Genomic DNA, 57,671 nt, shown 5'->3' with positions numbered 1-57,671 from the left:
GTTGCAAAATGCAGAATATAGAACCTGGATATTATAAACCCCTCTCCCAGGTAATTTATTCTTGAATTTGTAACAGCACCTTTACTTGTTCAACGATGTATCAGGAAATTGATAATCCTTTTCCAAATATGGTATCAATAACATGCAGGCGTCTCTGTATATCTGTCCCTTTATACCTTGCAGGGCTGCATAAGTAGAATTTCCCCAACCACGCTTTCCTATAGAAGCCGGGTCGTAATTATAATTTTCTAAAATTTCTGTTTCTAAAACCGGCGTCGCTGTTTCAATCAATTTTTTAACGCTTTCTTTGAACTTATTAATATTTTCCCGGTCTTTATCAAAAACACATTTCTTATCAATAATATCCATAACCCTATTATATTCCTGTTCCCAGGTCATTTCATAAGCTTCTTTGGCATCTCTGACTTCTAGTTCAACTTTACTGTTTAATTTTACACTAAAATAATCATCAATGGAATTATTCATAAGATACGAATTCCATAATTCTTCTTTTCCGAAGCTGATTTCATCATTATGAGTATTATCTTCGCTCTGCTTCGTTAATTCTGCGTTACTTTGCGGTATCGTTTTGAATCGTGTTATGTAAATAATAATAGAAAACTGCATGATTATTATTAGTGCAAATATTGAAATGATTATATTTTTTTTCATAATAACTCTCACCTTCTGCATCTGCGTTAATCAAATTCTGAGTAAACACCCTCTGCGCTTTTTGTGAATTGAAAAGGATTTTTTCAACCAACTTTCCTATGGGAGCTATCTTCATTTTTCAGTTAAAATCCCGTCTTCCATATTATAATCAAAATAGGTCTTTTTATCTGAGTGTTCAATAATAAAAAACTCATTTGTATTATTATCATAGAAGATCGGTTTGTCATTATAATAAAGATAATCCGTCCACATCAGTTTACCTGCTTTCCAGACAATCAAAAAGAAATCAGTGGGCAATCCTCCTCCATAGCTAATTAATTCCTTTTCCTTATTCTGCTCTAAGTTTACCTCATCGAAACCTCCGGTACAATAGGAAATCAACAAGGCAGGATTATTACTTTTATCATTAACTGAAATATAAAATTCATTGTTTGCGGAAGCTCCATTCCATAAAACCAGATGAACACCGGAGGTTCCTAATACCTCTTGGTATTCATAAAAATTTATGGAACTCTTTCCATTTTCAAATGTTTCTCTGTCGATGCTGTCAGTCCAATTATCGATCTGACAAAGGGAATAGTAATCGCCCTCCCTTATAAATACAATATGCAGGCTATCATCCATACCATCATATACTATAAACTGTAACCCCTTATATTCATAGGTTTTATACGTCTGTCTAATCTGCTCTGCCTGGGTTTCGTGTAAGTTTTCTGGATAAGTATTATCTGTCTTTGCAAATTCTTTAAAATTCAGGTTGATTGTTCTTTTATCTTCAATTGCAGGTACAACGGTTGGCGCTTCCTCCGAATTCTGCGTCTGTGCAGCTTCTGCCCCATTATTACCTGCACTAGTCTCAGATTCTGCTGTCTTTTCCTTACAACCAGATAAAAGTAAACTGAAACCTAGTATAATTACTGTTATAATGTACCTTTTACTCATTTTCTCACCCTTATTTTATCATTAATTTTAGAACAATATTTTTATGCCTGTGTTCTGATAATCAATATATATTAACTAGATAGGTGCGGTTTTTATAGTTGATTCTGCTAATCCTAAAAATTCTCTAGCTTCTTTATTACTAATTGAACCATTGGACTCAATGAATTCACGCATTATTTCCTTTCTATTAATATCTATCGGCTTTTTATCGGCTTTTTATCGGCTTTTTATCCATCTTCCATTTTGCCACTTTGAAGCAAGGTTCGTATACTGAATAAAGATTTTGTACTTTTAGTAAACACAAAAACTGAAAGTCATCTATGAATCTATCAGTCATATAACCACCTTAATCCTTTCGCTACCCGCTCAGAAACGTCTACAAAATGATTTCCTGCATTTAACTCAAACAGGACTGTTGAACCCAACTCCCTCATCAAGTTCTCCGCCTCCATAGTACAATCAAGAACCTTCGAAAGCCTCTGATTTTTTGTTATAGCTTCCCGGTCACCCAATGAGAAATATACCTTGTCAGGTATCCGAAGAGGAGTCCTTTCTTTCATATAATCCAAAAACCCGTCATACCACAGGGAACCGGATATGCATGCGCCACGGCTGAACAAATCCGTCTGATATAAGGCATAAACGGCAAATAATCCTGCCAGAGAGTAGCCGGCTATCCACCTGTTTTGAGGTATAAAACCAACTGATTCTTCCACCACTGGCACAATCTGCTCCGTAAATTCCCTTATATAGGCATCCGCCCCACCCATAAAATCCTCTCCACCACGAAAGGCTTTCGGCGCAGGCCATGGAGAGAGTTCGCCGTTCCAGTCTATTTCCTCCACTGCCGCAAGTATTATTCTTATATCTTTAACCAGCGAAACAACGCCTTCCATTTCCTCCTCCGATGCATGTGTGTACACAATAGGGCAATCGATACAAGCATCTGGATAATATAGTAGAACCCTGCGTTTTCCTGCATTTAGAATCTTTTTATTCATTCCTTACTCCATTGCATTGTTAAGATTTTTGCGGTGTCCTCAAGAGAAATACAGCAAACAGCTAAAAAATGCTCTGTTTTACATTCTTTTACACTCACTTACACTCTTTTTCTTTTCACCTTATTCTCTTACATACTTCATAATATCCTCTAAAATCGCCTGGTATCCGTTGGGATATATATGCATGCCTTCAATGGAATACTCCTGCTTTAAATTTCCGGCATTGTCAGAAAGATTCTTATTTACATTTATGAATTTTATGTTATTTCTGGCAGCCAACTGCTCCAGCCCGGCATTTGCTTCCCTGATTCTGTCATTGGTACGGACTTTAAGAGCCTGTTTCATATTCTCGTCTCCAAAATCATATTCACCATTTATCGGATAATAAGCCATGTAGTAGATTTTACATTCTGGTAAATGTTTTTGTATCTGTCTCACAATCCATTCACAGCGCTCCATTAATGCTTCTTTGGTATAATCCGGTGCGTTTAAATCATTGGTACCGATATTGAGAAATATTTTAGAAGGCTTTAGTTCATAGACCATAATATCCATATATTCAGACATCAGAGCAGTTGTAAAGCCCCCCACTCCGCGGTTATATATGGTTTCTTTGATATCATAATCCTGTAGAAATTCATAAATTGGAAATTGCTCCATCAGGGAAGAGCCCGTAAAAAGGACTTGTCCGGTTTTTACGTATTGGTTTAATATTTTGTACCTCTTTAATTTCTCCTGTGTTTCTTTATCAATGGACGGAACCGACTCACTCATAGCTATATTATCCTCTCTCTGTTTATTATACTTTTATGTATTTTATTCATATGCAATTTAATATGTGTATTTTATGTATATTATAAACCTATATATTTGTAACCTGTGGAGCTAGGATTTTTCTCTTAAAAACTGTACAATTTCAATCTGTACAATTTCAATCTGTGCAATTTCAATCTGTGCAATTTCAATCTGTGCAATTTCAATCTGTGCAATTTCAATCTATGCGTTTCAATTAAAATAGCTGATACCAATTATTTTACCAAATAGTCTGAATATGTCAATTATTAGTAAGGAACATCACCCTAGTACAGTATATGGAAATCCAGGTATTTACGCCTTTCTTATTCCTCCCCAGCCTTAAAGTTATAAATAGGTTTAATAATCTTAACAATCTCCGCAGTGTCATTTATGTTGTTCACAATATCCTCCATACCTTTATAAGCCATAGGACACTCGTCCAAGGTATCGGCACCTACGGAAGTGGTATAGATTCCAGTCATCTGCTTTTTAAATTCGGATACGGTAAATGAATTCTTTGCCATTGTACGTGACATCAGTCTTCCTGCACCATGGGGTGCAGAGCAATTCCAGTCCTCATTTCCCTTCCCCATACAAATTAAGGAACCATCCCTCATATTGATGGGAATCAACAGTTTTTCTCCTGACTTAGCAGAAACCGCCCCTTTTCTTAAAATCATCTGTTCTGTATCAATATAATTATGAATGGTGGTAAATACCTCCACTACCTTGAGTTTTAACCCTTTGATTATCTCATCCATCATTGCCTTTCGGTTAAGCAGGGCAAATCTTTGGATAAGCTTCATATCGTGGAGGTAGTCTTCCATCAACGGTCCCGATACATAAGCCAGTGCTTTGGGAATCTCTGTTTTTATTTGTGCTTTCAGGGTTTCCAGTGCTGTTTGTATCTCCTGTTCTCTGCCTGCTGCCTTATATTCTGTTATCAATTGTTTCATATCCTCTGGGGTATTGCCGTTTAAGGATTTATACGCCTGTTCCTGATAAAAGTTTGCTACTTCTAATCCCAGATGCCTGGAACCGGAATGAATCACAAGATAGATATTACCTTCTTCATCCTTATTTGCTTCAATAAAATGATTGCCTCCTCCAAGAGTACCAAGAGACTTAACTGCCCTGTCCAGATTAATCTTTCCTTCTGTTTTACACCGCAGCTGGTTCAAATCGATTTCCTCGTTATACCGATGAACCGACTCTCTGATATGATAGCCAGACGGAATCTTTTCATAGATAAGCTTATCCAGCTTCTGTAATTCAATATGCTTATTCTTAATCTGAATGGTTTCCATACCACAGCCGATGTCCACTCCAACAAGATTAGGCACAATACAGTCTTTAATGGTCATGGTTGTCCCAATGGTACAGCCTGCACCGGCATGAACATCCGGCATTATTCTGATTTTTGAATCTTTTACATATTCCTGATTGCAAAGGGTCTTAATCTGCTCCATTGCGGTTTCCTCCACAACTTCTGTAAAAACCTTTGCGTTATTATATTTTCCTGTTATAATCTGCATTATTTCCTCCGATAAATTTTCGTGTTTTACTTATGAATCGTCTATATTTCCTGCTAAATATTTTAGTAGTCTAAGTATTGCTAATTTAAGTATTGTTAATTTAAGTATTGTAATTTCAGTGTATTATAGTTTAAGTTAAATGATTTCACGTAAATGCCATTTAATCAAAAATAGAGCCAATTATGATATGATTCAAATAAAATCACATATAATCGGCTCTATAAATGTTTTTTATATAAGGTAAGCCGATAGCACTTAACATACGCTATCGCTAAATCATCTATAACTTTAACTCAGAATTCACTGCATGAAATCCGAGTATGGTTATAACAATAGCCTATTATGTTATTATGTTTACTTTGACTTTGTTGTAAACGGTCATGTGTAAGATTTATAACTGGTTTTATGTTGAATGATTTCATAGCAATGTCTCCTTTCTTTAAATGTGCATTTACTGTAACTAAGTATAGCATGTCCTTTATAAAGTGTAAAGTAGGATTGAAGTTATTCTCGTTGTAGCATTAGGATAATCCGGCAATATTTTAAAAACTCCAGGACTTATTACAAGGAACTTAATTCGACTATAACAGTCTGGTAAACCGTAGGATATTCCTCAATTATCATATCAGTTCTCAGATAAATCAAATATTCGGCTTCTTTTCCCAGTGTTTTAAATTCTTTGTTAAGAAAAAAATCCTTTACAACTTCATAACAAAACATTGATAATATAGTTGTTATGAGGAGGTGATTAATTGGCATCTATTTTAATTGTTGAAGATGAAATATCAATCAATGAGCTTGTTAAAAGAAATCTACAGCTTGTAGGGCATTGCTGTACCTCGGTTTTTGATGGGAAGATTGCCCTTTCCGATATGCAATGCCATACCTATGACCTGATGATTTTAGATATCATGCTTCCGGGACTTGACGGGTTTGAGGTTTTCAAAAAAGCGAATGAAACACCCACAATCTTTCTGACCGCACGTAATAGCTTACAAGATCGTATTAAGGGCTTTTCAATGGGAGCGGATGATTATCTGACCAAACCTTTTGAAATGCTGGAACTGTTGGCCCGGGTGGAAGCAGTCTTAAGGCGGACTCAGAAGACAGCAAGTCGTTTTGAAACAGGAAACGTAAAAATTGATTTTAGCAGCCATCAGGTATTCCATAACGGGCAACTGGTCGAATGTACCCCAAAGGAATATGAGTTGCTGGAGGTTCTTGTGAATAACCGCAACATTGCGCTCTCAAGAGAAAAACTGCTGGAGCTGGTTTGGGGTTACGATTTTGAAGGCGACACCAGGACTGTGGACGTACATATACAAAAGCTACGAAAAAAGCTGGGTTGGGAAGATCGGATAAAAACCGTATACAAGCTGGGTTACCGTCTGGAGGCAGGCCGATGAAGCAGAGGACTTTTTTAACAACTTTGACTCTTTTTCTCTTCTTTTTTAACCTTGGAATCTTAATTGTTTCTGTGGCAATGTTCAGGGATATGATAAACCGTGCGGAAGATCGGAGTCTGAACGAACACTATTTTATAGCGTCCGCTCTGATAAAGGATTTTCAAGCCGTACAAGGGCGTGGAACCGACATAGACGGATCTTTAAATTCACTGCTCCAGCCTTACAGCTTCCTGTCCGGGGATAATACGGCGGGGCTTGCATTTTACAAAAATAATCAACTTATCTATTCCAGCAAAGACATAGCCGTGCTTAAAGACAATTCCCTGGAGCCTCCAGTGGACGGAAGCCGACTGGCAACCATACAAAAAGTTGATGATAGAACTTATGTAATCGTTTCGGGAAAACTTCCTGCTCCCTATGCTTCCTACACGCTGGTTTATCTATATGATACAACGGAAGCCATAAACTCATGGAGACACCTGAAAAATATACTATTCTTCACGGGATTTGTGCTCTCGGTTCTGTTCGCTTTCGGTCTTCTTCTCGTGCTAAACCGGATATTCAGACCTCTTAAGCAGATTTCCAGAACCTCCAAGGATATCGCGGAGGGAGCATATCAAACCAGACTTCCGGTATCCGGCCATGATGAGCTTACCGAAATGTCCCAGAGCTTCAATCACATGGCAGCGGAAATCCAGCACCAGATGACGGAGCTAAAAGACGCCGCAGCGAAAAAGCAGCAGTTCGTCGATAATTTCGCTCACGAGCTCCGCACACCACTGACAGCAATCTATGGATATGCAGAATACCTGCAAAAAGCCGTACTGTCTGAGGATGACCGACTTTCGGCACTCAATTACATCATGTCCGAAAGCCATCGGCTGCAAATGGTAGCATATCAATTGCTGGAACTGGCAAATTTGCAGAACAATCAGATTACCTGTGAGGAACTAAAGGTGTCCAATCTCTTTGAAGCAGTCCTTCAGACACTGACTGGTAAGCTTGCTAATAACGAGATACAAATAGAATTCCGTTGTGAAATTGAATCAATCCGCGGAGATTCCTATCTGATGGAAAGCCTGTTAATTAATCTCATTGACAACGCGGCAAAGGCATGCGGAAAGGGTGGTAATATTGTTGTAAGTGCGATTATGGAAGCGGAAAGGAAAATAATCTGTGTCCGGGACAACGGAAAAGGTATGACACCCGAAATCCTTTCGCAAATCACGGAACCCTTCTACCGGGGAGAAAAATCACGGAACAGAAACGACGGCGGTGCCGGATTAGGACTTGCTCTCTGCAAGCAGATTGCTTCAAGCCACAAGGCACAACTGAGCTTTTTAAGCCGTCCCGGTGAAGGGACAACCGTAAAAATAACTTTTACAACTTAATAATAACTTGATAATGATTCTATAATTCAGACCCTATATACTGGTTCCTGTGATCACAAATAAACTATAAAACAATAAAGGAGCGATTGACATGAACACAAACAGATTAGAAGGTAAATATGCTAAAAAATCCGTTTTAGCCGCCGCTATGATTATCGGAGCCAGCACATTGATGTTCCAGGGACTTACACAGGCAGCCGCAGCAACAGTTTATAATAAGACAAATACGGTTCCCACAAGCTACGTAAGTTATGTGAAACAGCCAACCAATACGGCGGAGAACAGTTTGCCGGAAGGTTACAAAAAAGCAAACTATACAGTCGGTGACATTGATCTTGAGTATTACCGCAACCAGACTCCCACAAGTAAGGACATGGACAAAAAGAATGCTGCCGAGATTGGAGCACAAGCTCTGTGGAGCGTATATGAACAAAGTTTGGAGGGGAAGGTAATTGAAATGGGTTATCATACGGCAACGGAAGATATCCCCCGTTCAACATGGGATGCTAATGTCCTGATTAACGGTGAGCTCAGTTACTGGTTTGAAGTCGACTCTGTAACAGGTGATTTGTTCTCTGTAATCCGCAGCAGAACATTGGATAAAAAAGTTTCTGTAGCTTATGACGCAGCTCTTGCCAAAAACCCACAGGAATATGCAAAACTTGCAAAGAAAACAGCCGAGAAACTAAATGTCGTTCACGGAGCTGTTGCATCGGTTGAATACAACTGTCAGGGCTACAAGAATAACGACCCAGATATCACCTTCAATATTAAAGGTGAAAACGGTGAGGTCGCCTCGATGACTTTCTCAAGATATGACAAGGCTTTGCTTGCAATCAGCTATAATGCACAATATCAGTATACACTGAAAACCATGGAAAAAATTGAAAAGAAAGTCAAGGATAAGGATGCTAAAAAGCAATCAACGCCCTCTTCCAATGGAGACGGGGCTTCTAATACTTTAATAATAGACAATTAATAATATACGGAGGCTGTTGTAAACTGGTAAATTCCTGATTTTGGACTTAGAATGCGTATTACTTTTATATGAATTTTGTACCAAGTTCATACAAATAAATATGCATTCTCGCAACAGTTATTTACATCAGAATTTTACAACAGCCTCACTATAATAAAGCAGACATCTTTGCCTTCACAAGTAAATATACGGTAACCATTCCAATCCCTATCTCAATAACAGCACTCGATAAGATAAAATACCCCAGATCAGGAACATAATATAAGATAAATGTCCATGGTGTACCAGTTCTCCAGGGAATCAAAAATAAAACGGACACCGGCAGAAGTATCTGCACAATGACAGCAATCGTTAATTGAAATAAAATAAATCTGTGATCTTTCATCCGTCCATTCTTAAAATTTTTCAACTTAAACGCAGACATAATAAGCACCAGGCCAAGAAGCAGATATAATCCGATATATACGGTATAAGTAACACCCATAGGATAGTGGTTCAAATCAAAGATTTTAGTGCCAGGTTGGACTGTATCCGGTTCATAACCATATAGGATGCTAATAATTCCGCTCTCAATGCGGTCTCTATAACCGGATTTAAAAAGAGTCGTATAAATAGCACTAGAGGTATTATACAGAATAACAACTCCAATTGAATCCTCCGGCAGCAGTTTGACTTTTGACTGATAATTCATGAACTCGCCTCCATGATAAACACTGCCTGAGGTGACATACCACCCAAACCCATAAGAAACATGGTTCGATACGTTAGATGAAGGTGTCATTAAACTGCGGATACTGCTCTCTGAAAGGATTTGCCTGTTCTGGTAACTGCCTTTATTTAACAATGCCAGCATATAATTTGAAATATCTGCTGCGCAGGATATCATTCCGGCAGAGGCAAGGTTACAGGTTCGGTAAGGTAATTCCACCGGTACGGGAAATCCAAATAATGACCGGTAGCCGGCTGCCAATCCATTTTCCTTCGCTTTATCCCGTGACACATAACTGTGATTCATATCAAGTGGCTTAATAATAATTTCATTGATATAGTCGCCATAAGGTAAACCAGTTACATTTTCTATGACTTTACCTAAAATATTATAATTCAGGTTCCCATACTGAAAGACTTTTGGACCGGGCTTTATATGTCTCATTCTTTTAATCTGTTCCTCCAGTGACACCCCGTCATCCCTTAAATTTTCCACGGCATATTCATCTTTTTCTCTGATCCCGCTTGTATGGTTTAGCAGTTCACGGATTGTAATTTCAGAAGCTGCCTTTGAATCTGCCAATTGAAACCCAGGTATGTACGCCTGGACCGGTTTATCAAGTTCTAATTTCTTTTCCTCTGCCAGCTTAAGAATAGCCATAGCCGTAAAGGATTTGCTTAAGGAAGCAATCAAAAAAGGGGTCTCCGGAGTTACGCTTCGTCCTGTCGGGTCTGCTACTCCATAACCTTTCTGATAGATAATTTTATTTTCCTTTACAATTCCAAGAGACAATCCCGGAATACGGCAGTCCTTCATCTCTTTTTCGATAAAGGAATCAATTTTACTAAATTCTCCACCGGTTTCCTTTTCTGCGGCACTTACGAACAAACTGCTTAAACAGACAATACAAAACATTAGAATGATACTAGCTGCTTTTTTTATTACATTAGTATGCATATCATAACCCTCCTAAATTATTTGAACTATGAAATTTAGCCGCAACGGTTAATTATCGTAGTTCTCCGGTGATTAAAATATACCAAAAATGCACTAATTTTATCAGTGTTTTGTATCATAATATCTGTAATATAATTTATGACGGGTGTCATATGACATTCCGCCTGTTTCTTGATTTTTTGCTGTTAACTATCCTGCTTTTTAACAATACTGTAATTCAACTATACTGTTATTCAACAATCAGGTTATTCAACTATCCTGTTATTTAACCGTCCTGCCATCCCATAGATCTATAATCCGATCTGCCTGTTTTAGCATTGTCTTGTCATGAGTTGCTATTACAAGGGCTGCTCTATCCTTGAATTTATTCAGTATATTGATTACCTCAGATCCATTATCATGATCCAGAGAAGCTGTAGGCTCATCTGCAAAAATTACCTCCGGATTATTGATAAGGGCTCTTGCTATGGCAGCTCTTTGTCTTTGTCCACAAGATATCTGCCCTGGCCTGCGTTTAGCCAAATGGCTGATCTTCAAGGCTTCCAATATCTCCATGGCTTTTTCCACCTCTTCTTTTCTCTGTGAATTAACTGGAGCAAGAACATTATCCAGAACCGAAAGATATTCAATCAGAAAATGTTTCTGGAATATCAGCCCGAATTTAGCTTTTCTAATACTGGCCATTTCACTGATGGAATAATCCTTAGTATCAATATCATTATAATATACTGTTCCGCTTGTCGGCTTTTTCATACCGGAAAGCACATACAGCAGGGAACTTTTCCCACAGCCCGAGGGTCCCATAATTCCCACCATTTCGTGAGGATTCAAGCAGATGGTAATATCTTTAAATCCATAGGTACATTCTTCTTGATTTAAGTCATAAATAAGATTTAATCCTCTTCCTGTTATCTGCATTGTTACACCAGCCCTTCGATAATACTTACCGGATCTAATTTATGTAATGTATTCCAGGCCGGTACTAAGGAGAAAATACAAACAAAAACCGGTATACAGGCTGCCTGAACCATGAAATCCGGTTCTGCCAGAATCAAAGGTATTCCTTTTTGAGTAAAGAACAATACGTTTAGAACCCCTCCAAATAAAACAGAAATCATAATCCCAAACCCCAGGGCAGCCAGATTCACCAGAAATATTTCCCGGCTCAAACGATTCATTATTTCCTCTGCAGTATAACCGATGGCACTTAGAATTCCGAATTCACTTCTGCGGTGAAGGACATTTATATAGCTTATAAAGCCCGAACATACCGTTATCATAATCAGAATCATTAAATTAATTACCGTCATAATAATCGTTATATTACTGGCATCTTTTTGTTTCTGACGGGATATGCTGCCATAGGTTCTTACATCTAATCCCTGGGAATCTATTTGTTCGAGGAATTGTTCCATATCTTTTCTTTTGTCTGTTTTGGGGGCTATAATAATCCCGGTACTGTAATCGTCATATTCCACCTGGTACTGTTTCATCCAATATTCCAGGGAATCAAAGGATACAATACATTCCCCATCCAGCAGACCTACAATCACCTTTTTACCTTCTATGGTTTCCTCCTTCTTCAAGCTGCTTCCAATAGAATCTCCTATCTTAAGCTTCTTATTTCTGGCTATTGTTTTATGTAAAATAATTTCATTGGTTCCAGCCGCCGGCAGACGGCCTGCAATCAGTTTCAGTTTCATTTTTCTGATAAGCCACTTCATATCCTCATTTTTTACGGTAAATACCTTACTGCCTATATTTTTTTCAATCAGACCATCAAAATATGTGTAATGGGCTACCCAAGGAAATACTCTTTCATAATCCTCTTTTTGGTTCATAATACTGTTTATTATTGTATTATCGATTACTTTTGTTTTGGCTGCTATACTAAAGTAATAGTCCTGGGGTTTTACATAGGTTCTTTCAACCAAACGAAATTCCGAAGAAAGGAACATCTGTATCAGATAGACGATTATTATGCTTAGCAATACAGGAAGGAACATGATTAAAAACTTTCTTTTATTATTTATGGATTGTTTTAAAGCGGAAAGGGGTTTCATACAATCTCCTTTTTACAGGTTTCCTCACAGGGTTATCTATTCCGTAAAATAATCTCTTAAAAATAAGACTGCCTGTGTCCTGTCATTCACTCCGATTTTATAATAGATACTACTGATATAATTGCGTACGGTTCCTTCTGAAATATAGAGAAACGCTGCTATCTGCCTGTTATGAAAACCTTGTGACAACATTTTTGCAATTTCCTTTTCCCTGTCGGAAAAGCCGAAACTGTCGGTGCTAAGTCCTTTGTTTTTTCCCTCTACTACTTTTAAGAGGCTTTCTGCCAGCTTTGTTACTACCTTAGAAGGCATTACCAGTTTTTCTTTTGCTGCATCATGAATTGCCTCAATCAGTTCTGAGACTTCCATGTCCTTTAGCAGATATCCCTTTGCTCCTGCTGCAATAGCATTTAGAATATAATCATCCTCATTAAAGGTAGTCAGCATAATAACTTTGGTAACCGTGTTGATATTCCTTAACTTTCTTATACATTCAACCCCGTCCATTTCCGGCATTCTTATATCCAGCAGAAGAATATCTGGTACAAGTTTTCCGGCAAGTTCAAAGGCTTCCCTTCCATTTTCAGCGGTTGCTATGACCTCTAAGTCCTCCTCTAAATTAAGTATTGTTTTCAAACCATCCCTGATTAACGCCTGGTCATCTGCCAGGATTATTTTAATCTTCATCCAGACTCTCCTCCTTTCTTAAGGGGAGGGTTATATCTATACAGAATCCCTCCTGCAAGGCAGAAGTAACACAGAGTTTCCCTCCTGTTTCCCGTATTCTTTGCTCCATAGCCGATAAACCAAAACCGTATACAATTTTTTCACATCCGGTTCCATTATCTTGTAAATGAAACGTTACTTTATTCCCATCATAGTTTAATAGAAAGATAAATGCACTGCTACTACCGTGCTTTATACCATTAGTCAAGCCTTCCTGTAATGCCCGAAAGAGAGCTTTTTCCTGAGTTTCGGTTAAGGGCGGCAGCTCCTTAATTTCATACCGGATATGAATTCCCCCATAATTTTTAGTTTCCTCCAACAGCAGTTTTAAAGAGGCGGTAAAGTCAACTACGGCTTTACCCCTGTTGAGTATACCAACCGACTCTCTTATATCCGTTAACCCTTTTCGAACCTGCCCTTTAGCAAGTCCGATTTTCTCTGCGGCTGCTTCTTTTTCAAGCCTTAACAGCCGCTCACCTGCCTCTAGTTCCATTAAGACCGAAGTAAGTGTATGTCCAAACGTATCATGTATCTCTCTGGCAATTCTGTTCCGCTCTTTTAATATGGTGATTTCTTCTAGATTAGTTGCATTATCACACAATTTTAAATTGGTATCCTCCAGTTGTTTGGATTTTATTTTCAGCTCCTGCATCATCTTGCTGATTTTTTTTCGCTGACCTATTTCATACTTTACCAGACACATAATGGATAGGAATACTATAAGCATGAAAGAATCCCCTGCTGCCCGGTTATAAAAACTTTTTGTATACAGGTTACCATAACTAATACCTAAATAAATAAAGTTGGTAATGATACATAATACTGCAATACAGGCATTAAAGACATAAGAATAACTGATTGCTCCATCGGCAATTAGTATATAACAGTACACACGGGAATACCCACTTTGATCATTCATCTGTAGTCCCATAATTAGAATTACTTCCAAAAAAGCGATTAGCTTATAAAATCTGAACACCAAAGGATATTTCATTCCCCGAATTGTAAACGACAATAAAAGAAAGCCTGAAATAAGGACTAAATTCCATGGATTGTAGATACGCAGCAATATAATAAACAAGCTAAGTAAAACAGTAAAAAGCCATATAATTTTTTTTACCAGTAGTTCTGAATTATAATCCAACCTATGCTCCTTTCAGAGGGATAGTCCCGTTTTACTAAACTAACAGGTTCATGCTTTCATGGGAAATTATAACATGTATTTGTAATATTTTCCATAACTTAAACTAACTACAGTAAGTTTTTATAGATTCCAATTTCCCTATTGTCCGGTATAGCATATATCAGCTTCCATGGTATAAGCAATTTACGAATATAAATCATTCCTTATTCGGATTGTACTATAACAAACTATCCGAAAATCATGAATTGTTAAATATTGACATTTACACAAGCCGATGCTAAAATTAGATTACCAAGCTAGTTTACTAATAAAATATCAATTCAACCTTATAAAAAAGCCATACAAAGAAGAAAGGGGATCGAAGATGAATTCAAGAATTAAATTTTCAAAACTAGCAGTATGTTTTATGGTAATGGCAGTGCTTGTATTAAATGGTATGAGTATCACTGCTTTTGCAGGTGACAGGCAAAAAACCGTATCTTATGACCAGACTTATAGTTTTACAATTACTCCCTCACAATTCCCGGATTATATGTATTCCGCCGCTTCACATGTACCTGCAACCTATTATTACAATGACGGCACCTACAAGGGAACGCTAAGTCTTACTTATGCTGCTTGTTCCGCACCCATCTCTGTTGGGAATTACCTAAAGGTGGACATATATACAACCTACTCCGGCACTGTTTATGCACCTGACCAATCAAAAACCGTATCGTATGATCAGTCTTACACCTTCACCATCACCCCTGCACAGTTTTCTGATTATATGAATTCCCCCAGATCCTATGTACCTGCCTCCTATTACTATAATGACGGAACCTATAGCGGGCTTCTTAATTTAAACTATGCCGCTTGTTCTGCTCCCATCGCTGTAGGAAATTATCTGGAGGTAAGGATATTTACGACTTATACAGGTACTGTTTATAGTAAATAATATTGCAACCTTTCATTCAAAACAAAATAAAGATTCTGGCTCATCAGACTCTAGTGCTGATGCGCTGTCACATCCATGATACCATAAAAAACTGGCTCTAAGATTTATCTCCCAGAGCCAGTTTTTTTATTTATTTCTTCTAAAAATATTTACCGAAATTATACATACATATCACTAATATAACCAGATTCAAACCTTGAAATAGTTGATCAACAGTCTCATCCTTAATTTTTGCATTCAGCCGCCTGCCAAGTATTGCACCTGCAATCCCTGCCAGGGCCATACCTCCAAGTATGCTTAAAGGTGGGGTCGGTGCCGTGCCCTCGGTTAAGGTAAGCAGTATACTAGAGATTTGGGCAAAAAAAATAATGAACAGGGAATTCTGAGCTGCTTCTTTTATTCCCATGGAGAACAAAAATGATAAAAGCACCAGATTAAACGGTCCCCCTCCAATTCCGAGAAAAGAGGAGATAACTCCCAGCAGCAAACCAGCCGCTATACTTATGAGGGAATTCGATATATGCCAGGTTTTTATTTTCTGTTTGTTCTTTGAATATAAAAGCATTGCTGCCGTCAGCCAAAATAAGCAGATTGCCTGAATGGAACCAATATAATCCGGGTTTTGCAAGCCCTCTCTTAGCAGATGAAACAGCACTCTGCCAAGGATGCCTCCGGCAGCGGCACCAGCTGATACCATCGCTCCGGTTTTCAACCGTACCTTAAGTTCTCCTCTACAGGCTGCACTTATGACCGAGTAACCGGACATGCTCATTACGGTGCAGCCCGACAGAAAGCTGACGGTATCCACATTCATAATTCCAAGGGAATCCAATACCGGCTTTATGATGATTCCGCCGCCTATCCCACAGATTGCCCCGGCCACAGATGCTAAAAAGCTGACTGCCAATATTATTATACCATTTAACATAAGTCCCCCCGATTCTTTCACTTTACTGTGCCTGTCTGATTATTCGTCTGTCAGGGTTATATACTTATTTATAGTATTTGATTCTAATACGATGTCGGGATCAAAAGATAAAAATTAAGAATTTCTATGTTAAATATACACAAAAAAATAGCATTTGTATGCTCCAAAAGAAGTTTTTGATATACTTTTATTGTGCAATTTTACAAAGAGCCATTTGCGAAATGACCTTTTGACCCCGACATCATAATACTAATTTATAATATTTTTTAAATACTATTTATAATATTTTCTATTCGAATATATTGCTTTCACAGTACCTGACGGATTGACACCAGAATCCGGTGCAATATAGTCCTGATGCCAATATCCTTTGGGATGTATCTTCATACGATAGCGGTAATGAGGCACCGGCAGCACATCGGTATTTTGCATCATGGCAGATAATAATTCCTGCATCATGGCTGCTTTCACGCTGGAATATTCTTTATCCTCCCATAAATTATGCAGTTCCATTGGATCTTTTGACAGATCATATAAAAACCCTTCTCCCATCATATCAACCTGAATACGGTAATGATCCATACGAAGCCCTCTGATCTGTCCGCACTGAGTCCAGGTATTTAAACAATCAAAGCCTGTCATGTCAACGGTAGCACCTTCTGTTCTATAATCCAGCTGATCCTTATCCTCCCAATACAAGCCGCCGTAACCGCTTTCGGAGTATGCTCTGTTAAACTCTGCCTCATACCCCTTCTCCTGTCTTAATACCGGCAGCAGGCTCTTACCCTGAACTCCAACCGGAATCTCTTCTCCGATTATGTCACAGATCGTGGGCAGTATATCGACTATATTGGCAAAGGCCTGGGTTTCTTTACCCCCAGCAGCAATTCCGGGACCTTTAAATATCATTGGAATGTGGGTTAATAGCTCCGATAAATCCGTGCCCTTTCGCATCAAACCATACTCTCCCACAAAATCACCGTGATCGGACAGATAAATTACGATGGTATTCTCCTCAAGGTTTCGCTCCTGCAATCCTTCCATTAACCGTCTTAGCTGGTCATCAATCAGCCGCAGCATACCATAATAATTTGACCTGGAGCGATCCATATGCTCCTTTGCCTCCGGTCCGTATACCTGTTCCCATACCTTGCTAAGACGCAGGAAACGTTCTCCCTTATGAGCGTCCCCCGCTTCTTTTCCACTGATACACACCGGCAGCTTCTCCGGCGGAAACATATCAAAATATGGCTTTGGCACCTGATAGGGGTTGTGGGGTTCTGCCATTGAAATCCAGGCGAAAAACGGAGCTTTATTCCCGACGCCATCCATAAATTCCAGGGCGTCCGATACATTCCGATAGGGATGCTGAACCGTTACACCTCCCGGAGCAGGTGTCCTGCTGTCTACGAAATTGGTCTGATTTAAAAAGTCTGAAAAGACCCGTTCCTCCTTGGACATATTTTTTTCTGAGAGCCCTAAATGTTCTGTCTTTTTATAATAATCAAATTCCTCATAATCATGATGGGAATGATTTTTTCCGCAGAGTGCGGTTTGGTATCCGTTTTTCTTCAGGACATCAAGAAGATCCTCCGTATAAAAGGCATCTTCTCTGTTATGGTTGGTTCTTACATGGTGAGTTTGTGAATACCGGCCGGTAAACATACTCACTCTTGCCGGCATACAGGTCGGATTTGGGGTATATGCCCGCTCAAAGTCCACTCCGCCTTTTGCCCATTCATCCAGAAAAGGCATGGTATTAAGAGGACAGCCGCAGCTTTGTCTTAAGTCCGCTCTTTGTTGGTCGGTCATAATAATGATAATGTTGGGTTTATTGTCATGGTTTGTATGTTTCATCCTTTTATCGCTCCTATCATAACACCTTTCACAAAATGCTTCTGTACAAACTGATACAATATAATCATGGGAATACTGGAAACCACAATGACCGAATATTTTAAAGCTTCCGCCATTTTAATTTTTTCCGCCATACCAACATCATTTGTCCCAAACTGCTCGGTCTGACCAATCAGCAATATATTTCTCAGGATAATCTGAAGGGGATATTTCTTGTCATCATTCAGATATATTAAAGCACTGAAATAGGAATTCCACATATCCACCGCATAGTATAATACCAAAATTGCAATAATTGATTTGGCAAGGGGCAGAACGATTTTCGTTAACATTCTGATATTACCGCAGCCGTCCAGTAAAGCAGATTCATACAGTTCCTTTGGAATGCTGGTTTCAAAGAAGGTCTTGGCAACAATTAAGTTATAGGTAGATACTGCTGCCGGTAATACAATCGCCCATATAGAATTATAAAGTCCCAGGTTTCTGACCAGGAGATAGGTCGGAACCATACCGCCGTTAAAATACATAGTAAATAAAAGAATCAGGAGTAAGTATTTTCTTCCAAATAACTGGCTTCTGGAAAGCGGATATGCCGCCAGAATGGTTAATACTAAACTAATGGAAGTTCCTGTTACTGTATAGATAATTGTGTTTAAATATCCTCTCCAGATATCTGAATTCTCAAAGACCATATGATAGGCTTTTAGGGTAAACCCTTTTGGAATCAGTAAGACTTTGCCCTTTAAAACCAGATCCGGATCCGAAAAGGATGCTGCCAGAACAAAAAGCAACGGCACCAGTACAATTATGATAATGAGGATACCTAAGGTGTTTACCGCCATATTAAAGGCAAATTCATTTCTGGTTTTTTTATAGTTTTTTATAGTTGTCATTCTTTCACCCATGTGTATCACAGGTCGGTCTGTGATACTGCCACATCATAAAAATATAAGGAATCACAGCGTGGCACCTTTCTTTTTCAAAACTATCTTTCCTTCTTTTTGGAATAGCTGCTCGCAGTTATAGATGCCCGCAGCTATAGATGCTTAAGATAATACAGAGAAGATGATTATCTTAGTCCTGTTACCATAATCCGGTTTTTGTGACTTTTCTGCTCACCGTATTCGCACTGATGAGAAGTATAAAATTAATAACGGAATTGATTAGCCCGATTGCGGTACTATATCCAAACTGCCCCTTTTGAATACCATTTTTGTAGACAAAGGTGGATATAATTTCACTTGCCGAGGTATTTACACTATTTTGCATTAGTAAAACTTTTTCAAAGCCCACTGTCATCAGATTTCCAATTCTTAATATAAACATAATGATAATCGTTGTCATGATACAGGGAATCGATATATGTATAATTTTCTGAAAACGTGAGGCACCATCGATCGAGGCGGCTTCATAATAGGTGGGATCGATTGCCGCCAATGCCGCGATATAGATAATGGCATTAAAACCCATGAACTGCCATACATTGGAAAAAACATACAGGGGGCTAAAGGCTGAGGCTTTTGCCATGTAATCAACCGGTGCTGCTCCAAATACTCCAAAGATTTTATTAAACAGCCCATATGCCGGATCAGAAAATATATTAAGCATGCTTACAATTACAACTACGGATAAAAAGTTGGTCATATAGGTAATATTCTGTACCGTCTTACTAAGCTTCTTGCTGCGTATTTCATTAATCAACAGCGCTAGCAGAATCGGTGCCGGAAATCCTATTGCCATTGTATATAAACTGAGTTTTATCGTATTCCAGATAACCTCAGCGCAATAATAAGAGTTAAAAAACTGTTTGAAATAATTAAAACCCACCCACGGACTGCCTGTAATTCCAAGGGTTGGAATGTATCGTTTAAAAGCAATCTGGATTCCGTATATGGGTACATAGTTAAAGATGATATACCAGGCCAGAGGAAATGCGAATAGAAGGTATAATTCCTTTGAAGCTTTTATCTGCTTCCATATATATTTACGTTTCGACATAGCAATACCTTTGACTGCCGCAAGATTATTCGGTTATAGACCGGTTTCCCCGGATTCTACAAGCAAATTTCTGCAGCCTCCTGCCACAAATTAACGGCCAAAAGAATCTATAAGTGGCTTTCCTTTCTTTTCTATATTTTCTTTCAGCTTAAAGTCGTTTAAAAAATTACTGGGGCTGCTGCAAGTATGTAATCTGGATGAATCTTTTGCAGCAGCTCCAGTTATAGATTCGTTACCAAAGTGACAACGTATCAGTCCCAAAGGTCTACTTTATTGCATTATTGTAGATTGTCTCCAATTCCTTTATACCGGTCTTTTCAAGTGTTTTACAATAATCATCCCATTTATCAAAGCCCCATTCACCAATGATGAATTTCGTAACCGCTTCATTTCGATACGTAAACAAATCCTGTTCAATTGCATTGGCACGCTCTCCGTCTTCAATACTTAAGGCAGGTTTTGGCACAATGGTACCTGGAAGGTTATCGCTTAGTAAAGCAGCTGCATCTTTTGTCTTCTGGCTTGCTACGATTCCATCTGTCTTATCGGTAATAAGGGAGGGGAAGCCGCCGCCGGGAACCAGATTGATTTTACCAAGTGCAGTCATAAATCCTTCTTCTGCATTGGCAATCTCCGCGCTAATCTGGGGTACTCCGCTTTCATCATAATTAAAAGTATCTCCTTCCACTCCGTAACGGCAGAAGATAGAACCTTCCTCACTGTAGAAATAGTCCACCCACCGCATTGCTGCTTCCGGGTCTTTGCAGCTATTACTGATTGCAAATGCTCCGATTACCGCGTCACTATTATTGGCATCTGCCCATATACTGCTGCCACCCGGTCCGGTTAAGGCATCAAATCCTTCATACTGGTCCTCAACATTTTTAAATACATCCGTATAAGGCATGTACATTACTCCATAAGCTGCTGAAGCAAGATTACTTCTCCAGGAGGCCAGATCGTTTTTATAATAGTCCGGCCATAGTAAACCGCCGGTATACAGCTCATTTAAGAATTGAAGATATTGTTTGAATTCTTCATCACCAAGCCAGTTATGTAACTTACCATCCACCAGACTATAGGTATCCTTCATCTGATGCTCAAGACCAAAGGAGCCTCCAAGGGTATAAACAGAATCCGTATCCCGGATACCAAGAGGTATCTCATCTTGTTCACCGTTTCCGTTGGGATCTTTCTCTTTAAACGCCTGGAGTACCGCCTTTAATTCCTCTGTCGTTTTCGGAACTTCCATTCCAATTGTCTTTAACCATTTTGTATTAATAAACTGTTTAAAGGAAATATGCCCGGATTCACTCAAATCCACTGCGGGAAGGGTATAGATATGACCATCAGACGCTGTAATTCCGTCTTTGATGGTGGAATCTGACTCCATTAATTTCTTTAAATTCGGTGCATATTGTTCAATCAGGTCATCCAATGGGATTAACTGCTGACTTTCTACACCATACTGGGTAATTTCTGCCGGTGTAAAGGAACAGCGGATAAACACATCCGGTAATTCATTCGAAGCAAATACCAATTGCTTTTTTTCTACAAAGCCGTCATTTGGTACTTCCTGAAAATTGAGTTTGATATTGGACATTTTTTCATAATCCTGATAAAACTTCATATCTTTCCAGGGTGCCTGATTGGGGTCCCTGGCACCAAACACCGTCAGGCTTACCGGTTCATTCACAATAGGAAAACCCGTCTGGTTCAAATTGGATGATGATGCTTCACTGCTGTTGTCTTTAACCTGTCCCTCCGTTGTACCTTGTACGTCTGTTTCCTTGCTGCCCTCGGACTTTTTACAGCCGGTTAAGCTGGTCAGACCTAATGTAATACACAGTAGAATTGCTAAAACTCTCCACTTTCTCATAAGTAACCTCCTCTTAAATTATGATAGTAACAGTATAATCATTATTGGGTACCGCGGATCATTGATTTTGTATACTTTTTTTACTTTCTTATTCAATTTTTTGAACAGAGGATAGGATCGGATTACATAACCGCCTATTGTTTGCTGTTTTGGACTATCCCATTTTGATAATCTTTCGGGGTTTTCCCGGTATACTCCTTAAATACATTCATAAAATAGGAGTAATTCTTAAAACCGCACAAGGTAACTACTTGCTTTAACGGTATTTTATTTAGCTGCAGATAGCTCTTTGCTTTTTCGATACGTATTTCATTCAAATAATTAATCAAAGTTTTCCCCGTTTCAACATGAAAAATCCTGCTAAGATAAGAACCGGATACCCCAATCGCATCGGATACTTCACTCATTCCGACTATTTTTTCAAAGTTATGGTTCATATAATTAATTGCTGCCTTAACCTTCTCACTGTAAGTAATCTTGTGTTCCGCAATTTCCTTTAAGGCATTCCGGTACAATCCGATCATACTGCTTACTAGATTTTCTTTATCTTTTCTCTTTACATATTCATATAGTTCTTCGTTCTTTGGGATAAAATCCAGATTGATATTTACATCCATACAGGCCTTTTCAAGAATATCAAACAGTTCTGCGGTGGTCATCATAATCTTGCCGTATTCCTGCTCTTTGATATCACCATAAATCTGTTCAATATAAGTTGCTGCAATTTCTATGTTGTCAGATTCCAAGGCAATATAGAGGCATTTTCTCTGGTTTAATGACAGGGTCAGGTTACTGACCTTATCACCCGGCGTTTCGGGTCCATGAAAGCAGTGGCGTATATACGAAAGAAGTGCATGTTCCGAAGACATCTGGGGGCATACCTGAATTTTTAGACTGATATGGAATATACGCTGGATATTGTTTAATGCCCTTATTTTAATCATTTCCGTCTGCTGTAAAAGCTCTGCCTCCGAGGTAAAATCCGTATAACAGATCATAACCACAAAGTACCCGTTATGAAAATAGCTGGCGACCAGCTCTTTATCGGTGGCATCATTTTCCTCTAATATGGTTAAAATCCCTTTTATATAATTCGTTTTTATGGTTTCCTCCATATCCTCCAGCTTAGATAATGTTCCAATCAGATACATTTTTCTTTTTCTTTCCCATTGCAGCGTTAACCGTTCTCCTTTTTCAATCCATGCTTTTAAGGTGTTTCTGTCCTGATTCTTCTTTTGCACCTGTGAGATCTGCTTCTTATCCGTTGTAATATTGTTCAGGGCTGTTTCCAGATTTTCCTCGGTCAGCCGGTTTTTTAGTATATAATCAAAGGCTCCGTTTTTTAATATATCCCTGACATAATCATAGTTATCATAGCTGCTTATTGCTATCATGGCGACTTTGGGAAATTCATGGGCAATCTGAGTGGATAAGTAAACCCCGTTTTCATTGGGCATACAGACATCCATTAAAACGATATCCACTTTGGAGGACCTTAACAGTTCCAGAGCCTCCTTACTGCTTTTTGCCTCCCCGGCAAGTTTATATTCACCTTTCTGCCATATCTCCATACTTTTTATATAATCCCGGAATACATTTTCATCATCTACAATAATAACTCTCATCGGGTAATCCTTTCCGCAATAATGTTTTAGGCTGGTAATGTTTTAAGCTGGCAACGTTTTAAACCTCATAAAGTGAAACACCGGAAACCTCTTTATCTTTCCTGCCCGGGAAGCGCATCTCGATACAGGTAAATGCATTTTCATAGCTGTAGATAGAACCTCCATATTTTTCACCGTATAATAACCGGATTCGATTAAATACATTAGCAATCCCAACCTGACGGAAGCCTAATTTATCATGCCTTTGTATTTCTTTCTCGAGCTTCTCGATGGTTTCCTTAGAGATTCCCTTCCCGTTATCGATGACCTGGATAATAACAAACTCTTCCTCCCGGTATGCTTTAATATTAATGACACCGCCCTTTTCCATATCTACAATTCCGTGAATAATGGAGTTTTCAACGATTGGCTGAATAATCAGCTTTGGCAGATGATACAGCCAGATTTCCTCTTCTACATCCCATAAGATTTCAAACTGATTCCGGAATTTAAAATTTTCTATCTTAATAAAATTTTCAATATACTCATATTCCTCCCACAAAGTAACATATTCATTCCGGTTATTGAGGACACTGCGCAGAAGTTCTGAGAGTGCACTGGATACTTCTTCAATTTCAGTTTCCTGTCTCATATGGGCAACATGCTGTATGCTTGCCAGGGTATTATAGAGAAAGTGGGGCTGAATCTGTGCCTCCAGGGCATTAAGCTGAGCCTCACGTTTTCCCTCCTCTTTTTCCTGGACTTCTTTAATTAACATGTTGATTTGATCCATCATTTGATTAAAGCGATTGGTAACTTTACCGATTTCATCCTCGGACTGGACAACTGCCCGGATTGTTAAATCGCCCTCTTCTACTTTTTTCATACTGTTATGAAGCAGCTGAATATCCTTACAGATTTCTGCGGATAAGAATTTAGATATCACAAAGATTACCAGAATGGAAAGCACCATGATAACCGCAAAAATAATCCGTAATTTGTTGGCATCCTTGGTCAGTCTGTCAATTGGTATGAGACTGATTGTCTTGCCAATATCACTGGATTTATATTCAAGGTAGTAATAATCCCGGCCCTTTAGGTTAATAATGGTCTGATTATTATGATACAAAGCGCTGACCTCTTTTTCATTGTCCGGATTAAGCAGGGCGGCATTTTTTTGATAAAACAAGTTTCCCTCCGTTGAAAAGATGAAAAAATCAACGTCCTTTAATACTTCCGTATCATAAATATCGATGATGCTGTCATAATCCATCCACACAATTACAACACCGTAACATTTCTGTTTATACAAGATCGGTCTGCATAGTACGATACCCTTTTCATTATCATCATTTAATACATAGACTTTTAATTTATTTTCCTTCACCGTTTCCTGATACCACCGTTTATCAATATCTTTTAAATACAAGCTGGTTCCGTCCGAGGTAAAGATACCGTTTTTATCCGTAATAATTGAGATATATTTGACATATTCCTCATTGGATATTAATCCGGAGAGGTAACTTCCAATCATTTTCTTTTCCTGATAAGCTTCATAGGAGGCCTCTTTGCTTGGCTTTTTTAGAACCGGGGAAATAACCTGGCGGTCCATAGCTACCGTCAGACAAAGTCGCTTCGCATTATTGAGCATATCTGTGAATTCACTGTCGGAAAAGGAGATGTATTGATTCATATACTGCTTGGCGGTATTCATAACGTTTTTCATGGTCTGCTGGTAAAAAGCAAGAAAGGATATTAATACCACACTGCTTGCTATAATGATACAGATTACTTGAATCTTTGATTGGATACTTAAATCTTTTATGCGCTTCTTCATGAGTATCTCCTTTGGCGGAATAAGGACTTGTTAAAATCTAATAACGTAATTTATTATTTTCTACATTTTATTATACGATTTGACTTAATACAAGTTTTTTAACAATACCGGGTAAAACAAAAAAGGAACTATGCAACAGTTTCGTCTGTCTGAGCACAGTTCCTTTTCATTCCATTAAATCCTTATCTTCCTGATTCTATCTTCCGAGAGTGTTAAGATTGTAGCTTTTAAAATTCTGGCAGCTCACAAAAGGAATTACATACATCACTACGTATAAACTTTTTCTACTCGATTTCATATATTTATTATAATTATATTTATGAGGTTTAATATGATAATTCATGTCGTTCAATCTGACGATACCGTTCAGTCAATAGCAGAATATTACGGAATATCCGCAGATCAGCTTATACAAGATAACGGACTTATCTCTGATAATTTAGTAGTCGGTCAATCTATAGTTATACCAGAACCAGAAACTATTTATACAGTAAAGGAGGGAGACACTTTATTAAATATCGCTAATAGTTATAATGTTTCAGTAATTCAATTATTAGCTAACAATCCTTACCTTTCGGATAGAGAGTATTTATATCCAGGTGATACTATTGTTATTAGTTACATCAGAAAAAGATTACTAACAACACATGGAAATACTGTCCCTACCATTAATAAAACTACGTTAAGAAAAACTTTACCATATCTAACATACATTTCTGTTTTGAACTATACTGCTACAAATTCAGGAGAAATAATATCATACTATGACGATACAGATATCATACAGATATCAAAATCTTATGGTGTAGCCCCACTTATGTTATTGACTACATTAACCATTCAAGGTAAAGCAAATTTAGTAGTGGATACGAGCATACTTTTAAACGAAGACTTCCAAAATAGACAGATTGAAAATATATTAACGATTTTAAAATCAAAAGGATATTACGGCTTAAATCTTTCATTACAATACATTAATTTAGCTAATATCCAGCTATATGAAGATTATTTTACAAAGGTAACAAACAGGTTGAACAGCGAAGGATATCAAGTATTTGTTACAATTAACCCCAATATCAATCTGGTAAATAACGAAGTAACCTTTCAAAAAGTAGATTATTCCATTATTAACAGATTAGCACAAAATATAATATTTACAAGTTATGAATGGGCGTTTAGCATTAATCCACCCTCACCGATTACCTCTGTTTATCAAACAGAAGTGTTTTTGGAGTATGTACTTAATTATATTTCGGCTGACAAATTAATTATAGGAATAGCAACACTGGGCTATGACTGGGAGTTGCCTTATGTAGCCGGTATTTCTAACGTAAATCTTATCTCGTTTGATAACGTTAATGATTTTGCAAAAGAATATGAAGCAACTATACAATTTGATGATGTGTCTCAAACCCCTTATTTTATTTATACTACAAATGAATTTGTAAATCATGTTGTATGGTTTATTAATTCCCGAACCATTAATGCTATATTAGATCTGGTATCAAAATATAATCTTAAAGGGATAAGTATATGGAATATAACTGTTTTTAATCCTCAATTATGGTTAATTGTTAATTCTCAATATGAAATTGAAAAAGTTATTGTTTAAATATTCGTATTTTAAATAGCTAGAAAATGACAAGCGAAACACCTAAATGTTAAATGACAGTGCTTTTATGTTCTTTCCCATACTGTTATAATTACTCCAGAACCTACGGAATATTGCTGAAAATTCTGTAAAAACAGAATAAAAAATAAGGCACTGGACTACCTAATTTAATAGGAATGATCCAGTACCTAATCTTTTACTACAGAAACTCTGAGATGTGCAGAAAACCTATGTTTTACTGCATTAGCTGGGCTACAAGGATTCGAACCTTGAGATGCTGGAGTCAGAGTCCAGTGCCTTACCGTTTGGCGATAGCCCATCAATATATAATTGCTTTGTGGCTCTAAGTACTAGCTGTTCGTCAGCCACGAATGATATTATAACTCATGTAAAAGCAGATTTCAAGTAAAATTTTTAAAAATTTTGAAATAATTTCAACAACTTCCATTTATCAAATTTTTGGTTGGGTAAAATACCAATATTTCACTATAATAAGCATATTTGAAGATCAAAAAATACTGAAATAAAATACTTCGTTTAGAATGCATACGCCTGCCATACAATTTCCACCATTACCTGAACTATAAGCCGGTTAAAATTTAAGTTGAATTTATTAAAAGTAAATGCTACTATTATCCCATAGGAAAATGCCATGGAGTATGTTTATTGGCAGCCGTATCGCAAGAGAACTTGCGATACGCAGTGGGTATATAGTTGAAAGAAATATAACATTTGAAAGGATGCCATACATTACGGTTCTTTCAACCTGTTTTGTATGTGGCAGTAATCGCAAGGAAACCTGCGATATGCAAAGGGAGTATATATGAAAAAGAGTTTAAGAAACAATTTAATAGATACCTTTAAAGCTTTTGATAGTAATAAAACATCAGATAGCAGCGATGCTATCACCGAAGCAGCGGCTAGCAGTGAAGTAACTGCTGCCGATCGAATACTGGAACCCCTTAATCCAACAGATACCGGAATTGTTACCGCTGCAAATTTAAATACTGATATCTTTAAAGCACCCGGGATTCCTGATACTGATGCTGGGGAAAACGCGTCTGGTGATTCCATTGATTCCTTCACACCCGCAGATATTCAAAATGTCCTTCTTGCTCTTAAATCATTTGATCCAGCGGCTGCCACGCAAAGCCCTGTGCCATCCGCTTCTGGGCAATCACCTTCTGGACAATCACCTGCTGAGCCGCCCCGAACCGCGGCTTCAAGCCTTAGCAGTGACCTTATGGATGAAGCTATCTCTACCAATGTGGTAACGGGTGAATTACTTAAACCTTATACCAGACAAGCCATGTATTATGAAACAGATCAGATGGGAGTAATCCATCACTCCAATTATATCCGCTGGTTTGAGGAGTCCAGGACTTATTTTCTGGAGCAAATCGGCTTAAGTTATGATCGATTAGAGGAAGACGGCATATTAATCCCCGTTCTTAGTGTGACCTGCCAGTATAAGTCCTCCGTACACTTTAATGATAAAGTAATCATTTTACCAAAAATCACTAGCTTTAACGGCTTTAAAATGAATATCCGGTACTATATCCTGGATGCACAGACCCACTCCTTAAAAGCCTCCGGCGAATCGGAACATTGTTTTGTGAATAAGGAATTTAAACCGATTAATATAAAGAAAAATTTTAAAGAAGTATACGATATTCTTGTATCCTGGATCAATTAATTAAAAAACGCATTGTCTGACTTTTCTGCCAGATGATGCGTTTTTTAAGCACTCTATATGCTGTTTGTCCCCTTTTCAACAAGAATCAAAAAAGCCGTCACTGATCTCCTCTTAAACTTGCAAAGGTATTATATACATCCAAAATTCCATAACCCCATTCTTTGTTTGGGTATGTATTATTAGGGTCTCTTCTGGCTCCACGAATCAACAGGTTCTTAATTTCCACACTGTCAAGCAAGGAATAATAACCGGTGGCAATGCCCCACTCCAATAACATAGCCGCTACCCCCGCTGTATGGGCTGCAGCCAGGCTGGTTCCCGAGGCAGTGGTGTAGGTGTTCCCAGGTGCCGGTACTACCAGATTGACCCCAGGTGCTGCAAGATTCGGGTTAATCGTATCTATTCTGGTATACCCTCTGCTTGCATTCAAATATAAACTATTATTAGTGTAATCATATGCCGTTACTACAATCGGAACAACCGAATTACCAGGAGAAGTTACTGTATAATCCGGACTTGGCTGAACAAAATAAACTTCACTGGCCAAAAAACTTTCAATCGGAAGCCAGATATTAAAGGTCGAATTCAGATCCCCTGCCGAATAAACCCGAAAACGCCATATTCCTTCCGTAGGGTTAACAAACCGCATCAGAATCAGTTCATCCCCTGTCTGCTGCTCCAATAAGACATAATCCACATTAATGACGGTCTCTTCAAATATAAACCGGATTACTCTTGTCTCACCGATTCTTGCCGGTATTCTTGGTATATATTCTCCGGTAGGGGAAAGTATATCTATCGAAAATGTACCCGGTGAGTCCCCCCATAACTCCATAGTAAATCCGGGATTATTAGGTCCCACCCGTAACTCTATGGTCTGAGACTGCTGTCCCCCTCGTTCAATGACTCCTCTGAAATGGTGTCCCGTATTTCCTTCATTTCCTGCTGCGATTACAATTGCTATCCCTTCCTGATCCCCCATAAGAGAGAGGTAACTGCTTAAAGCTCCCCGCCCATCATGGGAACCCTGTGAAGATTCTAAGCCGATACAAATAGCAATGGGCCGGTTTAGTTCCTTTGCTGCTTCAATTAAATACCGGACTCCAAACATAATATCCGATTCCTGATAGCTCACTGCACTTTCCGGTACCAGAAAAAATTCCTGGACAAAACGTTTTGATTGTTTTAGTTTGACCACTATTATCTCAGAGGATGGTACCACTCCTGAAAAATTATTCTCAAGACTTGGATTCCCTGCTGTTATCCCTGCTAAATAAGTACCATGCCCAATTTCGTCAACAGATGGTACGATGGATCTTGGATCTGGATTGGCAAGTGCTACATTAATTTCCTCCCTGGTATATTCCGTCCCGTAATAATAGGTTGCCGGTGACGGACCTGTCTGTATTGTCTGGTCCCAAATTGAAATTATTCTTGATGTTCCGTCTGCATTAATAAATGCCGGATGGGTATAATCTATGCCAGTATCTACAAATCCAACTAAAACCCCCTGCCCTCTCAGATCAAAGTTTGGTATATTCCGCAGTCTTGTTATGCCGGATGCTTCTAAGCTGCCAGTATCGGCTAATCCGTATAAATTGGGATAAACACTGTATCCAATCGTCTGTACCAGGTTGTTTGGCAATTGATTAATTGGAGCATATACGATAGCATAGGTATCGTTAATTATATTAGAACAGCTATTTGGAATATTGGTAAGTTCCTCCGGGAACCTGCGATATTCGATCATTAAATCCGCATAATCTTCACTATAAATCCGTTCACCGCAATCTTGATCCAAGATCATTCATCCTTTAAATATCAATTTAATTTATATATATGATTGGGAACCGCTAATATTCTAACTTCCGGTTCTTAATTTGAATTATAACACGCTTCAAGCCTTAAAATTTCATACTGTTCATAAGAGCTTTATACCAATAAATATGCCGGCAGTAAGAGCAGTATATCGTTGCTGCAACTGCTAATAATAATCAGAGGCTCTTTTCCTTCACCCCTTTTTACTGTAATATCTTGATACTACGTTAATATTTTGTAAATTAGCACTTACCACATTGTAACCAAATCCTGCCCATGCTATAATAAAGAAAAAACTAGGAAGGGCGGGGAGCTTTTTTAAATGAAGTTAAATTATAAGCGGACCTTTTTTATCGGATTTGCCTTTATGTCCATATGTGCTTTCTGGCAGCTGTATGACAATCTGATACCTTTGATTTTATCTAATACCTTTGGTCTGGGAGAATCAATGACCGGAGCGATTATGGCCTTAGATAATGTTTTAGCCCTGTTTCTACTGCCTCTGTTTGGTGCTTTGTCTGATAAAACCCATACCAGGCTTGGAAAACGTACTCCATTTATAATTCTAGGAACGATTTTTGCAGTTATTTTCATGATTATTATCCCGGTTGCCGATCAATTGGGCAGTTTTGTATTATTTTTTATTTCCCTGGGAGTGGTTTTAGTTGCAATGGGAGCATATCGCTCTCCGGCTGTGGCACTGATGCCGGATGTAACACCTAAACCTTTACGAAGCAGTGCCAATTCCATCATTAATTTAATGGGAACTTTAGGTGCCATATTTACTTTGATCATGTCAAGTATATTAATCCCCAAAGTAAATCATCCTAATTACATACCGATATATATAACCGTTGCAATCCTTATGATTGTAGCTGTTTCCTTGCTGGTTATCACAATTCGGGAAAATGAACTGGTGAAAGAAAATGAGAAAATTAATTCAGACTATTTGGAACCGGAACAGGAAGTTTCCCTTTCTCCGGCAGGCGCTTTACCCAGGGAAGTAAAACGCAGTCTGATATTCATACTTGCTTCCGTATTCTTATGGTTTACGGCTTATAATGCTGTTACCACTGCCTTTACTAGATATGCGGATAAAGTCTGGGGTCTTCAGGGCGGCAGTTTCGCCAATACCCTTTTAGTGGCAACTGGAGCAGCTACCTTAAGTTATCTGCCGATCGGCTTTCTATCAGGCAGGTTTGGTCGAAAGAAGACTGTCCTTGGTGGCATACTACTGATGACCCTGTCCTATTTCTCCGGCTTTTGGTTTACTTCCTTTTCCCCCGGAGTCTTCGTAATATTTGCTTTTACCGGCATCGGCTGGGCTGCCATTAATGTTAATTCCTATCCCATGGTAGTAGAGATGAGCCGGGGATCCGAGGTAGGCAAATATACCGGACTATATTATACCTTTTCCATGTCGGCACAGATATTTACTCCTATCCTGTCAGGTATTTTACTGGAGCATATATCTTACCGGACACTTTTTCCTTACTCCTTTTGTTTTTCCATACTTTCTTTTTGTACCATGCTCTGCGTAAAACATGGTGATTCCAAACCGGCTAAAAAAAGGAGTGCCCTGGAACACTTTGACGTAGACGATTAAACCTGGCAGCAATGTGACTACTTTGGAGGATACTATGTGGTTTTATATTACATTTGCAATTATTGTTCTGATTCTGGTTTTATATTTACTGGCTATTATGCCAAAGGTCAGGGGCAGGCACGACCTGACCCGCTGGCGGAGAAAGTATTATGCCCACCGGGGACTTCATCAACACCAAAACGAAGCACCTGAGAATTCCATGGCTGCCTTTTCACTCGCTGTCAGCCATAAATATGGGATTGAAATGGATGTTCAGCTTTCAAAGGATAAAATTCCTGTGGTTTTTCATGATTATAATTTGAAACGGGTATGTGGTGTGGATAAAAAGGTCAGGGAACTGACCTTTGCAGAATTACAGGAACTGACCTTATATCAATCCAAGGAACGGATACCTTCCTTACAGTCTGTACTGGATATGGTAAATGGTCAGGTTCCCCTGATTATAGAATTTAAGGTGGAACTTCACGATACTTCCGTATGCAGCATAACGGCTCCTATGTTAGACCGCTATAACGGACTGTACTGTATAGAATCCTTTAATCCGCTGGTATTGTTCTGGTATAAAAAGAGACGTCCGGAGATTATGCGGGGGCAATTGGCAAGTAATCTAATTAAGGATAAAGAGGTAGGAAGTGCCATATTGTATTTTATTTTGCAGAATATGATGCTTAATTTTATAACAAAACCAGATTTTATCTCCTATAACTATATTCACCGTAATATGATTTCCTTTAAACTATGCCGCAACTTATACAGAATCCCTGCCTTTGCCTGGACCATAAAGAGCCAGGAGGGCTTAAATGAAAGCCGGAACTGTTTCGATTATTTTATTTTTGATCATTTTATGCCTCAGGAATAAGTGGGAAAAATAAACAGAATGACATAACTAAGAAATAACTTAAAATAATCATTTTAAAATAGACTTTTTTTGAATGATCTTTGTTAACCAGTCGTTATAATAGTTTCTGTTAATAGCTTTGATAATAGCATTTGTTATATTATCTTCTGCTAACATAACCTTTTAATACTCTATAATAATAACCTATAAAATCCAAGTTGCTCCCTTCTGATACCAATGACAGGTATAGAGAAGGAGCATAAAGTGGATTTTTTTTAAAATAAATCTAAGAATATTTGATTCGTGTGCAATAAGTTTATTTTGAGTTTTGAATGAACACAAGCGTATTCATCACAAGCGTATTCATCACAAGCGTATTCATCACGAGCGTATTCATAAAATACACGTCAAGAGACTTTCTGATACTCAAATCATATTTATGATTCATGAAATTTACCTAGAAATGCTTTCGTTCTTTCATTATCAGAATTAAATAAATCTGCCGGTGTGGTATCTTCCACAATTACTCCCTGATCCATAAAAATCATGCGGTCGGATATCTCTCTGGCAAAATCCATTTCATGGGTTACTATAATCATCGTCATATTAAGGCTGGTCAGAGAGCGGATAACCTTTAAGACTTCCCCTGTAAGTTCCGGGTCCAGTGCAGAAGTAGGCTCATCAAAAAACAAGATCTTCGGTTTTAATGCCAGTGCTCTGGCTATTGATACCCTCTGGGATTGTCCGCCGGATAACTGGTAAGGATATGCCTTTGCTTTGTCTTTTAAACCGAGCTGTTCCAGTAAGCCATAAGCAGTTTTCTCTGCCTCATCTTTGGGAATCCCTGCGGCAAAAACCGGTGCTTCTGTAATATTTCGCAGCACATCATAGTGAGGAAATAAGTTGAAATTCTGAAATACAAGACCAGTTTTCATCCTGATTTTCTTTAATATATCCTCACCAGCATATATACTTTTACCATTAACGGTAGACACCATTGTATCGCCATCCACTATAATTTCGCCGGAATCAACTGTCTCTAAACGGTTCAGACACCGTAACAGAGTCGATTTACCGGAACCAGAGGAACCAATTATGGAGATAATCTCACCGTTATCCGCACTTAAAGATATATCTTTTAAAACTTGTAATTTATCAAAACTCTTTTCCAAATTTTTAACTTCTAATATACTCATGAAAAGCCTCCACTTATCGATAATAACTCATTTTGTTCTCCGCTATGGAACAACATTTTGATACCACGCTATTCATGGCTAAATAAAAGGCTCCTGCCATAATTAAAGGAATCAGGGAACCCACCCGGGACATGGTATCTGTTGCCAGATCATAGATTTCGCCGACACCGATAACACTGACTAACGCCGTATCCTTTACCAGTGTCATAAATTCATTACTCATAGGAGGCAGAATTCTTTTGATAACCTGAGGCAGGATAATCTTAAAAAAAGTCTGTTGCTTGCTGAAACCTAACACGGTGGCTGCCTCATATTGCCCCCTTGGCATGGATTCAATCCCGGAGCGGTAAATCTCAGCAAAATAAGCCGCATAATTAATCGACATTGCAACAATAGCGGCCCAGAATCTGGGAAGGGTATTTCCAAACACAAAATGCGGAAAATAAAAGAAGAAAAATAACTGTAGAATTAGTGGTGTCCCTCTCATAATTAACAGGTAAAACCGGACCGGACCACTGATTAGGATATGTCCTGACATTCTTCCAAAGGATACAAGCAAGCCAAGCGGCAGCCCAAAAACCAGAGTAAGTACAAATATTTTTATGGTAACAAGAGACGCAGCCCCCATTATTTTAAGTAGTTCAAGAAGTGTTTCCTGAGACATAGTTATCCTCCTTATGTTAAATCAAATACCTTACTATTATAGCACACTTTACTGCATTAGTGAAGTAATATATCATTACAATAAAATGTTTTGGAGCTATACTTATATCTTTTAGTCTATTAATCTACTTTCCTTCTGACCTTCTTACTTATCCAATTTTGCTTTTGTCCTACTTCTTATGACCACTTTTTACTGACCACTTTTTTACTAACTGCAAATCTTTAGAGCATTTATCTTTGGACACTTATAAAAGTACATAATAAAAATCTGACCATATTTTCATGCATGTTACACAAAAATGGTCAGACTTTTATATTTTATCTAAAAATATGAGGGAAACAGCTTAATAAACAGGCGTATTGCTTTTAAATACTGCTTTTAATGATTTTATTTAGCTTTTCATGATTTGATTTACTTTTCATGATTTGATTTACTTTTTATGTTTTGATCTAGCTTTTATGATTTGATCTAGCTTTTTATGATTTGATCTAGCTTTTTATGATTTGATCTAGCTTTTTATGGTTTAGCTTTTTATGATTTAGCTTTTTATGATTTATTCATAGCAACTTAATTATTCATATTGTAAAGTCGATTACTTTTTCATTGCATCTTTCTATTTTTTATTCTTAATCTACCAATTCTATACTACTATTTTTCCTGATTACTTTACTGTAGTAAGGTCTTTGCCAAACCAGGTTTCACTGATTTTAGCCAAAGTGCCGTCCGCTGCCATTTCTTTTAGATGTTTTTCTACTTCCTTGCAAAGTGATTTATCACCTTTTCTAAAACCTACCACATAATCTTCATTGGCAAGAGTTTCATCAAGAACTTTATAGGTGCCAGCCTCTTTTTCCGTATAATAGCGGGCAACCACCTCATCCATTACTACGGCATCAGAACCGGATACTTTCAGGTCTAAAAGTGCCTGTACATTATCATCTACCTTAACCAGATCTTTTAATGAATCTTTAAATTCCTTGTTCGCATCGATGGCATCTGATGCAGTAGAGCCATTTTGGATTACTACAGTTTTACCTGCTAAGTCTTTCAAGGTATTGATGCTGCTATCAGCCAGAACAACGGCTACCTGGGTATTCTTCATATATGGCATCGTCAGCGTCATGGATTTTGCACGGTCTTCATTATAGGTCATACCATTCCAGATACAGTCAATATTTTTCGTAGAAAGCTCAAGTTCTTTGGCATCCCAGCTAATTGGCTGAATTTTAAGTTCGACCCCCATACGTTTGCAGACTTCCCTCGCAACATCAATATCAAAACCGACGATTTCCTGATTATCATCTTTAAAACCCATAGGAGGGAATGCGTCATCCAGTCCTAATATCAGGTTCCCTTTTGCTATAATATCCTCCAGAGATGTATCCGCACTGTCTTTCTTAGAACAACCTGCTGCCAAAATAAGAAGAAACATTGTCATAACAAGCAACTTAACAATTTTTTTCATTTCATTAACCTCCATAATTCAGCATAATTATCTGAATAATTATACTGCCCTTTTTAATAAGCATACATAATAGTAGCATACGGCTATGACCATGTCAATAAAATATTTTGTTAAGGTAGCACTTTACCATGTTAAATTATTTGTTTTTCTCACATTCATTATAACATACCAATTATTATTCTTCTTTTTATTATTCTTTTTCTTATCCTATTCTTTTTCTAATTCTAATTCTTTTTCTTATTCTGATAATCAAGATTATTATATACTATTAACTTCAAAAAGACGCGTTGAGTGCTATTGTAAAAGCTTTTTTCGTCATCCCCTTAACCTTATCTTCCATCCATACGTATTAGTTACGCATTTGGTACCGGATATTTGATTAGCTCTGTTAGTAATTCGTCCAGGTCAATTTGGGCTGCGGCAATATATTTATCCCCGGCACCATAATATACCTTTAGCTGACCGTTAAACACATACGCACCTTCCGGAAAAACGACATTGTTTACATCTCCGAATAATTCATATTCTTCCTCTGGTTCCAGAATCGGATAAGGTAAACGTGCAATAAGCTTTGACGGATTCTTTCGGTCAAGGAGCGCCGCTCCCCCACGGTATACTCCCTTATCATCTACTGCGTGATATAATAACAGCCATCCTTTTTCGGTTTTTATAGGAGGTGTACTTCCGCCAATCTTTCTCTTTTCCCAATCATACTCACTTTTCATAATAACGGAACGATCAATTCTATCCTCATAACCGGTCCAGGCATCTTTTGATAATAACTCCTCAATACTCTCAAAATAATCCAATTGTATATTAGGTGAAATCCGATGCATATAAGCAATTTTTCCATTCATCCTTTCAGGAAATATAAATGCATCCTTATCATAACCAAAATGATCGATAACACCAAGTTTATTATATTGTATAAAATCTGTTGTTTTCGCAATAGAAACTCTTGCCTTTACCCCATCATAAGCGGTATAAAAAATATAGCAGCATCCTTCAAATTCAACAATCCTTGGGTCTTCACAGCCTTTTACTTCTACTGGGAGCGTAGGAAAAATTACTTTTTTATTTGAATCATATAAAATCTTATTATCCAGATCAAGCTTTGCATATCCAATAGAAGAGATATAGTTTGCACCATCTTTTATGTCACTATTGGTAGCTCTGTATAACATATGTACGATTCCGTCTTTAAAATATACGCCGGGATTAAACCGGGCAAAACATCCTAACTGATCTTTCAGGGGACTCATTACAATTCCTGTTTTCTTTAATTTAACCATGTTAATTACCCTTGCACTTACAATATTTATAAGTAAACTGCCAAATACTAATTGGAAGAGGCGGCAGAAGCATATCCTTTACTTTGTATTTCTTCCAACATATCAAAATTTATAAAAATTAAGTATATAACAAATCACCTTCAAAAAGTATAAAACCAAATAGCCTGACTTACCAGACTTAAGCCCTGACGTGCTGTCACATCAGTGACACCTTCCTCAAAGCACCAGGGGCACGGAGTACCTTTTTATTTACAGGGCTATCGCGAGAATGTTCCGGGTAAATAAAAAAGTGTCTTCGACACATCAGCTCCCCTAGCCCCTCATTCATGAGGGGAATCTGGGGGTTTCTTTTTTTGTCATTCTGCTTCATAATAGTCATATGAATATATTACAGAAGATTTTCACTGACAATTATGAAATAATTAAATATTCTCTTCATCCTCGTCATGTTGTTATGGAAAACATTGAAAAGATGATTAACTGCGGCGATCCTTCCTTTGGTGGTGCCATGTACGGCTGTTCCCATTGCGGTGAACTTAAATTCGTTCCTTTCCGCTGTCACTCCAAGTTTTGCCCTACCTGTGGCAGCAAATACTCCAACGATCGTTCTACCACGATATCTTTTAAGTTAATTCGTTGCACTCACCGCCACTGTGTTTTTACTATTGACGAAGAACTTCGTCACTTCTTTTTGGAAGACCGTTCCCTTCTTAACTGTCTTTTCCAGGCGGTCCGTAGCGTTGTTCTTGAACTGTTCCACAAGATGAACAAAAGTAAGAACTATGTTCCCGGTTTTGTCTGTGTTCTACATACTTTTGGCCGTCCTCTTGAATGGAATCCTCACATTCACTGTCTACTTACCGAAGGTGGATTCTCCGATGATGGATTCTGGCGTGTTGTAAAACATTTTAATTACTCTTATTTTAGAAAAGCTTTTCAGACCGCTCTTCTTAATGAAATGGAGAAGCATATCGGTCCATCTTTCAAAAAAACCAAGGCCGCCATCTACAAGAAAGATAAAAATGGTTTCTATGTTTACGCAAAACCAAATCTTTGTGACCCTAATACCGTTGTAAAATATATCAGTCGCTATCTTAGTCGTCCTGTTATTGCTACTTCAAGAATTGACTCCTACGATGGTGAAAATGTAACTTTTCATTATAACAAACATGAGGATAATTCTTATGTTCAGAAAACAATTCCTGTGTTAGATTTTATTAAGCTTCTTATCCAACACATCCCTGAAAGGAACTTTAAGATGACACGCTATTATGGTCTTTATGCTCGTCATCGCGAGTTAGATAAAAGCCTTACCAAAGCTGTACCCAAATCCAAACACAAGATAATTCTGGATTTTAATAAATGGCGTAACCTTATTCTTTTGTCCTTTGGTTACGATCCCTTGAAATGTCAAAAGTGCAATCATACCATGGAGTTTCTGGAACTCTACTATAACCACAAACGTGTATCTCTAGTTGAACTTTACGAAAGGGCAATGGCAAAGTTTCACTGCCGCTCCAGCGGTAAAGCTACTTGATTTTCTATCCCATCTGGTCCATACTTAAATCATTCTAAGATGGGAGGCACTACTAATGGATCCAAAACAACTAGAGGAACTCAGACAAAACTATATCAAAAATCCTCCAGAAGGAATGACAGCTAAGCTTGTTCGGAACATGACTGATTCTGATCTGCTCGACATGCATTATTTTCTTACCGAGGATGATGACCTTGATGAGGACGAATTTGAAGAGGGTTTTTATATCTTCTAGCAATCTCGTCTGTTTCCTATGCCCGCTTATAGCGGGCATATTTAATACACAGGTTCTCTGGAGGAGAACTTTCCTAATAAAGAACAAAGAGTCTGGCTCGCCAGACTCTAGCGCTGACGCGCTGTCACGACAGTGACAATCTTCCTTAAGTGCGTCATGCGCATCCTGCCTGGAAGGCTTTTTTATTGCATAGGTAAGTTCGAAGAAGTTTCCTATGCAATAAAAAACAGGTACTTCTATAAAATTTCGTTTATAAAAGTACCTGTAAAACAATTTGGTAATTGTGAAACTCTACTATTGTATCTAATATACCATGCAATTTATACAATTTCAGAGCTGAATCTTGCCCAGAGGGCAACTGAAGCTATGAAATTCGTATTAATTGTAGCGTATATTCAGAAAACTAAATAGTTTCGCAATTATCAACTGTAAAACAGTAAAAGAGAGGTAAACTTTTAATCGGTCTGCTATAATCAGGTGATTGTATTACTTATTTGCAGCATCATAATCTTCCATCCACTTAACATATTCCGCATTCATTGCCTCAGCTGCCGGGAAATAAGTATTATTCAGAAAATCTTCAAATGTGGCAAGATCTATTTCCCCGACGATATATTGAACTTCAAGTTCCGATAATTTTGTTACCAAATCCGGATTATCTGCCGAGAAGGTAGTCACTAAAGGAGCTTTAATGTTTGGAATTTTATTTGCGGTTACCGATGCCTGCATTGCATTAAAATCAGTATAGTATTTGTCCAGACGTTCTTTCGTTGTAGCATTTTCTACAACTGCGGCGGCACCTTCCTTCGCATAGGTAAATGTAAAATAAGAACTTGTAATACTGTTTAAAGCCGCAGTCTGCTCTTCCGTTCTGTCAACCATTCTGGTTTTATAGTCATAAGAATTATAGTGTTCTCCCTGCTTTCCTAAGGACATTAATGCAAATCCTTCTTCTGACATTGCGTAATCAATCACTTCTAAGCATTTATCAACATCGGCATCTGCAGATATCATCCAGGCTCCCCACATAGACGGAGTTAAATAGCAGTTTCTCTCCCCTTTATCATTGGCCATAGCGCCGATATAGGTAAATCTCTCTACTGCGTCCGGAGCATCTTTTAAGAGTCTTAGTACTCCGACCTGATGTGCAACGGTCATACCAACTGTATTGGCTACTACTTTCTCTACATCAACATTATATTCGTTAGTGAAAAACTCCGGATCAAAAGATCCGTCCGCATAAAGGTCACGTAAATAGTTTAAGTAAGGAATATATCCGCTTTTCTTCTGCTGGATTTTATATTGACCATCCGTATCTTTTACCCCATCCGTTACCCCAAATGAGTACTTAAGGGGAGCAACATCTGCTGAGGTATAGGTAAGTCCATAGGTATCTTTTTTACCGTTTTGATCCGGATCATTATAAGTAAATTGATGTGCTACTTCCTTTAATTCCTGCAGGTTAGTAGGTGCCTTTAACCCTAAATTATCAAGCCACTTCTGATTGATAATAAAACCCCAGTAATTATCAACGTTACATTTAGGAATCGCGTGAATTTTACCTGTTTTCGTAGATCGTATGGCAGGCCAATAATCTTCCGGCACCGTTGCCATAATATTGGGATAATTCTGAATTTTATCATCCAGTTCTGCTAATAACCCATCTCCTGCCCATTGTTCATAGTTCGTATCTGCTCCTCCCCAGTTATATATGATATCCGGTACATTACCGGCTGCCATGGCAATCTGGAGTTTCTCATTGTAGTTATTAATCGGAGGAGCTTCATATTCAATTTCTACATTCAACTTATCTTCTAATTCTTTTAGTATAGGGTTGTCTTCTACGATAACCTCTGCATTGACTCTATTCAGGATATGAATCTTTACAGGTTTAACGGATTCTTCCTTCTGACTGTCTTTGTCTTTATTTTCTTCCCCTGTTACCGCATCGGTTTCTTTTACCTTCTCTGTTTTTTGGCATCCTGTAAACATGGCTATGGTCATTGCCATAATGCAGACTGTTGCAGTCAACTTTTTAAACCAAACTTTTTTCATAGATAATACCTCCATAGTTTTTTTACAGCGCAGTTAAAATACACTCTCGCCATATTTTAACGTTTACCCCGTTTTCTTTCACATGCCAAATTATATTTTCCCGGGTCTTTAAAGTAAATGACAATGATGATTCCTCATAACAAAACAATTCCCAAATACTGCCTTTATGCATTATTGCTATTGCTGCGCATTTCTCTAAATTGTCCGGGTGTGATTCCTTCCAGATTCTTAAATACCTTAATAAAATAGTGGGCATAGGTAAATCCGGTGCGGTGGGCAACTTCTTCCACGGTTAACATAGGGTCAGCTAATAACTCCTTAGCCTGGGAGATTTTTTTCATATTGACATAGTCATTAAAACTGTAGGAGGTTTCTTCTTTAATTAATTTTGCCAGGTAGTTCCGGTTCATATTAAACTGATAGGATATGGAATTTAGATTGAAATCATTTTCCGTTAAATTAGCATCGATATACTCGATTATGGCCTCATTGATGATACTCTCATTATTTGTGTTTTTCTTGGCAATCTCAGAACAGATGGATTGTGTAAAATTCAGTAAAATATCGTGAATCTGGCTCCTGTTATGAATATTTTTCATATCGGAGGAGCCGGTGGTTTTAATTGAGATGGGCAGTGAAGAAATACGGGTCAGTATTTCATTCTGCAATTGATACACGTAGTTTTTTATCTGGATATCCGTTAGTAAACCTTCATCCTCTAAGATATGTTTCAAAAACTTTCTGGTATAAAAAATACAGCCTTCCGTATTCTTGACCAGAAGATTATTAATTAACTGTTTCTCTAATTCTACGGGATAAATAATAGGTGTTTTCTTTTCCAGAAACTGACGGTAACTAATAATATGATCTGTCATAGAAAGCTTGTACTGCTGTATTTCATCACATTCCATATAGGCAATGGATAACAGTGCAGGATCTGTGATACCGGAACTGACTGCAATATAAACCTGCTGGTAATATTTATCATTCAGCTTTTGGTAAAGCTGGCGCACATAGATATTAGTAAACTGTTCCATGGCGGAAAAATTATTATAATTGACAATCACCGCAACCCGGCTGCCAAAGATGGAGATGTGTTTTAACATATAATTTCCAGAAGGCATCTGTAATTCTTCCATTATTGAAGCCACTGTTTTATAGATCTCCAGCTGATTATCATTGACATCAATTAACAAAAGACTATAATCGTCATGCTTAAAATATTTTTCCATAATGGAGGTCATTTGAAGGGATTTATTTTTCTCATGACACGCACCGGTTAAGAAATCCCGCATTAGTTTGTCATTGTAATCCGTCAGGACTTCTTTAATCGGTTTTGTGGTATAGCACATTATGATATAAGCGATGATAATCGCAGCACCAAATAACAGGAGTATTATAATAAGTAAAAAGTAGTTATTAAACATTTTATTAAAATTGTAGGAGAAGGGCATCTGCACATAAAAATAACTGTTAAGTGAAGAGGAGTAGGTAACCGCCTCCATAATCCCAACCTTTTCATTCATAACTGACCAGATATTACTGTTGGGAAACGCTTTGCTGATTTCATCTTGCTTTTCCTCTATATTCTTATTCAAGTCCTCGAAATCTTTTGATATGATTATGTTATGATTCTCGTCATATACGTAAAGCTGAATCTCCTTATCCCCGGTATTGCGTCTCATAACATCTTTATACAGCATACCCATGTCAATATTGATACTTAACACATATCTTTCATTGGTATAATCAGGTTTTAGCGGTACAATGAGGGAGTATACCAATACATTGCCTTTAATTAAATGGGGCGAAACTGTGGAAAGATATTTGGAGTCAACCGCTTTTGCAACCTCCTGATCGAAGAATTTTTCTTTTGTGAAACAATTTCCCCTCTTCGAATCAAAAAAGATCCCCTCTTCTTCCGAATATAAATAGACGGAATGTATGTATTGATTTCCCATTACCATTTGTTTTAATTCATCATATAAGTCTAGATAATTGGCAACTTTTAAGTTTCGCTCCCGGACTAAATCCCCGAATTCACTATCATAAATTGCAAGCTTATTCACCTGCTCTGAGATCTGCTGTATGATTAAATCAAAGGAAGAGCTGATCTGACCGGTCAGATTTTTATTCGCCTGCTCCATCTGCTTGATATAAACACTTCGCATCATACTGTTAAACAGGATAATTCCTGATATTAATATAACCAGTAAAATCCCTGAAATTAAAATGATAAAATACTTCCGAATTCTCTTTTCCATAAACATCTCCTCCGACATCCTGCCTTAAGCGCATCATCGCTGTAGTCTTGCTAACCAGACTCCAGCGATGATGCACTGCCCCTTCAGTGCTAATCTGCCTTTGTGCTTTTTTTACTCTTCTGCCTGTTTCAGCTTCTCATTACAAATAAATTCAGAGGAAATCACCAGTGCAAAAATAACGAATCCACCCGATAAATGACCTATATTCAGTATAAAAGTGTGCTAGGTATTATTCAATAACATAAAAAAATACCATAACAATTTTGCATGACAAATTAATGCTATACGATATCAATTTCATTTTTATGTCACTGGTGACAATTCCTAATGATTCTGTTATTTGCAGGCATTATTTCTATTTACTTGGCTATTCCTCTACCCTATAATGATGACAAAATTGTAATTAGAAAGGATGACGAATGGGTATGTTTAAAAAAGCTATAGACTCTGTTCCTATCAGGAGCCAAACCTCCGTAGCCTCAAAAAACCGCAGTATATGGAATTATATTTTGAGGAAACGGTACCTTTACCTTATGTTAATACCGGCAATCATTTATTTTTTAGTATTTAATTACGCACCAATGTATGGAATCCTCATCGCATTTAAGGATTTTAGTTTTAAAAAGGGGATTTGGGGCAGTGAATGGATTGGATTAGAGAACTTCAGATATATGTTTCAATTAGATAATTTTTATACGGTATTTAAGAATTCCATTCTGCTAAGTTTATTAAGAATTTTATTTACCTTTCCCATACCGATATTTCTGGCTTTACTGCTTAATGATATAAAAAGCTCGAAATACCAGAAAGTAATGCAAACTCTGTTTTACCTTCCTCATTTTGTATCCTGGGTGGTGATCGGAGGTATTCTAATCAACTTTTTATCGCCGGTCAGTGGTATTATCAATATTCTGATACAATCTTTAGGCGGTGAGCCGATTTTCTTTTTGGCAGAGAATAAATATTTCAAACCCATTGTTATACTAACCAGCATATGGAAAGATTCCGGCTGGGGCACCATTATATATCTTGCTGCGATTACTGGTATTTCCAGTGATTTATACGAAGCAGCGAAAATTGACGGGGCCAATAAATTAAAATGCCTGAAATATATTACCTTACCCAGTATTAAATCCACCGTAGTAATTATGCTGATTTTAAGACTGGGAAGTATTATGAATAATGGATTTGAACAGATCTTTATTCTCCAGAATTCCAAAAATCTTGGCGTATCCGAAGTATTTGAAACCTATACCTACCGGCTTGGACTCCTTGGGGGAAGATATTCCTTTGCAACGACGGTAGGCTTATTTACCTCAGTTATCGGTATCATCTTCCTGTTAGCAAGTAACAAAATTGCAAATAAAATGGGAGAAGAAGGAATCTGGTAATGAAAGTTCGTGCAATTGACCTATCGAAAAAGAAAAGGAAGGCTTTTTATGAAAAAAGAAACGATACCTATTAAAAATAAACGTAATTTTGCAGTCCGGTTAAGAAACATGTCTCCTATCGATATTATATATCAGATATTTGTATATGTTTTGGTAACCGCTTTCGCTCTGATCTGTTTGTATCCCCTTTTATATGTATTTGCCATTTCCGTTACTCCCTATGCAGAGTATCTGGAAAACCCCCTTAGATTAATTCCCAGTAAACTTGATTTATCGGCCTATAATAAATTGCTGCATTTACCGTTAATCTATTCCGGATACCGGGTAACCATATTTATTACAGTTGCTGGAACCTTTTTAAATATCATATTGTTGTGTATAACCGCGTATCCCCTGTCTAAAAAAGACTTAAAAGGCAGAAATGTTATCCTGGCCCTGATTACCTTTACTATGTTTTTTAACGGCGGTTTGATACCTAATTTTTATATTATCCGCAGCCTTCATTTATATGATACCATATGGGCTTTAGTACTGCCCGGATGTCTTGGAGCCTACAATCTGATTTTAATGAAGAACTTTATATCAGGTATCCCAGCCAGTCTGGAAGAGTCCGCTTACATAGACGGGGCTAATGAGTTTCAGGTCTTATGGAGAATTATTGTTCCCCTGTCAAAACCTGCCCTTGCAACCTTTGTCATCTTCCACGTTGTAAGCCAGTGGAACTCCTACTTTAATGCAATCATATATACCTCCAAGCGAAGCTTATGGCCCTTAATGCTGGTTTTACGTGAAATGGTAGTAGATGACGGTATGGCACTGGCCAGCCAATCCTCCGCAGCAGATTCCTTAACCAATTCGTATACCTTAAAAATGGCTACCATCATTGTTTGTGTACTCCCTATATTATGCATCTATCCCTTTATGCAGCGTTACTTTACCAAGGGTTTATTAGTGGGTTCTGTAAAAGGATGATACGAGCTTTTGCGTCGACCGGTCTGGGACACTGCTTATCTTTTGTCAAGACTCTGGTCAGAAATCAAGTCGGAAAAACTCGGAAGACATAAGACATGATTTTTAAGATGCTAAAGGTTTTCCAAAAAATATAGTGTTTATAGGGAAAGGTAATTAAATTGAATATATATCCGCTCGTATTCATAATAAAAAAATGACTTTTTACACTCGAATCAGGATATTAAATAAAATAAAGAAAGGATCGCCATAAAGAATTGATTCAAGTATCACTTTTTATTGGCGATACGGGCAGCCGCCCGTCAGGTGAATTAGAATGAGTAAATTGTTACCAGAACTAAAGTCCAGCTCCGTAATCACACGGGTAAACGCCGGAGAACCGGTTTTAAGTGCCAAAGATATGCCCTATGAAGCGGAGTGTATCTTTAATGCAGGCGTCGTAAAATACCAAAATAAATATGTAATGGCGTTCCGCAATGATTATGATTATAACGGAAAAGGTGGATTTCATAAATGTTTTATCGGATTAGCGTTTAGCAAGGACGGAATAAAATGGGAAGTAAATAAGAAACCCTTTTTAACGGTTGCAGATATGAAAGATACCGAGGTTACCAGAATATATGATCCAAGGCTGACGGTAATTGATGATAAGTGCTATCTTTGTTTTGCGGTAGATACCAGGCACGGCGTCCGGGGAGGCATTGCCGTTACAAAAGACTTAAAAAACATTGAAGTGTTATCCTTAACCGCTCCGGATAACCGTAATATGGTTCTCTTTCCTGAAAAAATAAACGGTAACTATGTACGCTTAGAACGTCCTTTTCCCGTATATTCAAGAGGCGGAACCGACCGCTTTGATACCTGGATTTCCTTTTCACCGGATTTACGTTACTGGGGGGACACAAAACTCTTATTCGCAGTGGAGGATGTTCCCTATGCCAATGATAAAATCGGTCCGGGAGCACCTCCGATCAAGACCAAAGCCGGATGGCTTACTTTATTCCACTCCGTGGATATTGACAGAACAAGAGGGAAAAACGGCTGGGAAGAGAAATGGCAGAAACGGTATTGTGCAGGTATCATGCTGTTGGATCTTGAGGATCCCACTATAATAATCGGCTTGTACAAAAAGCCTTTAATTGCTCCGGAAACCCGCTATGAAACGGAAGAAGGTTACCGAACAAATGTTATATTTCCGGGAGGTATGATCTTAGAAGATAACGGTGAGGTCAAAATTTATTATGGTGCCTCCGACACAGTGGAATGCCTGGCAATTGCTCATGTAGATGATTTAATTGCCCTCTGTCTTTCCTAGAGAGACTTTTTACTTACATAAATTAATTCTTTATTTCATGGTTTATACAAGCGTGGAATTAATTTATCTGCCGGATAAAATTTTACACTTTTATCCGGCAGTAACATTCTTTTTATACTTAACAACTTCCTTAATCTAAACTATCTCTCACTACGACAGACCAGTTCTTCCCCTGATAGCCATTATACCCTGCAGGTCGTGTTTTTATTTTACAGGAGGGTTCATAGAACTTTCCTCTGTAAAAAATATTATCTCTGTTTAAATTATAAAGCACCCATATCTCTGGCAGCATAAACAGAAGGATATTTGGGTTGGAAATTAAGTTCATTTTTAATCCGCTCTGTGTCTACCGTCAATTCCCATATATTAGACATAAGCCACCCATCTTTTGCTGGTACTTGCTCAGGTCTTTTATTTAGCTTGTACAATTCACTTATCTCTATGGGATAATCATCAGCAACGTTGTATATGCGGCCACCAACACCAGGTGTAATTGCTGCAAGCATTATTGCTTGATCAACATCTTCATGATGCACCATAGATTGTTTCTTTTGGGGATTCCAGTTCATCATATAAGGTAAAACTTCCTCAATATGCGGATCGCCAGCACCATAGACAAATGCCAGTCTGACTATACGAATATCCAATCCCTGTTCTCGGTGTAATTTCAGTAAAGCTTCTTCTGCGGCAATTTTGGTTTTGGGATATATCTCTTTAGCCGGTACAAGAATATCGTCTTCTCTGCCTGGTCTGTTAATAGTCAGGTCACGATATACATTGCTGGTGCTTGTAAATACAAATCTTGTGACACCTGCTTCTAAAGCTGCCTTTGCTAATGCAATCGTTGCGTCCAGATTCACTTTGCGAGCTGCTTCTTCACTAATGACACCTCGAAATTGAGCTGCCGTATGCACTACAGCATCAACCCCTCGTATAAGATCAGAAAGATGTTCATTATCTAAAAGATCCCCCAGAACCACTTCTGCTCCTTGTTCTTTGAGAGCAAGTGCTCGCTCAGCACTTCTTACCAGTATTCGAACACTATGACCCTGCTTAAGTAAATATGGTACGAGACGGCTCCCGACCTTGCCTGTGGCCCCAGTAATAAATATTTTCATAATTTTCTTTCACTCCAGTCTAAACAGTTTGTTAATAAGTTATTTTATGATACAATAGGATTATATCAGGGTTTAATTTGCTTAACCATATTGTACTTATCCTACGATTGAGAGTAGTAGGATATTTGGAGGATACTAAGGTTGAAAGAAAATCTAAGAATTGAAAGGATGCCACAGCATGATTCTTTCAACTATTTCATTGTGGCAGTATCGCAGGTAAACCTGCGATATGCAATGGGGATAAAAATGAAAGAGATAACCGTACAGCAATCGCTGGGTGATTTTTTGCGTGCCATGAGAGCTCGCCTTACACCGGAACAGGTTGGACTGCCTTCACAAGGGAGACGCCGCCGAACACCAGGCCTTCGCCGTGAAGAAGTAGCGGAGCTTGCCAATGTAGGTGTTTCCTGGTATACCTCGATAGAGCAGGGAAAAGATGTGCACCCTTCTTATCAGGTATTGGATAGTTTAGCTGCTGCGTTAAGATTATCCGATGATGAACGCAACTATTTATTTTTATTATCTAAATCGGATGAAGCTGATACATCAGAACTATATACTAAAATCAGTGTAGGATTAGAACGAACTGTGTTCGCATTGGAACCTAATCCTGCGTATGTCATGGATCTATACTGGGATGTTCTGTTATGGAATCCTGCGGCAGAATTTTTATTTCGATTTCCTTCCTATTCTGCCGACTTAAGCCCAAAACCGAACATATTGCAGCAAGTTTTATTTGATCCACTAAATAAAGAAAGCAACTCGGATTGGGAGGTCCAGGCCAAAATCGCGATTGCAAGATTCAGGGCTGATTATGCCAGATACCCTCAGGATTCGAGGTTAAACCAAATGATTGAAAAATTCAAACAAGAAAGTGAATTTTTTGCTTCCTGGTGGCCCCGCTATGAAGTTAAAACGATTACTGATTGCCATAAACGTTTTGATGACCCTCTACTTGGAGAATTGGAGTTTGAACACGTCAATTTTCAGCTAATAGACTGCCCCGATTTGAAATTAATGATATTTACTGCCTCACCTTCTACAGCAGAAAAGCTAAAGAAAGCACAGTTAGAGCTGCTTCCTATAGAATAAGGGTTTTACAGTTTTCCTTTTTCCTAATAGATGTAATATACAATAGCCTCAATTCAATAGCCTCAATTTATTAGCCTCAATAGCCCCAGGATGCGATGAGCCTGCATCAACGTGCTAAACTGCTCCGTCGTGTGAACTCTTGGGTATAATAAACCTGTTATCCTTAGGGTAGTTTTTATTGATTGAACGTTACAATCCTACTATATACTACCGGATCACGAGAGCCCTACTTTCGTTCCTGCTCATTCTTTCCATATTATGGTTGCTTTTTTATTCATTTCATTATATCCTTAATTACATACAGGCGGGACACCTGACTTAATACTACATGGTCTGATTAAAGTGGTTTCGCTTACTAAATTCAGCAGAAAAAGGAGAGCTTTCATGTTATTGAAAATACATGACTTTGCAGAATTCAGCGGAGTATCCACCAGAGCGCTACATTTATATGACCGGATTGAATTATTCTGCCCGGATAAAACGGATGAATCCAATGGGTACCGATATTATGATACCGACCAGATGTTTGAACTAAATACCATACTTAGTTTTAAAAAACTAGGACTTACCTTAAAAGATATAAAAGAAATAAAATTAAGCGGGTATGCAAAAGATATCATTGTAATTAAGCTTTCCGAGAGGAAAACTGAAAATCAGAAGCTGATTGACATTGCCGTCTGCGATAATGAAATTATAGAATCCATATTAACTGGTATAAAGAATGATAAAACAAATAAATCAGATCCAAAACAGGAAGCCTTCATGCTCTCCAGATTAGTGTGTCTGGAAAATGAAAGGCTGGAGAACTTTTTTTCAGAGATTTTATGGTTGTGACATTTCACTTTCATTACATTTTCTTATTGACTTTACACCTGCGTCATAGTTTACACTCCTTTTAAAGGAGGTAATACTATGACGTATTTTAGTTTATTATATGAAACTGAATGGAAAGAAAATGATGGAAAAGAAAAAGCAAAAGCCCAGCCTTATCAAGTTATTTCCCCTGAAAAAGCACGAAAGTTTGAATGGAGTGGCAACAAAATGGTTGAAGTCCAGGTTGACTTAACTAAGGAGAATTATAAAATACCCTCTTATTTTAAGGATTTAAACCTAGATCAGGTTATTGATAAAATCTTGTTGGAGGATAACGACAGCTTACTAATTGAAACCTTTCAGGTGCTGCTTCAGGATAGGGAAGCAATCTTATATCGACAGGACATATTCAGGGATTTGGAACACGAGAATGTATATCAAGCCGTTTTGAGATTACAAAGCTGCATTAGTCAGGTCTACCGTATTCGGGAATATGCCACTAAAGCGAATCATCCCATACAATATCAAAAATATATGCTGGATGCTATGATCCTTTATTATGACGGAATTAGCGGATTTCTCGAAGCAACTGCTTTCATTCTTAAATCTACCGGATTAACCAGGCTTCATTCTCTATATACAGCTTATGTTTCGAGCCAAACTTTTCTTAAATTAAGGGAAAAAAGCAAGACCTTGAATGAAAGGATTGAAGCTGTTAAGTACCATTTAACCTTGTTACCCGATCGGATACTGTTCTACTTTGGCGGTAACGAAAATGATTTCAGCCAGAATATAAAGGATACCTTTCTGCCAGACACAAAAGACAGTAATGAGTTCATATTCTTCCGGCAGGTCACACTGACAGATCTGGAACTAAAATTCGCTGACCTGCTGTATAAAAAAGAGAAATCATTATTTTCAGAAGTATCCGATTTTATTGACGCTTATTCTGACTTTATTAACCCTTTGACGGTCAAAATACACCGGGAACTAAAATTTTATACTTCCTGTCATAACTTTATCCAAAGTTTGAAGTCAAAAAATTTTTCTTTCTGTTATCCAGTTGTTTTAGAAGAGCGAAAGGTTGAGCTGCATGGGGTTTATGACCTTGCTATGGCTTCCAGATTTAAGGCTTCTGATCTCATTACCAATCATTTTTCTTTGGATGAAGCCCATTCTGGTGCATGGATAACGGGAGCTAACCAGGGCGGTAAAACGACCTTTGCAAGAAGCTTAGGACAAATTGCATATTTCACCTTACTTGGCATGCCGGTTCCTTGCTCTTATGCTAAACTACCGCTATTTAAAGGAATTTTTACTCACTTTTGTGCAGAGGAAAACGCTGGAACCGATAATGGGAAACTGAAAGAAGAATTGCTACATATAAATGAAATGCTCACCTACGCCTCCGGCAGCAACAATCTTTTTATACTAAATGAATTATTTTCCTCCACCACCACTTCCGATGCTTTTGATATGAGCAAGCTGTTGGTTTCAAGATTGACCAAATTAAATTCTTTTATTATCTGCGTAACCCATGTTCCGAGTTTGGCAGCAGATTGCGAAGACCTGCTAAGTCTGGGAACGGAAACAGGACCTCAAAAGAGTAATCGGCGTACCTACCACATCATACCAAAACCACCGGAACTTACTGCCTATGCAGCCGATATCGCCGGTAAATACGGTCTTACCTTTCATCAGATTACGGAGGAGCTTAAATAATGCACAGTAATATATTATATATAAATCCAGATAACCGGGATAATCAAATTACTAAATCAAATCCAGTCAAAGATAGCTTTCTGCGGGACTTAAAACTTGACCTTATATTAATGGCGATATCGATGGATGACCCTTATCTTAAAACTTTGTATCAGAAATTATTTTTACATCCTTCCAATGATATTAAAGAAATAAAGATGCGTCAGGAAATCCTGTCCGAAGCCCTCCATTATCAACAATTTTTTAGAAATATTTATCTTTTATCCACAGAATCCATTGCGAAAATCAACAATTACGGTGATACTTCCCACCCCGTATACGATAAAATAATACCCGAAGCAAAGAAGATATTGACGCAGTGTGATATCGCTTTTATAAATCTTTCCCATCTGGAAGCTTTACTTCAAGTTATTGCAGATTGTACTGCTTCCTTTTCCTCTTCAACTTTAAATGAATTTATACGGCAGACACAAAAAAAATATACAAAAACTTTTCTCCATGAGACGTCAGAGATACTAAATAGGCTTATGGAATTAAAAGGTCTTTCTGAAATAACCATAGGCGGGCATCCGGGGCTTGGGTTAAAGTTAAGAGAGGTACAGCTTCATACAATTTCCAGCTTTCATAAGGCTATGGATAAAAACAAAAGCAAAAAATCGGAAAAAGCAGATGCTGTCATACTCCTGGATAACCCAGTGTTAATCAACAACAGCCAGGAAATCATTAATTCCAGTCTGGTATGGATTCTGAAAACTCTTAGTGATTTTAATCGTGATTTGCATGATTTCTTCGAAACCGTGCAGGAGATGTTTGGTTTCTATACAGGCGCGATAAATTTATATTTAAATATAACCAAAGCTGATGAAACAATATGTTATCCTGAATTTTTAGAGGAAAAGGGTTATAATTTTTCCAGCCTAAAAGATGTGGGGCTGGTGTTAAAAACCCAGGGTCCGGTTGTCGGAACTTCTCTTTCCTTTTCCGATAAAAATTTGTGCATGATTACCGGCGCTAATCAAGGAGGTAAAACAACCTTTCTCCGAAGCATCGGACTTGCACAGCTTATGGCGCAATGCGGTTTATTTGTAACTGCCTCTACTTTTTTCTGTTATTTATATAACAATATATTTACCCATTTTCCAGACGAAGAAGACAGAGAGCTGCGTACCGGTTTACTAGAACAGGAATTACAGAGGCTTCATACTATTATTCCTCTTCTGAACAAAGACAGCTTACTTTTAATGAATGAGTCTTTCTCAACTACCACTGAATATGATGCCAGTTATCTGGCAGAGGAAATCCTCGCTGCCTTTCGCTCTTATGGTATTTTAACTTTCTTTGTAACGCATCTTTTTCAGTATGCCCATAAACTCTATGATGAAGCACCAAAAGATTGTATCTTCCTTCGTGCCGGCAGGGCTGCTGATGGGAGCCGATCCTTTCTTATTGAATACGGCGAACCTGTGAAATCCAGTTTCGCCCTGGATTTATACCATCAGATTTTAAACTAGCACATAATAAATACTTCTGAAAGAGTTTTAACGTTTCAACAAAAGTCTAACGCAGCGTCATATTAGTGAGGCGTTCTTCTTAAGCGTCATGCAACCAGTACAGAGTGCTTTGTTATTTTACGAGGATAGTTCAATGGTCTTTTTCTCGTAAAGTAACAAAGTGTCAGTTTACTGACACTTACGTGCCCTCGCAGATCTGACCGCAATAACTTCCTCTCCTGGATTTATGCATCCAAAGGGGAGTGTTCTCATAAAATAGGACGTATTTTCCTATAACAAAAAAGACGCACTGCTAAACTAATGTAAATTAGTTAGCAACACGCCGTTACTTATATCTTCAAAACTACACATGTAATTGTCCATCTATATTTAAAACCATCCGTTAACTAGATGATTGTTTATATCATCCAGGAAGTTTCCTTCTTTGGTCAAGCCCTCGACCTATTAGTAACAATCAGCTGCATGTGTTACCACACTTCCACCTTTGTCCTATCCACCTTGTCGTCTTCAAGGGGTCTTACTGCTTTCGCATGGGATATCTTATCTTGAGGGGGGCTTCACGCTTAGATGCCTTCAGCGTTTATCCCTTCCCGACTTGGCTACTCGGCCATGCCATTGGTATGACAACCGATCCACCAGAGGTCAGTCCAACCCGGTCCTCTCGTACTAAGGTCAGCTCCTCTCAAATATCCTACGCCCGCGCCGGATAGGGACCGAACTGTCTCACGACGTTCTGAACCCAGCTCGCGTACCGCTTTAATGGGCGAACAGCCCAACCCTTGGGACCTACTACAGCCCCAGGATGCGATGAGCCGACATCGAGGTGCCAAACCACTCCGTCGATGTGAACTCTTGGGAGTGATAAGCCTGTTATCCCCAGGGTAGCTTTTATCCGTTGAGCGATGGCAATCCCACTTTATACCACCGGATCACTAAGTCCTACTTTCGTACCTGCTCCACCCGTCGGTGTCGCAGTCAAGCCTTCTTCTGCCTTTGCACTCTGCGAATGGTTTCCAACCATTCTGAGAAGACCTTTGAGCGCCTCCGATACCCTTTCGGAGGCGACCGCCCCAGTCAAACTCCCCACCTGACATTGTCCACTGCCCGGATCACGGGCACATGTTAGAAATCCAATACTGCAAGGGTGGTATCCCAACAGCGGCTCCACTACGACCGGGGTCATAGTTTCATAGCCTCCCACCTATCCTGTGCATGCAATACCGAATCCCAGTATCAAGCTAGAGTAAAGCTCCATGGGGTCTTTCCGTCCTGGCGCAGGTAACCAGCATCTTCACTGGTATTTCAATTTCACCGGGTGCATTGTCGAGACAGTGCCCAAATCATTACGCCTTTCGTGCGGGTCGGAACTTACCCGACAAGGAATTTCGCTACCTTAGGACCGTTATAGTTACGGCCGCCGTTTACTGGGGCTTAAGTTCAACGCTTCGGATTGCTCCTAACATCTCCCCTTAACCTTCCAGCACCGGGCAGGCGTCAGCCCATATACTTCACCTTTCGGTTTTGCATAGACCTGTGTTTTTGCTAAACAGTTGCTTGGGCCAATTCTCTGCGGCCTGTATTGCTACAGGCACCCCTTCTCCCGAAGTTACGGGGTTATTTTGCCGAGTTCCTTAACAATGCTTCTCCCGTCGGCCTTAGGATTCTCTCCTCATCCACCTGTGTCGGTTTACGGTACGGGCTTATATAAAACAATAGCGGCTTTTCTTGGCAGTTCGCTCACCAGCTTCCCTACTTATAGTTTCGGTCCGCGTCACGTCTTCGTATTGTATGACGGATTTGCCTGCCACACTACTATCCCGCTTGCACCGGTCTTTCCATTCCCGGCTCTGGCTTTCTCTCTGCGTCCCCACAGTTCTGTTTATATAAGGTACAGGAATTTCAACCTGTTGTCCATCGACTACGTCTTTCGACCTCGCCTTAGGTCCCGACTTACCCAGAGCAGATCAGCTTTACTCTGGAAACCTTGGATATTCGGCCTAGAAGATTCTCACTTCTATCTCGCTACTCATTCCGGCATTCTCTCTTCTTAACACTCCACGGCTCCTTACGGTACCGCTTCGTCGCAGTTAAGAATGCTCCTCTACCAATTGCATAAATGCAATTCCACAGCTTCGGTGTCGTGTTTTAGCCCCGGACATTTTCGGCGCAGGACCTCTCGACTAGTGAGCTATTACGCACTCTTTTAATGTATGGCTGCTTCTAAGCCAACATCCTAGTTGTTTTCGAAATCCCACATCCTTTTCCACTTAACACGCACTTTGGGACCTTAGCTGGTGGTCTGGGCTTTTTCCCTTTTGACTACCCAACTTATCTCGTGCAGTCTGACTCCTGGTCATCATCTGTATGGCATTCGGAGTTTGATAATCTTCGGTAAGCTTTGACGCCCCCTAGGATATTCAGTGCTCTACCTCCATCAGACTAAACCAAGGCTAGCCCTAAAGCTATTTCGAGGAGAACCAGCTATCTCCGGGTTCGATTGGAATTTCTCCCCTACCCACACCTCATCACCACCCTTTTCAACGGATGTGTGTTCGGTCCTCCACCACCTTTTACGGCAGCTTCAACCTGGACATGGGTAGATCACCCGGTTTCGGGTCTACATTCACTGACTGGACTTCAAAGAAGTCATACGCCCTATTCAGACTTGGTTTCCCTTCGGCTTCGGACTTTCCGTCCTTAACCTCGCCAGTAAATGTAACTCGCCGGACCGTTCTACAAAAAGTACGCGGTTCCTCTGTAAATAGAGGTTCCACAGCTTGTAAACACAGGGTTTCAGGTTCTCTTTCACTCCCCTCCCGGGGTTCTTTTCACCTTTCCTTCACAGTACTATGCTCTATCGGTCACTAAGTAGTATTTAGCCTTGGGGGGTGGTCCCCCCGACTTCCCACAAGGTTTCTCGTGTCTCGTGGTACTTCGGATCCCGCTCGCTGTCTTCGGATTTTGCGTACGAGGCTTTCACTCTCTCTGGCTGGCTTTCCCAAAACCATTCTGCTATCCTAAAACTCACTTGTTGCGGTCCATAACCCCGAAGGATAAATCCTTCGGTTTAGGCTGTTTCCTTTTCGCTCGCCGCTACTCTGGAAATCGAGTTTTCTTTCTTTTCCTCCGGGTACTTAGATGTTTCAGTTCCCCGGGTTCCCTCTGCATGGCTATGTATTCACCATACAGTAACGGAGGAGTACTCCGTCAGGTTTCCCCATTCAGAAATCTGCGGGTCAAAGGATATTTGCTCCTCACCGCAGCTTATCGCAGCTTATCACGTCTTTCATCGGCTCTTAGTGCCAAGGCATCCACCCTGCGCTCTTATTAGCTTGACCTTATACGTTTCTGTCTAGCGTGACAGATTCGTTGGTCGTTTGGTTTAATTATTTTAGATGTCTTGTCTCATAATCTTTCGATTATAAATCAATTTTCATGTGTAGTTTTCAAGGTACAATTGTTTGCCCATTCCTGGGTTTGTTTCTTTTTATTTTATATCCTGTGATATGACATCTTACATTAAATAAGATACATTGTATAAGATATAATATAAGAAACAGTAGTTTAATGAGAATTGAACTCATGCCTCCTGATATCAGGCGCTCTTCCACTGAGCTATAATCCAATTTATGAAGTTATTTTTTATAAATCCGGCAGCCACCTACTCTCCCATACCGTTACCAGTATAGTACCATCGGCCGCTTACGTCTTAACCAACGTGTTCGGGATGGGAACGGGTGTGTCCCATAAGCGCATCACCACCGGAAATCTTTATATTAAGTTGGTCCTATCATACCGGGTAATCTTGCGCCAACTCTTTCTTGTTCGATCGAGTGGTTTTCTTCCCAGTTCTTTCCTATATCCTGTTACGATTTATTAAATTTTGATAGGTCTCTTAATAACTCAACAGTAAAACAACCCCTACTTATATTCCTTAGAAAGGAGGTGATCCAGCCGCACCTTCCGATACGGCTACCTTGTTACGACTTCACCCCAGTCATTGGCTCCACCTTCGGCAGCTCCCTCCTTACGGTTGGGTCACTGACTTCGGGCATATCCAACTCCCATGGTGTGACGGGCGGTGTGTACAAGACCCGGGAAC

42 protein-coding genes, 2 tRNA genes and 3 rRNA genes (1 of these 47 running past the window's edge) are annotated in these 57,671 nt (G+C 38.7%); 17 read left to right on the top strand and 30 right to left on the bottom strand.

The genetic code is table 11. The features are described 5' to 3' along the window. Positions 1 to 81: 81 nt before the first annotated feature. From QA584_RS03080 to QA584_RS03060, 5 genes are all read right to left on the bottom strand, one after another. Positions 82 to 672 (bottom strand): hypothetical protein, encoded by a 591-nt coding sequence (locus tag QA584_RS03080; protein WP_278273036.1) that lies wholly within the window; start codon positions 670 to 672, stop codon positions 82 to 84. A 111-nt stretch (positions 673 to 783) separates the two neighbouring features. Continuing rightward, a complete protein-coding gene (locus QA584_RS03075) occupies positions 784 to 1,614 on the bottom strand; it encodes a hypothetical protein (protein ID WP_278273035.1) in 831 nt (276 codons plus the stop codon). A 329-nt stretch (positions 1,615 to 1,943) separates the two neighbouring features. Further along, complete coding sequence (locus QA584_RS03070) at positions 1,944 to 2,615, bottom strand: alpha/beta hydrolase (RefSeq protein WP_278273034.1); 672 nt, start codon at positions 2,613 to 2,615, stop codon at positions 1,944 to 1,946. 120 nt (positions 2,616 to 2,735) lie between these two features. Beyond that, positions 2,736 to 3,389, bottom strand: coding sequence for a GDSL-type esterase/lipase family protein (locus QA584_RS03065; RefSeq protein ID WP_278273033.1), 654 nt, complete (start codon positions 3,387 to 3,389; stop codon positions 2,736 to 2,738). A 344-nt stretch (positions 3,390 to 3,733) separates the two neighbouring features. Beyond that, positions 3,734 to 4,945: an RtcB family protein gene (locus QA584_RS03060; protein WP_278273032.1), complete on the bottom strand. Its 1,212-nt coding sequence runs from the start codon at positions 4,943 to 4,945 to the stop codon at positions 3,734 to 3,736. A gap of 752 nt (positions 4,946 to 5,697) precedes the next feature. On the opposite strand from QA584_RS03060, the gene QA584_RS03055 reads away from it, so the two are divergent. The 3 genes from QA584_RS03055 (at position 5,698) to QA584_RS03045 (ending at position 8,721) form a co-directional block, all read left to right on the top strand. Further along, positions 5,698 to 6,351, top strand: a complete 654-nt coding sequence (locus QA584_RS03055) for a response regulator transcription factor (RefSeq protein ID WP_278273031.1) — start codon at positions 5,698 to 5,700, stop codon at positions 6,349 to 6,351. Then, on the top strand, positions 6,348 to 7,742 hold the full coding sequence (locus QA584_RS03050) for a sensor histidine kinase (RefSeq protein ID WP_278273030.1): 1,395 nt from the start codon (positions 6,348 to 6,350) through the stop codon (positions 7,740 to 7,742). The genes QA584_RS03055 and QA584_RS03050 overlap by 4 nt, the downstream gene beginning before the upstream one ends. A 91-nt stretch (positions 7,743 to 7,833) precedes the next feature. Beyond that, on the top strand, positions 7,834 to 8,721 hold the full coding sequence (locus QA584_RS03045; RefSeq protein WP_278273029.1) for a hypothetical protein: 888 nt from the start codon (positions 7,834 to 7,836) through the stop codon (positions 8,719 to 8,721). 148 nt (positions 8,722 to 8,869) lie between these two features. Here the strand turns inward: QA584_RS03045 and QA584_RS03040 are convergent, their stop codons facing one another. From QA584_RS03040 to QA584_RS03020, 5 genes are all read right to left on the bottom strand, one after another. Continuing rightward, positions 8,870 to 10,387, bottom strand: a complete 1,518-nt coding sequence (locus tag QA584_RS03040) for a serine hydrolase domain-containing protein (protein WP_278273028.1) — start codon at positions 10,385 to 10,387, stop codon at positions 8,870 to 8,872. A gap of 261 nt (positions 10,388 to 10,648) precedes the next feature. Next, on the bottom strand, positions 10,649 to 11,305 hold the full coding sequence (locus tag QA584_RS03035) for an ABC transporter ATP-binding protein (protein ID WP_278273027.1): 657 nt from the start codon (positions 11,303 to 11,305) through the stop codon (positions 10,649 to 10,651). A 2-nt stretch (positions 11,306 to 11,307) separates the two neighbouring features. Continuing rightward, positions 11,308 to 12,450 (bottom strand): ABC transporter permease, encoded by a 1,143-nt coding sequence (locus QA584_RS03030; RefSeq protein WP_278273026.1) that lies wholly within the window; start codon positions 12,448 to 12,450, stop codon positions 11,308 to 11,310. A gap of 36 nt (positions 12,451 to 12,486) precedes the next feature. Beyond that, a complete protein-coding gene (locus QA584_RS03025) occupies positions 12,487 to 13,137 on the bottom strand; it encodes a response regulator (RefSeq protein WP_278273025.1) in 651 nt (216 codons plus the stop codon). After that, positions 13,127 to 14,320, bottom strand: coding sequence for a sensor histidine kinase (locus QA584_RS03020; protein WP_278273024.1), 1,194 nt, complete (start codon positions 14,318 to 14,320; stop codon positions 13,127 to 13,129). Before QA584_RS03020 ends, QA584_RS03025 begins: the two co-directional genes overlap by 11 nt. A 364-nt stretch (positions 14,321 to 14,684) precedes the next feature. Here QA584_RS03020 and QA584_RS03015 point away from each other — a divergent pair, with 364 nt between their 5' ends. After that, positions 14,685 to 15,257, top strand: a complete 573-nt coding sequence (locus QA584_RS03015; RefSeq protein WP_278273023.1) for a hypothetical protein — start codon at positions 14,685 to 14,687, stop codon at positions 15,255 to 15,257. Positions 15,258 to 15,396: 139 nt separating this feature from the next. Here the strand turns inward: QA584_RS03015 and QA584_RS03010 are convergent, their stop codons facing one another. The 7 genes from QA584_RS03010 to QA584_RS02980 all read right to left on the bottom strand — a co-directional run bounded on the left by QA584_RS03010 (position 15,397) and on the right by QA584_RS02980 (position 25,360). Further along, the gene (locus tag QA584_RS03010; protein ID WP_278273022.1) at positions 15,397 to 16,185 is read right to left on the bottom strand and encodes a sulfite exporter TauE/SafE family protein; all 789 of its coding nucleotides are present in this window, start codon (positions 16,183 to 16,185) and stop codon (positions 15,397 to 15,399) included. Positions 16,186 to 16,458: 273 nt separating this feature from the next. Continuing rightward, a complete protein-coding gene (locus QA584_RS03005; protein ID WP_278273021.1) occupies positions 16,459 to 18,042 on the bottom strand; it encodes a sulfatase family protein in 1,584 nt (527 codons plus the stop codon). After that, on the bottom strand, positions 18,039 to 18,935 hold the full coding sequence (locus QA584_RS03000) for a carbohydrate ABC transporter permease (protein ID WP_278273020.1): 897 nt from the start codon (positions 18,933 to 18,935) through the stop codon (positions 18,039 to 18,041). The genes QA584_RS03005 and QA584_RS03000 overlap by 4 nt, the downstream gene beginning before the upstream one ends. A gap of 190 nt (positions 18,936 to 19,125) precedes the next feature. Beyond that, positions 19,126 to 20,040 (bottom strand): ABC transporter permease, encoded by a 915-nt coding sequence (locus QA584_RS02995; RefSeq protein ID WP_278273019.1) that lies wholly within the window; start codon positions 20,038 to 20,040, stop codon positions 19,126 to 19,128. 265 nt (positions 20,041 to 20,305) lie between these two features. Next, complete coding sequence (locus tag QA584_RS02990; RefSeq protein WP_278273018.1) at positions 20,306 to 21,919, bottom strand: extracellular solute-binding protein; 1,614 nt, start codon at positions 21,917 to 21,919, stop codon at positions 20,306 to 20,308. 134 nt (positions 21,920 to 22,053) lie between these two features. Next, positions 22,054 to 23,544 carry a response regulator transcription factor gene (locus QA584_RS02985; RefSeq protein WP_278273017.1) on the bottom strand — a complete coding sequence of 497 codons (1,491 nt, stop codon included), beginning with the start codon at positions 23,542 to 23,544 and terminating at the stop codon, positions 22,054 to 22,056. A gap of 58 nt (positions 23,545 to 23,602) precedes the next feature. Then, positions 23,603 to 25,360 carry a sensor histidine kinase gene (locus QA584_RS02980; protein ID WP_278273016.1) on the bottom strand — a complete coding sequence of 586 codons (1,758 nt, stop codon included), beginning with the start codon at positions 25,358 to 25,360 and terminating at the stop codon, positions 23,603 to 23,605. A gap of 331 nt (positions 25,361 to 25,691) precedes the next feature. Between QA584_RS02980 and QA584_RS02975 the strand changes: the two genes are divergently transcribed. Further along, complete coding sequence (locus QA584_RS02975; protein ID WP_278273015.1) at positions 25,692 to 26,972, top strand: LysM peptidoglycan-binding domain-containing protein; 1,281 nt, start codon at positions 25,692 to 25,694, stop codon at positions 26,970 to 26,972. A gap of 247 nt (positions 26,973 to 27,219) precedes the next feature. Here the strand turns inward: QA584_RS02975 and QA584_RS02970 are convergent. Further along, positions 27,220 to 27,291, bottom strand: a tRNA-Gln gene (locus QA584_RS02970). Between the two features lie 504 nt (positions 27,292 to 27,795). Here QA584_RS02970 and QA584_RS02965 point away from each other — a divergent pair. After that, complete coding sequence (locus tag QA584_RS02965; protein WP_278273014.1) at positions 27,796 to 28,668, top strand: YbgC/FadM family acyl-CoA thioesterase; 873 nt, start codon at positions 27,796 to 27,798, stop codon at positions 28,666 to 28,668. 97 nt (positions 28,669 to 28,765) lie between these two features. On the opposite strand, the gene QA584_RS02960 is transcribed toward QA584_RS02965, so the two are convergent. Beyond that, positions 28,766 to 30,469 carry a S8 family peptidase gene (locus tag QA584_RS02960; protein ID WP_278273013.1) on the bottom strand — a complete coding sequence of 568 codons (1,704 nt, stop codon included), beginning with the start codon at positions 30,467 to 30,469 and terminating at the stop codon, positions 28,766 to 28,768. Positions 30,470 to 30,808: 339 nt separating this feature from the next. On the opposite strand from QA584_RS02960, the gene QA584_RS02955 reads away from it, so the two are divergent. Both QA584_RS02955 and QA584_RS02950 read left to right on the top strand, forming a co-directional pair. Further along, positions 30,809 to 32,092: an MFS transporter gene (locus QA584_RS02955; RefSeq protein WP_278273012.1), complete on the top strand. Its 1,284-nt coding sequence runs from the start codon at positions 30,809 to 30,811 to the stop codon at positions 32,090 to 32,092. Between the two features lie 34 nt (positions 32,093 to 32,126). Further along, entirely contained in the window at positions 32,127 to 32,951 is an 825-nt protein-coding gene (locus QA584_RS02950) for a glycerophosphodiester phosphodiesterase family protein (RefSeq protein WP_278273011.1), read from the top strand. 416 nt (positions 32,952 to 33,367) lie between these two features. On the opposite strand, the gene QA584_RS02945 is transcribed toward QA584_RS02950, so the two are convergent. The 4 genes from QA584_RS02945 to QA584_RS02930 all read right to left on the bottom strand — a co-directional run bounded on the left by QA584_RS02945 (position 33,368) and on the right by QA584_RS02930 (position 37,547). Continuing rightward, on the bottom strand, positions 33,368 to 34,126 hold the full coding sequence (locus tag QA584_RS02945; protein ID WP_278273010.1) for an amino acid ABC transporter ATP-binding protein: 759 nt from the start codon (positions 34,124 to 34,126) through the stop codon (positions 33,368 to 33,370). Between the two features lie 13 nt (positions 34,127 to 34,139). Then, entirely contained in the window at positions 34,140 to 34,790 is a 651-nt protein-coding gene (locus tag QA584_RS02940; protein WP_278273009.1) for an amino acid ABC transporter permease, read from the bottom strand. A 661-nt stretch (positions 34,791 to 35,451) separates the two neighbouring features. Continuing rightward, a complete protein-coding gene (locus QA584_RS02935) occupies positions 35,452 to 36,255 on the bottom strand; it encodes an amino acid ABC transporter substrate-binding protein (protein WP_278273008.1) in 804 nt (267 codons plus the stop codon). A 353-nt stretch (positions 36,256 to 36,608) separates the two neighbouring features. Beyond that, positions 36,609 to 37,547 (bottom strand): glycosidase, encoded by a 939-nt coding sequence (locus QA584_RS02930; RefSeq protein WP_278273007.1) that lies wholly within the window; start codon positions 37,545 to 37,547, stop codon positions 36,609 to 36,611. A gap of 379 nt (positions 37,548 to 37,926) precedes the next feature. On the opposite strand from QA584_RS02930, the gene QA584_RS02925 reads away from it, so the two are divergent. Together QA584_RS02925 and QA584_RS02920 are read left to right on the top strand one after the other, a co-directional pair. Continuing rightward, entirely contained in the window at positions 37,927 to 39,084 is a 1,158-nt protein-coding gene (locus tag QA584_RS02925) for an IS91 family transposase (protein WP_331487824.1), read from the top strand. 55 nt (positions 39,085 to 39,139) lie between these two features. After that, positions 39,140 to 39,319: a hypothetical protein gene (locus tag QA584_RS02920; RefSeq protein ID WP_278271644.1), complete on the top strand. Its 180-nt coding sequence runs from the start codon at positions 39,140 to 39,142 to the stop codon at positions 39,317 to 39,319. 486 nt (positions 39,320 to 39,805) lie between these two features. Here the strand turns inward: QA584_RS02920 and QA584_RS02915 are convergent, their stop codons facing one another. Together QA584_RS02915 and QA584_RS02910 are read right to left on the bottom strand one after the other, a co-directional pair. Beyond that, positions 39,806 to 41,374, bottom strand: coding sequence for an extracellular solute-binding protein (locus QA584_RS02915; protein WP_278273005.1), 1,569 nt, complete (start codon positions 41,372 to 41,374; stop codon positions 39,806 to 39,808). 164 nt (positions 41,375 to 41,538) lie between these two features. Beyond that, on the bottom strand, positions 41,539 to 43,638 hold the full coding sequence (locus QA584_RS02910; protein ID WP_278273004.1) for an AraC family transcriptional regulator: 2,100 nt from the start codon (positions 43,636 to 43,638) through the stop codon (positions 41,539 to 41,541). Positions 43,639 to 44,057: 419 nt separating this feature from the next. Between QA584_RS02910 and QA584_RS02905 the strand changes: the two genes are divergently transcribed. From QA584_RS02905 to QA584_RS02895, 3 genes are all read left to right on the top strand, one after another. Continuing rightward, positions 44,058 to 45,029 carry an ABC transporter permease gene (locus QA584_RS02905; RefSeq protein WP_278273003.1) on the top strand — a complete coding sequence of 324 codons (972 nt, stop codon included), beginning with the start codon at positions 44,058 to 44,060 and terminating at the stop codon, positions 45,027 to 45,029. Positions 45,030 to 45,077: 48 nt separating this feature from the next. Next, positions 45,078 to 46,001 (top strand): carbohydrate ABC transporter permease, encoded by a 924-nt coding sequence (locus QA584_RS02900; RefSeq protein WP_278273002.1) that lies wholly within the window; start codon positions 45,078 to 45,080, stop codon positions 45,999 to 46,001. 313 nt (positions 46,002 to 46,314) lie between these two features. Next, positions 46,315 to 47,313 (top strand): glycoside hydrolase family 130 protein, encoded by a 999-nt coding sequence (locus QA584_RS02895; protein WP_278273001.1) that lies wholly within the window; start codon positions 46,315 to 46,317, stop codon positions 47,311 to 47,313. A gap of 263 nt (positions 47,314 to 47,576) precedes the next feature. Here the strand turns inward: QA584_RS02895 and QA584_RS02890 are convergent, their stop codons facing one another. Then, entirely contained in the window at positions 47,577 to 48,431 is an 855-nt protein-coding gene (locus QA584_RS02890) for an NAD-dependent epimerase/dehydratase family protein (RefSeq protein WP_278273000.1), read from the bottom strand. A gap of 141 nt (positions 48,432 to 48,572) precedes the next feature. On the opposite strand from QA584_RS02890, the gene QA584_RS02885 reads away from it, so the two are divergent. From QA584_RS02885 to QA584_RS02870, 4 genes are all read left to right on the top strand, one after another. Then, complete coding sequence (locus QA584_RS02885; RefSeq protein WP_278272999.1) at positions 48,573 to 49,523, top strand: helix-turn-helix transcriptional regulator; 951 nt, start codon at positions 48,573 to 48,575, stop codon at positions 49,521 to 49,523. Between the two features lie 384 nt (positions 49,524 to 49,907). Next, positions 49,908 to 50,357, top strand: coding sequence for a MerR family transcriptional regulator (locus QA584_RS02880; RefSeq protein ID WP_278272998.1), 450 nt, complete (start codon positions 49,908 to 49,910; stop codon positions 50,355 to 50,357). A 78-nt stretch (positions 50,358 to 50,435) separates the two neighbouring features. Then, positions 50,436 to 52,058 carry a MutS-related protein gene (locus QA584_RS02875; RefSeq protein WP_278272997.1) on the top strand — a complete coding sequence of 541 codons (1,623 nt, stop codon included), beginning with the start codon at positions 50,436 to 50,438 and terminating at the stop codon, positions 52,056 to 52,058. Next, on the top strand, positions 52,058 to 53,569 hold the full coding sequence (locus QA584_RS02870; protein WP_278272996.1) for a MutS-related protein: 1,512 nt from the start codon (positions 52,058 to 52,060) through the stop codon (positions 53,567 to 53,569). The genes QA584_RS02875 and QA584_RS02870 overlap by 1 nt, the downstream gene beginning before the upstream one ends. 424 nt (positions 53,570 to 53,993) lie before the next feature. On the opposite strand, the gene QA584_RS02865 is transcribed toward QA584_RS02870, so the two are convergent. The 4 genes from QA584_RS02865 to QA584_RS02850 all read right to left on the bottom strand — a co-directional run. After that, positions 53,994 to 56,907: ribosomal RNA gene (locus QA584_RS02865) — 23S ribosomal RNA — on the bottom strand. A gap of 220 nt (positions 56,908 to 57,127) precedes the next feature. Further along, positions 57,128 to 57,194, bottom strand: a tRNA-OTHER gene (locus QA584_RS02860). A gap of 23 nt (positions 57,195 to 57,217) precedes the next feature. Continuing rightward, positions 57,218 to 57,335, bottom strand: a 5S ribosomal RNA gene (rrf, locus tag QA584_RS02855). Positions 57,336 to 57,507: 172 nt separating this feature from the next. Beyond that, a 16S ribosomal RNA gene (locus tag QA584_RS02850) occupies positions 57,508 to 57,671 on the bottom strand; it runs 1,370 nt beyond the window's last position. Together the 16S, 23S and 5S rRNA genes with 1 tRNA gene alongside form the textbook arrangement of a ribosomal RNA operon.

This window comes from Anaerocolumna sp. AGMB13025 (assembly GCF_029689925.1).
In the GTDB taxonomy this organism is placed as follows: domain Bacteria; phylum Bacillota; class Clostridia; order Lachnospirales; family Lachnospiraceae; genus Anaerocolumna.
Note: the sequence above shows the minus strand (reverse complement) of the source record. Positions and strands in the feature narration are given on the sequence as shown.

Bases quoted from the DNA above. Each gene is read 5' to 3' on its own strand.
- QA584_RS03080 (WP_278273036.1), bottom strand. From the start codon at position 672: ATGAAAAAAAATATAATCATTTCAATATTTGCACTAATAATAATCATG.
- QA584_RS03075 (WP_278273035.1), bottom strand. From the start codon at position 1,614: ATGAGTAAAAGGTACATTATAACAGTAATTATACTAGGTTTCAGTTTA.
- QA584_RS03070 (WP_278273034.1), bottom strand. From the start codon at position 2,615: ATGAATAAAAAGATTCTAAATGCAGGAAAACGCAGGGTTCTACTATAT.
- QA584_RS03065 (WP_278273033.1), bottom strand. From the start codon at position 3,389: ATGAGTGAGTCGGTTCCGTCCATTGATAAAGAAACACAGGAGAAATTA.
- QA584_RS03060 (WP_278273032.1), bottom strand. From the start codon at position 4,945: ATGCAGATTATAACAGGAAAATATAATAACGCAAAGGTTTTTACAGAA.
- QA584_RS03050 (WP_278273030.1), top strand. From the start codon at position 6,348: ATGAAGCAGAGGACTTTTTTAACAACTTTGACTCTTTTTCTCTTCTTT.
- QA584_RS03045 (WP_278273029.1), top strand. From the start codon at position 7,834: ATGAACACAAACAGATTAGAAGGTAAATATGCTAAAAAATCCGTTTTA.
- QA584_RS03040 (WP_278273028.1), bottom strand. From the start codon at position 10,387: ATGCATACTAATGTAATAAAAAAAGCAGCTAGTATCATTCTAATGTTT.
- QA584_RS03035 (WP_278273027.1), bottom strand. From the start codon at position 11,305: ATGCAGATAACAGGAAGAGGATTAAATCTTATTTATGACTTAAATCAA.
- QA584_RS03030 (WP_278273026.1), bottom strand. From the start codon at position 12,450: ATGAAACCCCTTTCCGCTTTAAAACAATCCATAAATAATAAAAGAAAG.
- QA584_RS03025 (WP_278273025.1), bottom strand. From the start codon at position 13,137: ATGAAGATTAAAATAATCCTGGCAGATGACCAGGCGTTAATCAGGGAT.
- QA584_RS03015 (WP_278273023.1), top strand. From the start codon at position 14,685: ATGAATTCAAGAATTAAATTTTCAAAACTAGCAGTATGTTTTATGGTA.
- QA584_RS03010 (WP_278273022.1), bottom strand. From the start codon at position 16,185: ATGTTAAATGGTATAATAATATTGGCAGTCAGCTTTTTAGCATCTGTG.
- QA584_RS03005 (WP_278273021.1), bottom strand. From the start codon at position 18,042: ATGAAACATACAAACCATGACAATAAACCCAACATTATCATTATTATG.
- QA584_RS03000 (WP_278273020.1), bottom strand. From the start codon at position 18,935: ATGACAACTATAAAAAACTATAAAAAAACCAGAAATGAATTTGCCTTT.
- QA584_RS02995 (WP_278273019.1), bottom strand. From the start codon at position 20,040: ATGTCGAAACGTAAATATATATGGAAGCAGATAAAAGCTTCAAAGGAA.
- QA584_RS02990 (WP_278273018.1), bottom strand. From the start codon at position 21,919: ATGAGAAAGTGGAGAGTTTTAGCAATTCTACTGTGTATTACATTAGGT.
- QA584_RS02985 (WP_278273017.1), bottom strand. From the start codon at position 23,544: ATGAGAGTTATTATTGTAGATGATGAAAATGTATTCCGGGATTATATA.
- QA584_RS02980 (WP_278273016.1), bottom strand. From the start codon at position 25,360: ATGAAGAAGCGCATAAAAGATTTAAGTATCCAATCAAAGATTCAAGTA.
- QA584_RS02975 (WP_278273015.1), top strand. From the start codon at position 25,692: ATGATAATTCATGTCGTTCAATCTGACGATACCGTTCAGTCAATAGCA.
- QA584_RS02965 (WP_278273014.1), top strand. From the start codon at position 27,796: ATGAAAAAGAGTTTAAGAAACAATTTAATAGATACCTTTAAAGCTTTT.
- QA584_RS02955 (WP_278273012.1), top strand. From the start codon at position 30,809: ATGAAGTTAAATTATAAGCGGACCTTTTTTATCGGATTTGCCTTTATG.
- QA584_RS02950 (WP_278273011.1), top strand. From the start codon at position 32,127: ATGTGGTTTTATATTACATTTGCAATTATTGTTCTGATTCTGGTTTTA.
- QA584_RS02945 (WP_278273010.1), bottom strand. From the start codon at position 34,126: ATGAGTATATTAGAAGTTAAAAATTTGGAAAAGAGTTTTGATAAATTA.
- QA584_RS02940 (WP_278273009.1), bottom strand. From the start codon at position 34,790: ATGTCTCAGGAAACACTTCTTGAACTACTTAAAATAATGGGGGCTGCG.
- QA584_RS02935 (WP_278273008.1), bottom strand. From the start codon at position 36,255: ATGAAAAAAATTGTTAAGTTGCTTGTTATGACAATGTTTCTTCTTATT.
- QA584_RS02930 (WP_278273007.1), bottom strand. From the start codon at position 37,547: ATGGTTAAATTAAAGAAAACAGGAATTGTAATGAGTCCCCTGAAAGAT.
- QA584_RS02925 (WP_331487824.1), top strand. From the start codon at position 37,927: ATGAATATATTACAGAAGATTTTCACTGACAATTATGAAATAATTAAA.
- QA584_RS02920 (WP_278271644.1), top strand. From the start codon at position 39,140: ATGGATCCAAAACAACTAGAGGAACTCAGACAAAACTATATCAAAAAT.
- QA584_RS02915 (WP_278273005.1), bottom strand. From the start codon at position 41,374: ATGAAAAAAGTTTGGTTTAAAAAGTTGACTGCAACAGTCTGCATTATG.
- QA584_RS02910 (WP_278273004.1), bottom strand. From the start codon at position 43,638: ATGGAAAAGAGAATTCGGAAGTATTTTATCATTTTAATTTCAGGGATT.
- QA584_RS02905 (WP_278273003.1), top strand. From the start codon at position 44,058: ATGGGTATGTTTAAAAAAGCTATAGACTCTGTTCCTATCAGGAGCCAA.
- QA584_RS02900 (WP_278273002.1), top strand. From the start codon at position 45,078: ATGAAAAAAGAAACGATACCTATTAAAAATAAACGTAATTTTGCAGTC.
- QA584_RS02895 (WP_278273001.1), top strand. From the start codon at position 46,315: ATGAGTAAATTGTTACCAGAACTAAAGTCCAGCTCCGTAATCACACGG.
- QA584_RS02890 (WP_278273000.1), bottom strand. From the start codon at position 48,431: ATGAAAATATTTATTACTGGGGCCACAGGCAAGGTCGGGAGCCGTCTC.
- QA584_RS02880 (WP_278272998.1), top strand. From the start codon at position 49,908: ATGTTATTGAAAATACATGACTTTGCAGAATTCAGCGGAGTATCCACC.
- QA584_RS02875 (WP_278272997.1), top strand. From the start codon at position 50,436: ATGACGTATTTTAGTTTATTATATGAAACTGAATGGAAAGAAAATGAT.
- QA584_RS02870 (WP_278272996.1), top strand. From the start codon at position 52,058: ATGCACAGTAATATATTATATATAAATCCAGATAACCGGGATAATCAA.